Annotated in this window: 43 protein-coding genes and 2 pseudogenes (2 of these 45 running past the window's edge); 20 read left to right on the top strand and 25 right to left on the bottom strand. The window is 73.0% G+C overall.

What is annotated here, in order from left to right; translation table 11 throughout:
* Positions 1–1,761, bottom strand: the 5' portion of a protein-coding gene (locus AB0I16_RS12150; RefSeq protein WP_363249230.1) for an AfsR/SARP family transcriptional regulator. Its footprint begins 174 nt before the window's first position; 1,761 of the gene's 1,935 nt are visible here — the first part of the coding sequence; it begins with the start codon at positions 1,759–1,761; its stop codon lies beyond the left edge, outside the window.
* 118 nt (positions 1,762–1,879) lie between these two features.
* Between AB0I16_RS12150 and AB0I16_RS12145 the strand changes: the two genes are divergently transcribed.
* The 3 genes from AB0I16_RS12145 to AB0I16_RS12135 all read left to right on the top strand — a co-directional run bounded on the left by AB0I16_RS12145 (position 1,880) and on the right by AB0I16_RS12135 (position 5,295).
* The gene (locus tag AB0I16_RS12145) at positions 1,880–2,770 is read left to right on the top strand and encodes an alpha/beta hydrolase (RefSeq protein ID WP_363249229.1); all 891 of its coding nucleotides are present in this window, start codon (positions 1,880–1,882) and stop codon (positions 2,768–2,770) included.
* Positions 2,771–2,871: 101 nt separating this feature from the next.
* Positions 2,872–4,071 carry an NADH:flavin oxidoreductase gene (locus AB0I16_RS12140; protein ID WP_363249228.1) on the top strand — a complete coding sequence of 400 codons (1,200 nt, stop codon included), beginning with the start codon at positions 2,872–2,874 and terminating at the stop codon, positions 4,069–4,071.
* 243 nt (positions 4,072–4,314) lie between these two features.
* Positions 4,315–5,295: a hydroxyacid dehydrogenase gene (locus AB0I16_RS12135; protein WP_363249227.1), complete on the top strand. Its 981-nt coding sequence runs from the start codon at positions 4,315–4,317 to the stop codon at positions 5,293–5,295.
* A 54-nt stretch (positions 5,296–5,349) separates the two neighbouring features.
* Here the strand turns inward: AB0I16_RS12135 and ligD are convergent, their stop codons facing one another.
* The 3 genes from ligD to AB0I16_RS12120 all read right to left on the bottom strand — a co-directional run bounded on the left by ligD (position 5,350) and on the right by AB0I16_RS12120 (position 8,952).
* Positions 5,350–6,360, bottom strand: a complete 1,011-nt coding sequence (gene ligD / locus AB0I16_RS12130; protein ID WP_363249226.1) for a non-homologous end-joining DNA ligase — start codon at positions 6,358–6,360, stop codon at positions 5,350–5,352.
* Entirely contained in the window at positions 6,357–7,136 is a 780-nt protein-coding gene (locus AB0I16_RS12125) for a DNA polymerase ligase N-terminal domain-containing protein (RefSeq protein ID WP_363249225.1), read from the bottom strand. The genes ligD and AB0I16_RS12125 overlap by 4 nt, the downstream gene beginning before the upstream one ends.
* 124 nt (positions 7,137–7,260) lie before the next feature.
* Positions 7,261–8,952 carry an ABC-F family ATP-binding cassette domain-containing protein gene (locus AB0I16_RS12120; RefSeq protein ID WP_363249224.1) on the bottom strand — a complete coding sequence of 564 codons (1,692 nt, stop codon included), beginning with the start codon at positions 8,950–8,952 and terminating at the stop codon, positions 7,261–7,263.
* Between the two features lie 453 nt (positions 8,953–9,405).
* On the opposite strand from AB0I16_RS12120, the gene AB0I16_RS12115 reads away from it, so the two are divergent.
* Positions 9,406–10,149, top strand: a complete 744-nt coding sequence (locus AB0I16_RS12115) for an HPP family protein (RefSeq protein ID WP_363249223.1) — start codon at positions 9,406–9,408, stop codon at positions 10,147–10,149.
* A 46-nt stretch (positions 10,150–10,195) separates the two neighbouring features.
* Here the strand turns inward: AB0I16_RS12115 and AB0I16_RS12110 are convergent, their stop codons facing one another.
* Both AB0I16_RS12110 and AB0I16_RS12105 read right to left on the bottom strand, forming a co-directional pair.
* Entirely contained in the window at positions 10,196–11,917 is a 1,722-nt protein-coding gene (locus AB0I16_RS12110) for an acyl-CoA dehydrogenase family protein (protein WP_363249222.1), read from the bottom strand.
* Positions 11,918–12,037: 120 nt separating this feature from the next.
* Entirely contained in the window at positions 12,038–12,595 is a 558-nt protein-coding gene (locus AB0I16_RS12105; protein ID WP_363249221.1) for a PadR family transcriptional regulator, read from the bottom strand.
* A gap of 194 nt (positions 12,596–12,789) precedes the next feature.
* Between AB0I16_RS12105 and AB0I16_RS12100 the strand changes: the two genes are divergently transcribed.
* Positions 12,790–13,347 (top strand): tellurite resistance TerB family protein, encoded by a 558-nt coding sequence (locus AB0I16_RS12100; RefSeq protein WP_363249220.1) that lies wholly within the window; start codon positions 12,790–12,792, stop codon positions 13,345–13,347.
* Positions 13,348–13,640: 293 nt separating this feature from the next.
* On the opposite strand, the gene AB0I16_RS12095 is transcribed toward AB0I16_RS12100, so the two are convergent.
* Positions 13,641–14,513: a glycoside hydrolase family 16 protein gene (locus AB0I16_RS12095; protein ID WP_363249219.1), complete on the bottom strand. Its 873-nt coding sequence runs from the start codon at positions 14,511–14,513 to the stop codon at positions 13,641–13,643.
* Positions 14,514–14,769: 256 nt separating this feature from the next.
* Between AB0I16_RS12095 and AB0I16_RS12090 the strand changes: the two genes are divergently transcribed.
* From AB0I16_RS12090 to AB0I16_RS12080, 3 genes are read left to right on the top strand one after another with little or no spacing between them, the layout of a single operon-like run.
* The gene (locus AB0I16_RS12090; RefSeq protein ID WP_363249218.1) at positions 14,770–15,450 is read left to right on the top strand and encodes a formylglycine-generating enzyme family protein; all 681 of its coding nucleotides are present in this window, start codon (positions 14,770–14,772) and stop codon (positions 15,448–15,450) included.
* A gap of 42 nt (positions 15,451–15,492) precedes the next feature.
* Positions 15,493–15,795: a metalloregulator ArsR/SmtB family transcription factor gene (locus AB0I16_RS12085; RefSeq protein WP_363249217.1), complete on the top strand. Its 303-nt coding sequence runs from the start codon at positions 15,493–15,495 to the stop codon at positions 15,793–15,795.
* Complete coding sequence (locus AB0I16_RS12080; RefSeq protein ID WP_363249216.1) at positions 15,792–16,184, top strand: VOC family protein; 393 nt, start codon at positions 15,792–15,794, stop codon at positions 16,182–16,184. Before AB0I16_RS12085 ends, AB0I16_RS12080 begins: the two co-directional genes overlap by 4 nt.
* A 39-nt stretch (positions 16,185–16,223) precedes the next feature.
* Here the strand turns inward: AB0I16_RS12080 and AB0I16_RS12075 are convergent.
* From AB0I16_RS12075 to AB0I16_RS12050, 6 genes and pseudogenes are all read right to left on the bottom strand, one after another.
* Positions 16,224–17,407, bottom strand: a pseudogene (locus tag AB0I16_RS12075) (FAD-dependent oxidoreductase).
* Between the two features lie 102 nt (positions 17,408–17,509).
* Positions 17,510–18,460, bottom strand: coding sequence for an RNA polymerase sigma factor SigJ (sigJ, locus tag AB0I16_RS12070; protein WP_363249215.1), 951 nt, complete (start codon positions 18,458–18,460; stop codon positions 17,510–17,512).
* 182 nt (positions 18,461–18,642) lie between these two features.
* Positions 18,643–18,813, bottom strand: coding sequence for a hypothetical protein (locus AB0I16_RS12065; RefSeq protein ID WP_062768788.1), 171 nt, complete (start codon positions 18,811–18,813; stop codon positions 18,643–18,645).
* Between the two features lie 69 nt (positions 18,814–18,882).
* The gene (locus AB0I16_RS12060) at positions 18,883–22,977 is read right to left on the bottom strand and encodes an amino acid adenylation domain-containing protein (RefSeq protein WP_363249214.1); all 4,095 of its coding nucleotides are present in this window, start codon (positions 22,975–22,977) and stop codon (positions 18,883–18,885) included.
* A gap of 195 nt (positions 22,978–23,172) precedes the next feature.
* On the bottom strand, positions 23,173–24,159 hold the full coding sequence (locus AB0I16_RS12055; RefSeq protein ID WP_363249213.1) for a helix-turn-helix transcriptional regulator: 987 nt from the start codon (positions 24,157–24,159) through the stop codon (positions 23,173–23,175).
* Between the two features lie 126 nt (positions 24,160–24,285).
* Complete coding sequence (locus tag AB0I16_RS12050; protein ID WP_363249235.1) at positions 24,286–25,428, bottom strand: S1 family peptidase; 1,143 nt, start codon at positions 25,426–25,428, stop codon at positions 24,286–24,288.
* A 353-nt stretch (positions 25,429–25,781) separates the two neighbouring features.
* On the opposite strand from AB0I16_RS12050, the gene AB0I16_RS12045 reads away from it, so the two are divergent.
* Both AB0I16_RS12045 and AB0I16_RS12040 read left to right on the top strand, forming a co-directional pair.
* On the top strand, positions 25,782–26,132 hold the full coding sequence (locus tag AB0I16_RS12045) for a hypothetical protein (protein WP_363249212.1): 351 nt from the start codon (positions 25,782–25,784) through the stop codon (positions 26,130–26,132).
* 166 nt (positions 26,133–26,298) lie between these two features.
* Positions 26,299–27,816, top strand: coding sequence for an MFS transporter (locus AB0I16_RS12040; RefSeq protein WP_363249211.1), 1,518 nt, complete (start codon positions 26,299–26,301; stop codon positions 27,814–27,816).
* Here the strand turns inward: AB0I16_RS12040 and AB0I16_RS12035 are convergent.
* Together AB0I16_RS12035 and AB0I16_RS12030 are read right to left on the bottom strand one after the other, a co-directional pair.
* Positions 27,719–29,086 (bottom strand): cation:proton antiporter, encoded by a 1,368-nt coding sequence (locus AB0I16_RS12035; protein ID WP_363249210.1) that lies wholly within the window; start codon positions 29,084–29,086, stop codon positions 27,719–27,721. The two genes, AB0I16_RS12040 and AB0I16_RS12035, sit on opposite strands and share 98 nt — an antisense overlap.
* Complete coding sequence (locus AB0I16_RS12030; protein ID WP_363249209.1) at positions 29,083–30,402, bottom strand: condensation protein; 1,320 nt, start codon at positions 30,400–30,402, stop codon at positions 29,083–29,085. Before AB0I16_RS12030 ends, AB0I16_RS12035 begins: the two co-directional genes overlap by 4 nt.
* Positions 30,403–30,647: 245 nt before the next feature.
* On the opposite strand from AB0I16_RS12030, the gene AB0I16_RS12025 reads away from it, so the two are divergent.
* Complete coding sequence (locus AB0I16_RS12025; RefSeq protein WP_363249208.1) at positions 30,648–31,394, top strand: class I SAM-dependent methyltransferase; 747 nt, start codon at positions 30,648–30,650, stop codon at positions 31,392–31,394.
* A 16-nt stretch (positions 31,395–31,410) separates the two neighbouring features.
* On the opposite strand, the gene AB0I16_RS12020 is transcribed toward AB0I16_RS12025, so the two are convergent.
* The 5 genes from AB0I16_RS12020 to AB0I16_RS12000 all read right to left on the bottom strand — a co-directional run bounded on the left by AB0I16_RS12020 (position 31,411) and on the right by AB0I16_RS12000 (position 41,148).
* Positions 31,411–32,229 (bottom strand): methyltransferase domain-containing protein, encoded by an 819-nt coding sequence (locus AB0I16_RS12020; protein ID WP_363249207.1) that lies wholly within the window; start codon positions 32,227–32,229, stop codon positions 31,411–31,413.
* 50 nt (positions 32,230–32,279) lie between these two features.
* Positions 32,280–33,140: an SAM-dependent methyltransferase gene (locus AB0I16_RS12015; protein ID WP_363249206.1), complete on the bottom strand. Its 861-nt coding sequence runs from the start codon at positions 33,138–33,140 to the stop codon at positions 32,280–32,282.
* A 55-nt stretch (positions 33,141–33,195) separates the two neighbouring features.
* Positions 33,196–36,237 carry an AAA family ATPase gene (locus AB0I16_RS12010; RefSeq protein ID WP_363249205.1) on the bottom strand — a complete coding sequence of 1,014 codons (3,042 nt, stop codon included), beginning with the start codon at positions 36,235–36,237 and terminating at the stop codon, positions 33,196–33,198.
* A 154-nt stretch (positions 36,238–36,391) separates the two neighbouring features.
* Entirely contained in the window at positions 36,392–39,679 is a 3,288-nt protein-coding gene (locus tag AB0I16_RS12005) for a ferritin-like domain-containing protein (RefSeq protein WP_363249204.1), read from the bottom strand.
* Positions 39,676–41,148 (bottom strand): NAD(P)/FAD-dependent oxidoreductase, encoded by a 1,473-nt coding sequence (locus AB0I16_RS12000; RefSeq protein WP_363249203.1) that lies wholly within the window; start codon positions 41,146–41,148, stop codon positions 39,676–39,678. Before AB0I16_RS12000 ends, AB0I16_RS12005 begins: the two co-directional genes overlap by 4 nt.
* A 221-nt stretch (positions 41,149–41,369) precedes the next feature.
* Between AB0I16_RS12000 and AB0I16_RS11995 the strand changes: the two genes are divergently transcribed.
* Genes AB0I16_RS11995 through AB0I16_RS11980 form a run of 4 tightly spaced genes read left to right on the top strand, consistent with a single transcriptional unit; the run spans position 41,370 to position 45,314 of the window.
* Entirely contained in the window at positions 41,370–42,965 is a 1,596-nt protein-coding gene (locus AB0I16_RS11995; protein ID WP_363249202.1) for a tryptophan halogenase family protein, read from the top strand.
* On the top strand, positions 42,962–43,507 hold the full coding sequence (locus tag AB0I16_RS11990; protein WP_363249201.1) for a flavin reductase family protein: 546 nt from the start codon (positions 42,962–42,964) through the stop codon (positions 43,505–43,507). The genes AB0I16_RS11995 and AB0I16_RS11990 overlap by 4 nt, the downstream gene beginning before the upstream one ends.
* 23 nt (positions 43,508–43,530) lie before the next feature.
* Entirely contained in the window at positions 43,531–44,430 is a 900-nt protein-coding gene (locus AB0I16_RS11985) for a methyltransferase domain-containing protein (protein ID WP_363249200.1), read from the top strand.
* Between the two features lie 47 nt (positions 44,431–44,477).
* Positions 44,478–45,314 (top strand): alpha/beta hydrolase, encoded by an 837-nt coding sequence (locus tag AB0I16_RS11980; protein WP_363249199.1) that lies wholly within the window; start codon positions 44,478–44,480, stop codon positions 45,312–45,314.
* Positions 45,315–45,336: 22 nt separating this feature from the next.
* Here AB0I16_RS11980 and AB0I16_RS11975 read toward each other — a convergent pair whose 3' ends face one another.
* Positions 45,337–45,639, bottom strand: coding sequence for a carboxypeptidase-like regulatory domain-containing protein (locus AB0I16_RS11975; RefSeq protein WP_363249197.1), 303 nt, complete (start codon positions 45,637–45,639; stop codon positions 45,337–45,339).
* Positions 45,640–45,649: 10 nt separating this feature from the next.
* The gene (locus tag AB0I16_RS11970; protein WP_363249196.1) at positions 45,650–46,582 is read right to left on the bottom strand and encodes an endopeptidase; all 933 of its coding nucleotides are present in this window, start codon (positions 46,580–46,582) and stop codon (positions 45,650–45,652) included.
* An 857-nt stretch (positions 46,583–47,439) separates the two neighbouring features.
* On the opposite strand from AB0I16_RS11970, the gene AB0I16_RS11965 reads away from it, so the two are divergent.
* The 4 genes from AB0I16_RS11965 to AB0I16_RS11950 all read left to right on the top strand — a co-directional run bounded on the left by AB0I16_RS11965 (position 47,440) and on the right by AB0I16_RS11950 (position 53,709).
* The gene (locus AB0I16_RS11965) at positions 47,440–47,667 is read left to right on the top strand and encodes a type A2 lantipeptide (RefSeq protein WP_363249195.1); all 228 of its coding nucleotides are present in this window, start codon (positions 47,440–47,442) and stop codon (positions 47,665–47,667) included.
* 96 nt (positions 47,668–47,763) lie between these two features.
* Positions 47,764–48,567 (top strand): HlyD family efflux transporter periplasmic adaptor subunit, encoded by an 804-nt coding sequence (locus AB0I16_RS11960; RefSeq protein WP_363249194.1) that lies wholly within the window; start codon positions 47,764–47,766, stop codon positions 48,565–48,567.
* Positions 48,564–50,846, top strand: a complete 2,283-nt coding sequence (locus AB0I16_RS11955; protein ID WP_363249193.1) for an NHLP family bacteriocin export ABC transporter peptidase/permease/ATPase subunit — start codon at positions 48,564–48,566, stop codon at positions 50,844–50,846. The genes AB0I16_RS11960 and AB0I16_RS11955 overlap by 4 nt, the downstream gene beginning before the upstream one ends.
* Position 50,847: 1 nt before the next feature.
* Positions 50,848–53,709: an NHLP bacteriocin export ABC transporter permease/ATPase subunit gene (locus AB0I16_RS11950; RefSeq protein ID WP_363249192.1), complete on the top strand. Its 2,862-nt coding sequence runs from the start codon at positions 50,848–50,850 to the stop codon at positions 53,707–53,709.
* Positions 53,710–53,762: 53 nt separating this feature from the next.
* Here AB0I16_RS11950 and AB0I16_RS11945 read toward each other — a convergent pair whose 3' ends face one another.
* The 3 genes and pseudogenes from AB0I16_RS11945 to AB0I16_RS11935 all read right to left on the bottom strand — a co-directional run bounded on the left by AB0I16_RS11945 (position 53,763) and on the right by AB0I16_RS11935 (position 57,187).
* Positions 53,763–54,653, bottom strand: coding sequence for a geranyl diphosphate 2-C-methyltransferase (locus tag AB0I16_RS11945; protein ID WP_363249191.1), 891 nt, complete (start codon positions 54,651–54,653; stop codon positions 53,763–53,765).
* Positions 54,654–54,656: 3 nt separating this feature from the next.
* Positions 54,657–55,742 (bottom strand): annotated as a pseudogene (locus AB0I16_RS11940) (family 2 encapsulin nanocompartment cargo protein terpene cyclase); the annotation flags it as partial.
* Between the two features lie 32 nt (positions 55,743–55,774).
* Complete coding sequence (locus AB0I16_RS11935) at positions 55,775–57,187, bottom strand: family 2B encapsulin nanocompartment shell protein (protein ID WP_363249190.1); 1,413 nt, start codon at positions 57,185–57,187, stop codon at positions 55,775–55,777.
* Positions 57,188–57,483: 296 nt separating this feature from the next.
* On the opposite strand from AB0I16_RS11935, the gene AB0I16_RS11930 reads away from it, so the two are divergent.
* Positions 57,484–57,671, top strand: the 5' end (the start) of a protein-coding gene (locus AB0I16_RS11930) for a hypothetical protein (protein WP_363249189.1). The gene runs 445 nt beyond the window's last position; the window shows 188 of its 633 coding nt (coding positions 1–188); its start codon is at positions 57,484–57,486; its stop codon lies off the right edge, out of view.

Genomic DNA, 57,671 nt, shown 5'->3' with positions numbered 1-57,671 from the left:
CAGCGCCTCCTGGAGGTGATCGCGCGGTGGTTCGGGCTGGGCGGCGAGGGCGGCACGGGCACCGTCCACGTCGCCCCTGGCGAGGAGGACGAGGGGCCGGGCCCACGGCAGGTGCGGCCCCCAGTCGAGGCGGGGACCGGTGGGCGCGGGCCTGCCGTGCAGCAGCCGGAGCCCGAGCAGGGCGAGCGGCAGCAGACCGCGGTGGAGGCCGGGCATGCCCGCTTCCGCGAGGGAGGCGTCGGCGGCACGGTAGGCCGCGGCGGCCTCGGCGGGCGACGGACCACCCGGTTCGGCGCTGCGGCCGGCGAGCACCCGGGCCCCGAACCACGCGGTGAGCACGGGCACGAGCGGTGACTCGTGCGCGGCGGCAAGCTCCTCGGCGGCCACGGCATGCGCCTCACCGGCCGTGAGACGGCCGAGCGCGGAGGCGGACTGGAGCCGTACGAGCCGCCCGAGGATGCCGAAGGTCGGCACCTCGTGCCGGGCGGCCAGCGCGACGAGTTCGGCACCGACGGCGTCGCGCTCCTCGGCGAGGCCGGGCCGGGCGAACGACTGGAGGAAGACGCCGTTGAGCGCGAAGGCCAGCAGGGCGGGATCACCGAGCCCCCTGGCCAGCGCCTCGGCCTCGCGCGCCGCCGCGGCGGCGGTCGCCCCGCCGGTGGCGGACATGTCCCCGCTGCGGCTCTCGACCGCCACGGTCGCCAGGAGACGGGCCCGCAGCCCGGGCGGGCCGTCGGGGCCGAGCGCGGCGAGGGCGCGCCGGGCCGCCGCCACCACCGAGCGGGACTGCCCGGGGTCGTCCGGCCGGCTCCAGATCGCCGGTACGTCGTACGCGCCGATCACCCGCGCGGTCAGCGCGACGTCCCCCGTGCGCTCCGCCGCCCGGATGGCGGTGAGGCGGTCACGGCGCGAGGAGACCAGGGCGTCGCCGCCGGCGATGGCGAGGGTGCGGGCCAGGCTGACGGTCGTGCGCGGCCCCAGCGGGGCGCCGGTGCCCGGCCAGGGGCGCGGCCCCGGCCCGACGGACGCCGACCCGTCGAGCATGGCACTCTCCAGGCGCCGCAGCTCGGGGCCCGGGTCGAGGCCGAGCTGCGTCACGAGCACGGCGCGGGCCCGGCGAAGGGTGGCGAGCGCGTCGGCCCGGCGCCCGTCCCGGTAGAGGGCGCGCGCGAGGAGGCCCCAGGCCGGCTCGCGCCACGGATGCTCGGCGACGTGCTCGCGGAGCGCCGCCACCAGCTCGGCGCCCGCCCCGCCGTCGAGGAGGACACCCGCCCGCAGCTCGACGCCCTGCAGGCGCAGCTCCTCCAGCCGGGTGCGCTCCCGCTGCGCCCACGGGGCGTCGGGGAAGTCGGCGTAGGCGGGCCCGCACCACGAGGCGAGCGCGTCGCCGAGGGCGGTGACGTCGTGCGGGGGACGGCGGGCCGCCGCCAGGGCGTCCTCGAAGCGCTGGGCGTCCACCGCCGTACGTGGCAGGCGCAGCGCGTACCCGGGGCCTTCCGTGACGAGCAGCCGCGGCGGGGTGCGGGGCGCCCTGCCGGGTTCGACGGCCCGGCGCAGCGCGGCGACGAACGTCCGCAGGGCGCCCAGGGAACCGGTGCCCGGCTCGGCCCACAGGTCGGCGACGAGCGCGCCGGTGGTGACCAGCCGCCCCTCGGCGGCGGCCAGCCGCGCGAGCACCTCGCGGTGCCGGGGCCCGCCCAGGTCGATCGCGCCGCCGTCGTCGTGCCACGCCCGCACGGCGCCCAGTACGTCCATCCGCATGCCCCCATCCTTGCGGCACGTCCCCGGCTCCGCCGAACCGCGCTCATCGGACGCTGATCCGCCTCGTGCACCGTGACCGCGTCAGTCAGGCGAACCCGCCACGACGAGAGGAACCGCAGTGCCCCACACCCCCGCACCCGCCATCCCCGGCTTCACCCCCGTACGCCTGCCCGGCGCGGGCGGCGTCGAACTGTCCGCCGCGGTCGGCGGCAGCGGCAGCCCGGTCGTGCTGCTGCACGGCTTCCCCCAGACGCACCTGATGTGGCGCCACGTGGCGCGGCGGCTGGCGGACGACCACCTGGTGGTCTGCCCCGACCTGCGCGGTTACGGTGCGAGCGACAAGCCGCGGGCCACGGACGACGACGTCTACTCGAAGCGGACCATGGCCGCCGACATCGTGGCCCTGATGGCGGAGCTCGGCCATGACCACTTCGCCCTGGTGGGCCACGACCGGGGCGCCCTCGTCGCCTTCCGGGCGGGCCTCGACCACCCCGGGACCATCACCCACCTGGGCATCCTCGACGTCGTACCGACCCTGGACATGTGGGACGTCCTGCACGGCGTGTCCGCGGCGGTCGGCTTCCACCTGTTCCTCATGGCGCAGCCGCCCGGCCTGCCGGAGACGATGATCGCCAACAGCGCGGACGCGTTCTTCGGCTCGTTCCTCGACACCTGGGCCAAGGACCCCGGCGCGATCCCCGCGCCGGTACGCGCGGAGTACCTGCGGGCGAGCGCGGCGGCGGTCGACTCGATCGTCGCCGACTACCGTGCGTCGGCGGGCGTGGACGTCGTCCAGGACCAGGCGGACTCCGACGCGGGCTCGCAGTTCGCCATGCCCGTCGCGGTCGTCCAGCAGGACTGGGGAGCGCGGCTCGACTACGACGCGGCGGCGGTGTGGCGGGCCTGGGCGCCGAAGCTCGACCACCACCTCACGGAGGCGGGACACTTCATGGCCGAGGAGGCCCCCGACGAGATCACGGCGGTGATACGCCGCCTGCTCGCGGCCTGAAGCGCCGTCCGCCGCCCGCCCCGCGCACGCGGCCGAGCGTGACCATGCGCGGTCACGCCACCCTGCTGACACTTCGTCAGGTCTCTGTCATGCTGCTCGGCATGACAGAGGTCCCGGCAGCAGGTGGTGCCCCGCGCGCGGTGCCCGAGGTGTTCGCTCCGGCACGGCTGGGGCCGCTGCGGCTGCGCAACCGGGTCATCAAGGCGGCCACCTTCGAAGGGATGGCACCGCACTCCCTGGTCACCGACGAACTGATCGACTACCACCTGCGCCCCGCGGCCGGCGGCGTGGCGATGACCACGGTGGCCTACTGCGCGGTCACCCCGGAGGGCCGCACCCGGCGCGGCCAGTTGTGGATGCGCCCCGAGGCGCTGCCGGGGCTGCGCGGGCTCACCGCCGCCGTACACGGGACGGGCGCGGCGGTGGCCCTGCAACTGGGACACGCGGGCCCGGTGGCCGACGCCCGCTCCAACGGGGCTCCGGCGCTGTCACCGATGGGCGGGTTCAACCCGGTCGGCCTGCGCCGCGACCGGGCGGCGACCGTACAGGACCTGCGCCGTGTCGTGGAGGCGCACGCCCGGGCCGCCGCGCTCGCCGCGACGGCCGGGTTCGACGCCGTGGAACTGCACCTGGGCCACAACTACCTTGCGAGCGCCTTCCTCAGCCCCCGGCTCAACCGGCGCACCGACGAGTACGGCGGCCCACTGCGCCACCGCGCACGACTGGCCCTGGCGATCGCCGCCTCGGTGCGCCAGGCGCTGGGGGACCGCGTCGCGATCACGGCGAAGCTCAACATGACCGACGGGACACGCGGCGGACTGACCGTGGAGGAGAGCCTCCAGGTGGCCGGGTGGCTGCAGGAGGCCGGCTCGGTGGACGCCCTGACCCTCACCGCGGGAAGCTCCCTGCTCAACCCCATGTACCTCTTCCGCGGCGACGCGCCCGTCAAGGAGTTCGCCGCGCGGTTCCCGCGACCGCAGCGCCTCGGCATCCGCCTGCTGGGCCGCAGGTTCCTGCGCAGCTACCCCTACGAGCCGCTGTACCTGCTGGACAAGGCGCGGCTGTTCCGCCGGGAGCTGACGCTGCCCCTTGTCCTGATCGGCGGGGTCACCGACTACGACGGCATGGAACGCGCCATGACGGAGGGCTTCGACTTCGTGGCGATGGCCCGGGCGCTGCTGCGCGAGCCGGACCTGGTGCACCGGGTGCGCCGCGACCCGTCGACGCGGTCACGGTGCGTCCACTGCAACAGATGCATGCCCACCATCTACACCGGCACGCACTGCCCGCTCGTCGACTGAGGCCGCCCTGCCGTCGCGAGGAGCCGTTCCGGATGAACCCCGGTATCTTCCGGTGGGGGCCCGCGTCCCGCGCAGGGAAGCACCCCGCGCCTCGCGCTCCCCGCGGTACGACCCCATGGTGATTCACCGGCTCGCTGCCCGCCGTCATTCCGCTCGTCGCACCCGACTCGTCGCCCCCGACTCCTCGCACTCGACCACGAAGGACGCCGGCACACCGTGAAACCTCCCGAGACGCTCCTGGTGATGGACGAACGAGCACTCACCATGCAGTTCTCCCCCCAGGAGATGACCCGCCTCCACGCCGCGGCCACGCTCGGGGACCCCGTCGTGGCGCACGAACTCACCTCCGCCTCGGCGAGGCGCAGACTCGCCGAGGCGGAGGTCCTGCTCACCTCGTGGGGCTGCCCCCGCCTGGACGAGGACGTCCTCGCGGCGGCGCCGCGGCTGAAGGCGGTCCTGCACGCGGCGGGCTCCGTCCGCGGGCACGTCACCGACGCGGTCTTCGACCGGGACATCCTCGTGACCACCGCGGCCGACGCCAACGCCGAGCCGGTGGCCCACTTCACCCTCGCCGCCGTCCTCTGGGCCTTCAAGAAGGCGCCCTTCCTCGCCAACGACGCCCGGCGCTTCCGCGACGACTGGAGCTACGTCGAGAGCCGCGGCGAGCTCACCGGCGTAGGCCGGACCGTCGTCGTGGTCGGGTTCTCCCGCATCGGCAGCCGACTGGTCCGGCTCCTGCGCGACCTGGACCTGGCGCGTGTCCTCGTCGTCGACCCGGTGGCCGACACCGCCGACGTCGTCGCCGCGGGCGGCGAGCCCGCCACCCTGGCCGACGCCCTGCCCCGGGCCGATGTGCTGAGCCTGCACGCGCCCGCCCTGCCCGAGACCCGCCACATGATCGGCGCCCCCGAACTCGCGGCCCTCCCGCCCCACGCCGTACTCGTCAACACGGCCCGCGGCAGCCTCGTCGACACCGCGGCGCTCGAAACGGCCTGCGCGGCCGGGCTGCACGCCGTCCTCGACGTCACCGAACCGGAGCCCCTGCCCGCCGACTCACCGCTGTACACCCTGCCCAACGTGATGCTCACCCCGCACATCGCCGGCTCCCTCGGCTCCGAGGCCCGCAGGATGAGTGCCCTCGCCCTGACGGAACTGGAACGCTACGCGGCCGGACTCCCCGCCCTCGCGCCGATCACCCGGAGCGGCCTGGCGGTACAGGCGTGACCGGCCTCCCCGACAATCCGCGCGAACGCCCGGCCTGGGTGGGGACACGGGCCCTCACGGCTCGGGGCGCTCCCTGACGACGTCCAGCGGGTCCTTGTCGTCGCGGAGGCCCTGGTAGCGGGGGTGGCGCAGCAGGCCGTCGCGGGTCCACTCCGTGAAGGCGATCCCGGCGACGAGTTCGGGCCGCACCCAGCGGGCCGTCCGCTCGGGCCCGCGCCCCTCGAACGGCGAGGCGCTCACCTCGCGCGCGTCGAGTTCCCGCCGCAGGGCGAGCAGCGTACGCCGGTCGAACCCCGTGCCCACCTTGCCCGCGTACCGCAGCCGCCCGCCCTCGTAGTAGCCGATGAGCAGCGCCCCGAGGCCGGTGCGGCTGCCCGCGGGTTCCGTGAAGCCGCCGACCACGAACTCCTGGGCGCGCGAGCACTTCAGCTTGAGCCAGTCGTCCGAGCGGCGACGCTGGTACGTGCTGTCGGCCCGCTTGGCGATCAGCCCCTCCCAGCCGCGCCGGCACGCGTCCGCGAGCAGTTCGGCGCCGCCCTCGTTGCGGTGGGCGCAGAAGCGCAGCGGCGCCGCGAACGTGAGCGAACGCCGCAGCAGCGACTTGCGGTGGCGCAGCGGAAGCCGCCGCACGTCCGCGCCGTCCAGCCGCAGGAGGTCGAAGACGTAGTACGTCACCGCCACCTTGCTCGCCGCGACATCGGCGGGCCGCGTGAGCCCCATCCGCTGCTGGAGCAGCGCGAAGTCGGTCCGGCCCCGCGAGTAGGCCACGATCTCGCCGTCGATGGTGAAGTCCGCGCAGCCCTGCCCGGCGAGGGCGTCGACGATCTCGGGATAGGTGGCGTCGAGCCGCCGTCCGGAGCGGGACAGCAGGGTCACGTCGCCCCGCTCGCGCACCGCGAGCACCCGGATGCCGTCCAGCTTCCGCTCGAAGACCCAGCCCCGCGGGAACTCACGCCGGTCGCTCAGCGTCGCCAGCATGGGCGTGGCCGCGAGCTCGGCGCCGGGCGCGGCCTCGCGGACGCGCCCGTACAGCTCGGGCGGCAGCGTGTCCAGCGGGCCGGTCACCGCCGCTCACCGCGGTCCGGCTCCCACGTCGCCGCGTCCGGCGCCTCGGCGACCTGCCGCAGCGTACGGCCGCTGCGCGCGGAGCGGGCCCGCCGGGGATCGGGCGTTCCGGTGCCGCTGCCGCCGTGCCCCGACCCCTTCCGTACGAGGAGCCACGTCGGCTTCTTTCCGGAGGCCGAGCCGCCGCTCCTCTCCTCACGGCCGTGGAAGCGGGTGAGCGCGTAGGGCCCGCGCAGCTTCTCGCCGTGCAGCTCGAACGTGGCGTGCCCGTTCTCCAGGGCCCGCGCGAACGGCACCGGGCGGTCGCGCCTGTCGTGGCTGGTGGGCCGGTAGGTGCCCTGATCCCAGACGATGACGGTTCCGCCGCCGTACTCACCCGGCGGGATCACCCCCTCGAAGTCCCGGTACTCCATGGGGTGGTCCTCGGTCGGCAGGGCGAGCCGTTTGTCCCGGGGGTCGGTGGAGGGCCCCTTCGGCACCGACCACGACTTCAGGACACCGTCGACCTCCAGGCGGAAGTCGAAGTGCAGGGAGCTGGCGTCGTGGATCTGCACGACGAAGACGGGGTCGCGGTCCCCGGCGGCCGGCTCGCCGCCTGGTGCGACGGCCGTCCGGCCGGGCGTGCCTGGTTCACCGGCTGTCCGGCCGGGCGCTTCCCCGGGCGTCGCACCGCTCGGTTCGCGCGTCCTGCCGAAGTCCCGCTTCCCGCGGTAGGCCCGCAGCGCGTCCCTCTCGTCCTCCTCGGCCTCCTGGCTCTTCTCGCCCTTCTCGCTCACGGCGGCGCTCTCCTCTGTCGGGGCCGCTGGCTCGTCCCGGCCGGTACCCGTGATTGTCACCGGCACGCGCGCGCGGGGCCACCGGGTGATCCGCGCGCGGTGCCGGGGTGCGGCCGGCCGGGTGTCAGCCGGCGTCCGGGCCCAGTTCGAGGCGCGGCCAGTCCGCGAGGTCGCGCAGGAGCTGCCGGTCGTGGGTGGCGACGACGACGGCGGCGCGGGTGTCGCGGAGAGCGTCGGTCAGCTCGTCGACCAGTGCCGACGACAGGTGGTTGGTCGGCTCGTCGAGCAGTACCAGACCGGGCCGGCCGGCCAGGGCGAGCGCCAGGTCGAGGCGCCGCCGCTGCCCCTGCGACATCCGCCCGACCGGTGTGCGCGCCGCCTCCGCGCCGAGCAGCCCGAGCGCCCCGAGCGGAACGGCCTCGGCGTCACGGAGCGCCCCGCCGGACACCAGCCGCCCCACGTGCCGGGCGTACACCTCGCGGGCGGTCAGCCGGGGGTCCTGCTCGGCGGTCTCCTGGCTGATCCGCACGACGCGGGCCTCGCGCGCCGCCCGCACTTCCCCGTACGCGGGTTCCAGCGCACCGGCGAGGACCGCGAGCAGGGTCGACTTGCCCGCGCCGTTGGGACCGGTGACGAGCAGCCGGTCGCCGCCGTCGAGGGTGACGTCGACCGGCCCCGCGAGCCGCCCCGGTACGCCGACGCCGTGCGCCCGCAGCTGCGGAGCGCCCGGCCGAACGTCCGGCTCGGGCCAGCGCAGGGCCACCGGCGGCTCCGGTACGTCGACGCGGTGCGCGGCGAGCGCCTCCTGCTGCCGGTGCAGGGCCTGGACGGCGCCCGGGGCGCGGGACTGGCGCTGGTGCTTGCCGGTGCCCTTCGGCGGGCGCCAGCCGGTGGAGAGCCGGTCACGTGCCCGCGCCACGGCGTCCTGGAGCCGCCGGTGCTCGTCCTGCTGCTCCGCGTGCTCCTGCTCCCAGCGCAGGCGTTCGCGGCGGCGGGCGGTCTGCCAGGCGTCGTAGCCGCCCGCGTACAGGCGGGGCCTGCCCTCACGGCTCGGATCGAGGTCGAGGAACCGGTCCGCCACGTCGCGCAGCAGCGCCCGGTCATGGCTGACGACGGCCAGGCCGCCGGGGTGCTCGCGGAGCCTGCGGGTCAGGAAGTCGAGGCCGTCGGCGTCGAGGTGGTTGGTCGGCTCGTCGAGGAGCAGTACGTCGTGCCGGGCGCCCAGCAGACAGGCGAGCCGGACCCGGTAGCGCTGCCCGACGGACAGGGTCGACAGGGGGCGTCCGCGGTCGGCGCAGGCGCCGAGCGCTTCGAGGGCGATGTCGACGCGGCGCTCGGCGTCCCAGGCGTCGAGCCGGGTCGCGGCGTCGAGCGCGGCGGCGTACCGGTCGTCGGCGGCGGGGTCGCCGTCGCTCAGTCCGGCCGCGGCGGCGTCGAGCGCGCCGAGGGCGGCGATCGACGCCGCCAGCGCCTGCGACGTCAGGTCGCCGACTTTCTCCCCGTCCCGTACGGACAGCTCCTGGCGGGCGAGGCCGATGGTGCCCGCCCGGTGCAGGGTGCCCGCGTCGGGCGGGATCAGCCCGGCGAGGACGTGCAGCAGGGTCGTCTTGCCGCGGCCGTTCTCGCCGACGACGGCGATCCGGGACCGCGCGGACACGGTGACCGTGACGTCGTCGAGGACGCGCCGGGCCCCACGGACGACGGCGACGCCCTCGGCACGGACGTGCGCACTGCCGCCCGCTTCGACGGGCAGGGAGAGGAACGCGTCATCGCCGTGGGAAGCGGCGGGGGAGTCGGCTCGGGAATCGAGGGGCAAGGAAGGCAAGGCAGGTCACTCCGCAGCTCGCAGTGGAGCCGGGCAGCGTCGATGTGCCGCCCGGCGGAACCGGGACGGCGAGCGCTTGCGCTGTCTCTCGACAGGAAGAAGGCGCCGCCGTCAGCGGACGACGCGCACCTTCTGCGACCAGATACCTCTTGCCATGGGTGCATCGTAACAAGGGGGGCCTGTCACGCGTTCGGATTTCCGGGGCGGGCGGGGACGCGAACAGCCGAGGGACCGGCATCAGCCGCGCCCGCATCGCCCCCTGACCTGCGGCGACAAAACCCCGCCGCGTAGAATCACGGCAGAGTACGCGGCATCCCGACCCTGGACCGCTGGTGACTGGGCCCCCTGCCTACAGCACGGGAAGGCCGGGCCGACTCCCTGCCCTTCTTCTCGTCCGCCGACCGGAACTCCCGTCGGCGCTGTATCGGAGATCAACCCGCTGCCTTGTCCATCGACGCCATCAACGCCATCAACACTCCCGACGTGATCAACACCCCGGACGTCATCAACACCCCTGACGCCTTCGAGACGACCCACGGTCCAGAGGCCGTGGACACCCTTGACTTCATGGACACCGTTGACGCCATTGACCAGGCCGTCGACGCTGTTGACGGCGTGGGCGACGCCCCGGATGCCGTCAACGTCGGTGACGACATCCTCGGGACGCCTCTTCCCCCTGCCCCGCCCCGCGTACGCACCCGCCTCGCCGGCCGCGCGCCCGCCCCGCCGCCGCGCCGTACCGCCGCGCACAGCGTCGGCGCCGTCACCGCCGTACTGCTGGCGCTCGTCGCCATAGGGTCACTGATCCACGAGCCGGTGCTGATACCTCCGCTCGCCGCTTCCGCCGCGATCATCCACGGGGCGCCCCGGCTGCCGCTGGCCCAGCCGCGCAGTGTGATCCTCGGCCATCTGATGTGCGTCGTCATCGGCTACGCCGTGGTCGCCGTCGCGGGCAGCTCGCCCTGGGGAGCCGCCGTGGCGGCCGGTGTCAGCCTCGCGGCGATGACGTTGACGCGGTGTCCGCACTCGCCCGCCTGCGCGACAGCCGTCGTCATCGTCCTGAACGCCCCGTCGCCCGCCACCTTCGTACCGCTGCTCATGGGTTCCACCGCCCTGCTCGTGCTGGCGGGCTGGGCCCTGTCGCGGTCCCGCCCCAGCGGCGCGCGGTACCCCGCCTATTGGTGGTAGGCCCACCACGTGCGGACGCCCCGGGGCGGCCGGCGGGCAGACACCCTCAGGGAGCCGTCTCGTAGGACCCCGCGAGCGACTCCACGGTCTCCCAGACCCGCGCGGTGCGGGCCTCGTCGACGACGGGGCGCCGCACCGCGCCGAGCGCCCAGCTCTGCTGCTCCGCCGTCGCGGAGCCCTTGCCGTGCAGCTCGACGGCGTGCGCGGAGAAGTCGCGGACCAGGACGGCGAAGAGTTCGTCGAGCACGTCCTGGCCGAGGCCGGTCAGGCGTGCCTGCTCCAGGATGAGCTGCCCGTGCACGACCAGCGCGAAGAGCTGGCCGACGGAGAGGAGGAGGTCGAGGTCGCGGCTCTGCTCCTCGTCGGGCGCGGCGGTGGTGACGAACGCGCAGAGCGCGTCGGCCTGCTCGCGGAAGCGGGCGACGTTGGGGACGTCGGCGTACGCGTCGAAGGCGGGGCGCCAGTCGTGGAAGCGCACCGAGCCCAGGCCGCGGGCCGGGCCCTGTGCGAAGAGGAAGGCGTCGTCGCCGGCTTCGGCGCGGGTGGGCACGGGCGGGTACTCGGCCGGGTTCAGCAGGTGGTTGCGCATGAACTTCAGGATGAGGGCGAGGTTGACGTGGACGGTGCCCTCCAGCTTCGGCAGTGAGCGGATCTCCACGGCGGCCTGGGCGAAGTAGGTGTCCTTCTCGAAGCCCTTGGCGGCGATGACGTCCCACATCAGGTCGATGACCTTCTCGCCCTCGGTGGTCACCTTCATCTTCGTCATGGGGTTGAAGAGGAGGTAGCGGCGGTCGTCGGGACCGGCGGAGCGGAAGTAGTCCACGGCGCGGTCGCTGAAGAGCTTCATGCCGACGAGGCGTACGTAGGCGTCGGTCAGCTCGCGCCGCACGTGCGGGAAGGCGGTCACCGGGCGGCCGTAGAGGATGCGCTGGTGGGCGTGGGTGACGGCCTCGTACATCGCGTGCTCGCAGATGCCGATGGAGGCGGTGCAGAGGTTGAATTTGCCCACGTTCACCGTGTTGAGCGCGGCGTCGAAGGCGGCACGGCCGGTGTGCAGCACGTCGTCGGCGGCGACGGGGTAGGCGTCGAGACGGAACTCGCTGACGTACTTGGACGAGTCGACGACGTTCTTCACCAGGTGGTACGCCGGGTGGCGCGAGTCGGCGGCGAAGAACACGTACCCCTCGGGGCCCTCGACGTCGGTGCGGCGGCCGAAGACGGAGACGAGACCGGCGGCGTTGCCGTTGCCGATGTAGTACTTGGAGCCGTTGGCCAGGAAGCCGCCGTCGGGCGTGGGTTCGAGCAGCATGTCGGTGGAGTAGATGTCGGCGCCGTGCGCCTTCTCCGACAGGCCGAAGGCGAACACCTCGCCCTGCGAGAGCAGCTCGGCCGCGCGCTTACGGGCGGCGGCGTTCCCGCTCTGCCAGACCGGACCGAGCCCGAGGATGGTGACCTGCCAGGCGTACCAGTAGTCGAGCCCGTAGAAGCCGAGGATCTCGTTCAGGGCCGCGATCCGCGCGGTGTCCCAACGCCTGTCCCGCTGCCCCTCCGCCGCGGCGGCCGGGGTCAGGAAGGTGGCGAAGAGGCCCTCCTTGCCCGCGAACTCCAGGAAGTCGGCGAGCCAGGCACGCTCCCGGTAGTCCTCGATCAGCCGGCGCTTGCCGCGGCTCTCGAACCAGTCCACGGTCGCGCGCAGCAGCCTGCGGGTCTCGGGGTCGAAGTGGGTCGGGTCGTAGGTGTGCGGGTGGAACAGCAGTGCGTCGGGCATGGGGGTTCGGTCGCCTTTCCGGACAGGGTGGGAGGGGTGGTTGCGAGTGATGGCGCCAGTGCTGGTACTGGTACCGGGACGCGGGCGGGGATCACGGGCGGGGATCGCGGACAAGGGCGCTCAGGCCCGCGGAGCCAACCGGTGCAGGGTCGCGAGCACGTCGTCGAGCCAGGCGAGCGTCATCCGCTCGTACGCGATGCCGCCGCGCAGCACGACGTGCTGCAGCTCCCGCCCGGCGTCCGGCGCCCCTGCGGTCTCGGCCGGGGGGAAGTCGCGCCGCTCTCCCGCGAGGTAGCGGGTGAGGCGTTCGGCGTGGGCCTCGCGGTACCGCTCGACTTCGCGGATCAGCGCGGCCGGATCGCCGAAGGCCGCGCCGCGGATCTTCACCGCCAGCTCGTGGCGGACGCTCTCGGGCTCGATGGGCTCGTCCAGCCACCGCGAGAGGGCGTCGCGCCCCGCGGCGGCCACCGAGTACTCCTTCTTGTCCGGCCGCGCCTGCTGCGCCACGGCGCGCGCGTCGATCCAGCCTTCGCCCTCCATGCGTTTGAGTACGCGGTAGATCTGCTGGTGGGTAGCGGCCCAGAAGTAACCGATGGACCGCTCGAACCGCCGGGCCAGCTCATAGCCGGACCCGGGCTGTTCGAGCAGCGAGACGAGGATCGCGTGCTCTAGCGCCATGCCGCGATCCTGCTATGCAACTAGTTGCATGAACAAGAGGGGCCGACCGGGTGAGACGCGGCTCACCCGCCCCCCGTGCGGCCGTGCTCGCTCGAAATCCGTGACGGCAGAGGAACTTCGGGGAGCCGGAAGGCGTTGGCAGGAGGACGCGCGGTCGCGCGCGGACAGGTATACGGGTAGCCGAGGTGGCACGCATGGCGATGTGGGACCGGATCAAGGACCAGGCCAAGGGTCTGCAGCAGCAAACACAGGGCGGACGGAGCTCCGGCGGCCACGGACGTCCGGGGTCGGGGTCCGCGGGCGGTGGAGGCTCGAAGGCGCAGCTCGTGGGCGTGCTCAAGACCCAGCTCGCCTCCTTGAAGACGGAGCTGAAGAGCGGTGCCTACCGCGACGCCAGCATGGCCATGTGCGCCCTGGTCGCGGCCGCGGACGGCTCGGTCGACCCGGCCGAGCGCCAGCACGTGGAGTCCCTGATCCTGCAGAACGACGTCCTGCAGAACTTCCCGCCCGAGCAGCTCAGGCAGCGGTTCAACAAGCACGTCGACCAGCTGTCGTTCAACTTCCAGCAGGGCAAGACCGAGGTCATGCAGGAGATCGCCAAGGCGGCGAAGAAGCCGATGGAGGCGAAGGCGGTCATCCAGACGGGCTTCGTGGTCGCCGGCGCGGACGGTTACATCGCCCCGGCCGAGGAGCAGGTCCTGCGCGAGGCGTGCATGGCGCTCAACGTGTCGCCGCAGGAGTTCGGCCTCTAGGGCTTGTTGCGGAAGTCCCGCCTGTCCGGCGGCGTCTGGCACGCACACTCGCGGCGTTGTCGGGATCACTCCGAAACCACCAGTATCGGGGTGACCCTCCGCCGCCTTGCGATCGCACGCACCGGACGACTCCGGACCCGCCCTCCGGGCGGACGACGCCACTTTCGCAACACGCCCTGGAAGTCACCGGCCGAGCCGCCCGCTCGCACCGCCGCTCGCACCGCCGCCGGCCGTCGGATCGACTGCTCCGACGGCCGGCGGCGGCGTATGCGCGGTGAGCCGGTCCGGGCGGCTCAGCCGTTGGTGGTGACCCGGACGTAGTCCACGACGAGCTGCTGCGGGAAGGTGGTGCCGCCGTCGGGGTCGCCGGGCCAGTAGCCGCCGACCGCGAGGTTGAGGATCAGGAAGAAGGGCTTGTCGAAGACCCACCGCTTGCCGTTCAGGTCGGCGGGCGTGCGGGTCTGGTAGACGTTGCCGTCCACGGACCACGTGACCCTGTTCGGCGACCAGTCCACCGCGAAGGTGTGGAACTTGTCCGCGAACGCCTCGCCGCCGGGCAGCGTGTAGCCCGCGCCGATGCCGCCGGAGCCCGAGTAGCCGGGACCGTGCAGCGTGCCGTGGACGGTGCCGGGCTCGAAGCCGACGTTCTCCATCACGTCGATCTCACCGCTGTTCGGCCAGCCCACGCTGCCGATGTCGGCGCCGAGCATCCAGAACGCGGGCCACATGCCCTGCCCGCGCGGCACCTTCATGCGGGCCTCGACGTGGCCGTACGTCTGCACGAACTTTCCCGAGGTGTTGAGCCGGGCCGACGTGTACTCGCAACGCCCGTACCAGCACGCGTAGTTCCCGGGGTTCTCCTTGCGGGCGGTGATGACCAGGTTGCCCCGGCCGTCGAGGGCGGCGTTCTTGTTGCCCGATGTGTAGTACTGCCGCTCGTGGTTGTTGACGTTGTCGCCCGTCTCGATCTGCCACTTGCCGCCGTCGACCGCGGCCCCGGCGGGTCCGTCGAAGTCGTCGGAGAAGGTGGTGGCCGCGGCGGAGGCGGCAGGGGCGGCGGGGGCCGCCCGGGCCCCGGCGGGAAGTCCGGCCAGGGCCGAGGCGCAGCAGGCCAGGGCGACCGTGGTGAGCGCCGCGCGGCGGCGCCAGGAGGTGTGCACTGTCATCACATCGCTTCACGTGGGGGGCGAGGAAGTGAGGGTGTCGAAGCGGAGCCTGTTGAGCCATGCGCATGACAAACCGGTGCGACCGACGTCGACATCCGACGTCGAATAACTGAACGCGCCGGGCGATCGACTCCGGCGTTCCGTTCAGTACTTGATTTAAGAGAGCATCACAGGCCCCGTCAAGGACTTGGTGCGGACCAAACCGGCCCGGCTCCACGGACCCCGTGCGAACGGAAGCCGGTGCGATCATCGAGCCATGATCGCGAACGCAGTGCGGATGGTCGACGTGCCGGCGGGACGGGTGACCCTGTCGGACCGGCGGAGCGAGCGCAGTTGGACGGTGGACCTGGCGCCCTACCGGCTCGCGGCCCTCCCGGTCACGCAGAAGCTGTACGCCCAGGTCACCGGCGTGCGCCCGAGCGCGGCCCGGGGGGACGCGCTGCCGGTCGAAAGCGTCTCCTGGTGGGACGCGGTCCGCTTCTGCAACGCGCTGTCCCGGCGTGACGGGTACGCGCCCGCGTACCGCTTCCTGCCCGGCGAAGGGGGCGTCGAACACGTCGAGTGGGACGCGTCGGCCGACGGCTACCGGCTGCCGACCGAGGCCGAGTGGGAGCACGCCTGCCGCGCGGGCACCGGCGGACCGCACTACGGGCCGCTCGACGAGATCGCCTGGTACCGGGGCAACTCCGGCGAACGCATCCAGGACGTGGGCGGCAAGGCACCCAACCCGTGGGGCCTGTACGACATGCTCGGCAACGCCTGGGACTGGTGCTGGGACGTCTACGACGCCGAGGTCTACGGCGAGTACCGGGTGCTGCGCGGCGGCGGCTGGTTCGACGAGCACTGGAGCTGCCGGGCGTCGGCGCGCCGCCGCAGCCACCCGACGTTCCAGGTCGACGACGTGGGCTTCCGCGTCGCGCGTACACCGGCCGGCTGACTCCGCTTGATAGGCAAGTGTGTACTTGCCTATGCTGGGGGTGTGGCCGATGACCTCTTCAAAGCCTTGGCCGACTCCACCCGCCGCACGATCCTCGACGAGCTGGCCGAGCGGTCAGGGCAGACACTGTTCGAGATCTGCTCGCGGCTGAGCGTGAAGCATCAGCTGGGCATCTCGCGCCAGGCGGTCTCCCAGCACCTGGCCGTGCTGGAGACCGCGGGGCTCGTCGAGACGAGACGGGAGGGCCGCTGCAAATTCCACGACCTGAACACCGCCCCGCTGCGGCTGATAGCCGAGCGCTGGCCCACGCCCGACCCGCCAGGACCAGAAAAGAGCACTTCATGAAAATCCATCTGACCAGCGTCTTCGTCGACGACCAGGCCAGGGCCGAGCGCTTCTACACCGATGTCCTCGGCTTCGTGAAGAAGCACGACGTGCCGGTGGGCGGGGGTGCCCGGTGGCTGACCGTCGTCTCGCCGGACGAGCCCGGAGGCACCGAACTCCTCCTTGAGCCCGCGGGCCACCCGGCCGCCGTCACCTACCGGGACGCGCTCGTCGCGGACGGCATCCCGCTCGCCCAGTTCGCCGTCGACGACGTACGGGCCGAGTACGAGCGCCTGCGCGGCCTCGGCGTCGGCTTCACCCAGGAGCCCACGGAGATGGGCCCCGTCACCACCGCCGTCTTCGACGACACCTGCGGCAACCTCATCCAGATCGCGACCGAGCCGCGGTAGCCGACGGCGCGGGCCGGCGGTGCCGCCGCCGTCCCTCGGTCACCCGAGGACCGAGACCCCGGCCTCGGCCCGCGGCACGGCCCGGCGCCGGACCGGCATGCCGAAGGTCGGGTTGGCCACGCCCCAGGCCGCGGCCCTGCAGATCGTCTCCTTGTACAGGGCGGCCAGACGGCCCGTCAGAACCGCGCCGCGGGCGCGGTCGTCGGCGGTGACGTACTGGATGACACCGTCCCCGCGGCCCAGCGAGACGCACTGGTTGAAGTAGCGCAGCGGGGCGTTCGGGAGCCTTCCGCCGGTCAGGCGTGCCGCGAGGGAGTCGGCCGCCTGCCAGGCGGTGGGGGTGCCCGACGCACACGACATCCGGAGCGGTCTGCCGCCCGGGCCCATCGCCATGGCCGCGTCACCGATCGCGTACACGTCGGGGTGCGAGACGGAGCGCATGGTGCCGTCGACCACGATCTGGCCCGTGCCGGTGACCTCCAGCGTGGTGGCCCCGGCGAGGGGGTGGACCGCGAACCCGGCCGTCCACACGGTGACCGCCGCCGGGAGGGCGTCGCCGTCGGCCGTGGTGACCCGGTCGGCCTCCACGGCGGCGACCGCCCTGTGCTCGTGCACCGTGACGCCGAGCCTGCCGAAGACCTTCCGCAGATGGCGGCGGCCCGCGGGCGAGAGCCAGTCGCCGAGCCCGCCGCGTGCGACGAGGGCGACATCGAGGTCGGGCCGGGCCTCGGCGAGTTCGGCCGCCGCCTCGATCCCGGTGAGCCCGGCGCCGACGACGACCACGGGCCGGCCGGCGTCCAGCGCGGCGAGGCGCGCGCGCAGCCGCAGCGCCCCGGGGCGGCCCGCGACGTCGTGGCCGTGCTCGGCGGCCCGGGCACACCTCGGGTGTTCCAGCCGCTGCCGAGGGCGTACACGAGGCTGTCGTACGCCGGCTCGTCGGCGCCCTCCGCGCCGAGCACGGAGACGGTCTTGCCTTCGACGTCGATGCCGGTGACCTTCGCGACCTTCAGGGCGACGCCCGTGCCCGCGAACATCTCGCTGTAGGGCCGGGGCCTGAGCTCCCGGCCGACCGCGAGCTGGTGCATCCGTACGCGCTCGACGAAGTCGGGCTCGGTGTCGACGAGTGTGATGGCGACGTCCTCACGGCGCAGCCGCCTGGCGAGGCGCCCTGCGGCGAACGCTCCGGTGTAGCCGCCTCCGAGGACGATGATGCGGTGCTGCATTTCCTGGCTCCTGTCTCGCGCGGGTTCGCCACCTGAACCGGGCGGCCCGCGTTTTCCTGACAGGAACGTGGTGTGACTCGCCTCACATCTGGCTCGGGCGTGTCAGAAGGTGAGGAGCAGGGGCTCCCCGTGGCCGTGGCCGGCCGCGGCCCACTGCCGGGTCGCGCGTTCGAGCTTGTCGGGGTTCACCTGGCTGCGGAGGGCGTGAATGCCCGTGTCGGTGATCTCCGGGCACATGACGGCGATGACCCGCCCGTCGACGACCGCCACGAGAGCGGGGGCGCCGTTGGCGACCGTGGTGTACACCTCGGGCGAGCCACCCGCGAGATCCCGCTTGGCCTTGCCGGGCAGGAACAGGCCCCGGATGAACGTGGCGACCGCGACGGCGCCCTCGAACGCCTTGGTGCGGGCGGGCACCTTGCCGCCGCCGTCGCCGACCGCGATGGCGTCCTCGGTGAGCAGCCGCACCAGCGGCTCGGTCCTGCCGCTGGAGGCGGCGGTGAGGAACTCCGCGATGACCCGCCGGGCCGCGGCTTCGTCCACCTCGGCGCGGGCCCGGCCGGCCCGGATGTGCTTCTTGGCGCGGTGCGCGATCTGCTGGCTCGCGGCCTCGGTGATGTCGAGGATCTCCGCGATCTCGCGGTGGCTGTGCCCGAAGGCCTCGCGCAGCACGTACACACCGCGCTCACCGGGGGAGAGGCGCTCCATGAGCGTGAGCACGGCGTACGAGACCGACTCGCGCTGCTCGGCGGTGTCGGCGGGGCCGAGCATCGGGTCCCCGGCGAGCAGCGGCTCGGGCAGCCACTGGCCCACGTAGGTCTCGCGCCGTGCGCGGGCCGAGGCGAGCTGGTTGAGGCAGAGGTTGGTGAGGACCTTGGTCAGCCAGGCCTCGGGGACCTCGATGCGGTCGACGTCGGCCGCCTGCCAGCGCAGGAACGTGTCCTGTACGGCGTCCTCGGCGTCGCAGGCGGACCCGAGGAGGCGGTAGGCGATGGCCTGCAGACGCGGCCTGGCGGCCTCGAAGCGGTCGATGTCGCGCAGGGTCGGAGCCATGCCCCGGATACTAGCTTTATGGGGGCGGGACCCCGCGGGGAACGGAGAAGGGGTGGGTCCGACCGTCCCGGGCCGGGCCCACCCCTTCGGCGCGCACCCCGCGTGGAGAGCGGGGTACTGCCGTGCTTCGTGCCGTGTTCAGAGCCTGTGTCGTGACCCTGGCTCTCCACTCACGGCACGACTCACCACCGGTACCAGCGGCCCTTGCGGCCGCCGCTCGCGGCGGGCCGGATGATGAAGCCGAGCAGCCACACCACCAGCACGATGACGGCGATCCACCACAGCGCCTTCAGGGCGAAACCCGCGCCGAAGAGGATCAGGGCCAGCAGAAGAACCAGAAGCAGGGGAACCATGTGTATCAACCTCCTGGCCAACGTTTGCTCTTAACTCCACTTTACAAACACACAAAAGTCGCGTTTCTTTCATGTGGTGCGGGGCATGTGGCCGCACTGTGATGTGCCCCCATCGGCGCAGGTCATGCGGGGGGCCAGGCATTCCCGGACGTCACCGTGGTCGTCGCCGCGGCGGGAGCCGGGCAGCAGGCGTTGGGTGAGGACGGTGCCGGTCAGGGCGATGTTCTCCGCCTGGGTCATGGCGTGGTGGGTGCAGGCGGTGTCGTGGGAGGTGATCCGGCCGGTGACCCAGGGCTGCCAGGCGCGGCCCGTGGGGGCGGTGTCCGGCTTTCCGCGGGTGGCGTGGAAGTAGACCAGGTCACCGTCGAAGACGCCCTCGGTGAAGGTGGGCAGCAGGGTGGCGTGGTGGCTGATGAGCGCCGTGGCCGCCTTGAGGTGGACCTCGTCGAGCGCGTGCTCGGCGTACGACGCCCGGAGCACCTCGGCGGGCATCACGTCGCGGCCGGAGCCGCCGTCCCGCGCGGGGCCGCCGGGGCCGGGCAGGTGCCCGGCGGCTTCGAGGAGGAGGTTCGTCACGCGTCGCGAGTCCTGCTCGGCGCGCAGGTGGCCCGACGGGTCGATGGGCTGGGCGTCGAGCATGGCCAGCATGTCCACCCGCTCGCCCTCGCTCTGCAACCGGACCGCGATGGCATGCGCCAGGGCTCCGCCGAGGGACCAGCCGAGCAGGTGGTAGGGCCCGCTGCCCTGCACCGAGCGGATGTGCCGGGTGTAGTCGGTGATCATCTCGCCGAAGGAAGCCGCGGGCCGGTCGGTGCCGCGCAGCCCGCGGGCCTGGAGCGCGTACACCGGGATGTCGGCCGGCAGGTGCGGCGGCAGCGTCGCGTAGCACCAGCCGAGGCCGCCCGCGGGATGCACGCAGAACAGCGGCGGGCGGGTGCCGGTGGTGCGCAGGGGCAGCAGGACCTCGAAGGCGTCCCGCTGGGTGTCCGCTTCGAGGAGCCGGGCCAGGGAGACCACCGTGGGGGCCTGGTAGAGCGCGCCGAGCGGCAGCTCGGCCCCCAGGTCGGTGCGGACGCGGGCGGTGAGCTGGGCGGCGAGGAGCGAGTGGCCGCCCAGGGCGAAGAAGTCGTCGTCGATGCTGACGTCGGGAACGTCGAGCACGTCGCAGAAGATGCCGCACAGCTCCTTCTCCAGCGTGCTCCCCGCCGGACGGCCGCAGGCCGGGGCGGCGGGGGCCGTGGCGGCGGCGAGCGCGGCGCGGTCCAGCTTGCCCTGGACGGTCAGGGGCAGGGCCCGGTGGACGACGAACCGGGAGGGCACCATGGGGGAGGGCAGCCGGGCCGAGGCCCAGGCCCGCAGGTCGACGGAGTCCAGCGGTGCACCGGCGTCGGCGGCGGGGCTCTCCGCGGCCACCACGTGCGCGGTGAGGGTCTGCGTGGCGCGGGCGCCGTGCCCCGTCTCGTGGACGGTCACGGCGGCGTGCGCGATCCCCGGGTGCCCGGCGACGACGGTCTCGATCTCCGGCAGTTCGATGCGCACGCCCCGCACCTTGACCTGCTGGTCGTTGCGGCCGAGGTATTCGAGATCGCCCTCGTGCGTCAGGCGCACCAGGTCACCGGTGCGGTACATGCGCGAGCCCGCGGGACCGAAGGGGTCGGCGACGAACCGCTCGGCGGTCAGGTCGGTCCGCCCCAGGTACCCGCGGGCGACCTGAGCGCCGCCCAGATACAGCTCGCCGGGCACCGTCGCGGGGACGGGCCGCAGCGCGCGGTCGAGGACGTAGGCCCGTACGTTGTGGCCGGGACGCCCGATGACGGGGCGCTCCGCGGTCTCCTCGATACGCCGGTACACCGCGTCCACGGTGCACTCGGTGGGCCCGTAGTAGTTGTGGAAGACGGTCGAGGGGCAGGTCCGCAGCCGCTGCCACAGGGCGGCGTCGATGGCCTCGCCGCCGACCATGACCATCCGCGGGCGGTGGTCCTCGCCCTCGACGAGACCCGCGGCCAGCAGCCGGCGGAGGAACGAGGGCGTGAGGTCGAGGAAGTCGATGCGCCGCTCGCGGACGCCGGCGACGAGGGCGGCGGGATCGAACCGCACCGGCTCCTCGACGAGGTGCAGCTCCTGACCGGCGGCCAGGAAGAGCAGCCCCACCCAGGCGGTGTCGAACGAGAACGAGGCGGTGAGCGCGGCCCGCAGCCGGCGCCCCGCCGAGGCGACGCCCGGCGCGATCAGGTCGCGCTCGTGGTCGAAGAAGAGATTGGTCAGCTGGCGGTGCTCGACGACCACCCCCTTGGGCCGCCCCGAGGTGCCCGAGGTGAAGCTGACGTACGCGGGATGCCCCGCCCACGACGGCCGGTGAGGGCCGCCGGGGTCGGCCTCCGGCCGGCATCCGGGACCGAGCACCGTCGCCTCCTCGTCGAGCACCACCCTGGGCGTGGCGCGGGCGAGACGCGGGGCTTCTGCGGACGTGGTGATCACGTACCGCGGGCGAGCGTCGGCCACCATGGCGCGGATGCGCTCCGCCGGGTGGGCCGGGTCGAGCGGCACGCAGGCCGCGCCCGTCTTGAGGACGGCGAGCAGGGCCACCACGTAGTCGGCCGTACGGGGCAGCAGCACCGCCACGTACGTCTCGGGGGCGGCGCCCCGCGCGAGCAGCAGGTGTGCGAGGCGGTTGGCGCGGGCGTTGAGTTCCCCGCGGGTCAGCTCCGTCCCGCCGCAGACCAGAGCCGTCTCGGCGGGCGCGCGGCGGGCGTGGGCCTCGAACAGCTCGGGCAACGTCGTGTCGGGGACGGGGTGTTCATCGCCCCGCGCCGTGCTCAGCAGGTGCGCGCGCTCCTCGGCGGGCAGGATCTCGATGTCCCTGAGGGGCAGATGGGGTTCGGCCCGCGACAGCGTCCGCAGCAGGGCCATGAAGCGCCGGTGGTGGGCGGCGACGTCGGCGGCGGAGTACAGCGCGGGGTCGGCCTGGAAGTCGATGCGCAGCGAGCCGTCGGCGGGCCGGTCGTAGACGTTCACGCCAAGACCCGTGACCGGTCCGTTGGACAGGTTGTGCAGCACCGCCGCGTACCTGCCGAAGGCCAACTCCTTGTCGTGCGTCATGATGTTGATGCCCCAGTCGTCCGCGAAGCCCTCGGGACGCCGGGCGATCTTCAGCTCGCGCGCCACGTACCCGTACGGGTAACGCTGGTGGCGCAGCAGCCCCTTCGCCTTCCCGACCGTGTGGCGCAGCAGGTCCTCCAGGGTGCCTTGTCCGTCGAGCCGCACGCGCAGGGGCAGGATGTTGGCGAGCATCGTCGGTACGTCGCGCGCCGCCGGGCCGCGTCCGGTCACCGTCAGGTCCAGCGTCACCTCGTCCCGGCCGCTGAGCCGGTGCACGTACAGGGACAGGGCCGCCATCGCCGCCGTCGCGAGGCCCGTACGCGCCGCGCGCGCGAGGTCCCGCAGCCCGTCCGTGGCCGCGGCGTCGAGGTGGCCGGTGGACCGGACGAAGCCGCGCGGGACGTCCGGCACCTCGTGCGCGGAGTCCGGCCGGGAGGGCCAGTCGGCCAGCTCCGCCGCCCAGTACTCCCGGTCCCGTACGAACCGCTCCGACGCGTGGTACTCGGCCTCGTCCTCAAGGACGCGGCTCAGGGCGCCCATGCGGCCGGGCGGGACGGGCCGCCCGGCGTCCAGGGCGGTGTAGACCTCCGCGATCCGCTGGATGAACAGGGCCGCGCCGTAGCCGTCCAGGGTGATGTGGTGCATGGCCAGGTACAGCAGGCACCGGTCCTGAGCCGTCCGCAGTGCCGTGAAGACCACCGTGGGCGCGCGGCCGAGGTCGACCGGCCGGTCCAGCTCGGCCCGCATCCACGCGTACGCGGCCGCGGTGGGGTCGTCCTCGTCCCGCAGGTCGACCTCCGGCAACCGCCAGTCGCCCAGCGGCTCGACGACCTGCCGCACACCGCCGTCGTCGTCGGTCACGAACCGCGCGCGCAGCCCCTCCGCGTCGGTGAGGGCCTCGCGCAGCGCCCGCTCCAGTACGCCCGCGTCCACCGGGCCCTGGATCTCCACCACTTCGGCCGCCCGGAACGCCGGGCTCCGTGGGTCGAGGGCCTGGGCGAACCACATGCCCGTCTGCGCAGCGCTCAGCGGCATCCCGCGGCCACCGTCGAACCTACTGTCCATTCTCGCGTCAACTTCCCTCACGGCCAGGGCCACCGCCCGCTCGCGCCGGCTCGCGGCACGCTCACACCGCCGCCCCTCCGCTCGGGGCGGGTCATCCGGTCATGTGCCATAGAGGGCAACGAGCCGCGCTCGGCGAAGTGTCGGTTATCAGGCAACCTGCTCGCGGAAGGCGGCCTCGTCCCGCCGCCCCTGACGTCACTCCCACTGCCATTCGAGCCCGTAGACGCCCGGCGGGCACTTGGCGGGCAGCAGGTGGGCGGTGTGGGACGTGTCGAGGAGGACGCGGTGGCGCTGGCGGGCCTCGCCGTCGAGGCGTTCCCGGTAGAAGTAGTGGCAGCTCGACGGAGTGGCGAGTGGGTGGAACCGCACGTGCAGGAGGTAGGTCCTGAGCGATCCGCGGATGCGGCGCTCATGGCTGGTCGAGGCCGTGAGCGACGGGCCGATGTGGACGGTGTACTCGACCACCGCCGTGTCGTTGCGGGCCAGTGGGCGGCCGAAGGAGATGTCCGCGAGCACGCTGCGCAGTTCCGGCACGAAGCGCCGGCCGGTGAGTTCGCCGTTGCGCACGACGACGTCGACGGCGTCGTCCGGCAGCGCGTCGAGGAAGTGGACCACCGTGAGCTGCCGGGCGCCGTCCCGGACGGCTCGCAGCACGGTCGTCACCGTCATCTCACGTATGGAACGGTGTTCGTCCAGCGTCACCGTCTCATGGGTGACCAGCGCCTGGGTGTCGGAGTTGAAGTGCGGGAACGCCTCGCCGAGCGCCTGTTCGAGGTCGGACCTCTCGCCGTAGACACCGCGGACGGCGGCCGGGTCGTGCGGCAGCGCCCGGCCGCGGGGCCGGTGCGGTCCGAGCAGGGAGCGCAGGGTGCCGGGCGACAGCCCGAGCATCGGCTCCAACGCGTCGATGGCTCGCAGCGACTGGGGCCGCTCGGGCTGGCTGCGGCCCCGCTGCCAGTGGCTGAGCGTCGCGGGGCTCACACTGATCCCCTGGGCGTGGAGGCGGTCGCACACCCGCTCCAGGGAGAGCCCGCGCTGCCGCAGCGCCTGCCGCAGGACGGCGGCGAAGGTCGCCTCCGGGGCACGCGGGTCGAGGTCCCGGAGGTCGGTGCCGCAGGGGGCGTGGTGGTCTGCGCGGTCGCCGAGCCCGTTCGGGCCCGAGGCGAAGAGGTCGTTCGTCATGATGTCTTCCGGTGGGGGGACGTATGTGTGCCGTTCCACGGCCGGCGGGTTGCCCGCACCCATACGCCGAGCAGGGGCCGATCACCGTAACCGGTGAACGGCCCCTGTGACCCGGGACGAAGGGGATCAGTTGGTGTTCAGCGTCAGGCCGTAGTAGCTGAGCGCGTCATCGAGCGGCTGGAAGTAGGAGGAACCGCCCGAGTTCACCCCGGAGCACTGCTGGCCGACGGGGCCGCCGGAGGTCATGCCCTGCGCCTGGTTGCCGGAGATGTAGGCGCCGCCGCTGTCGCCGCCCTCGGTGCAGACCGTGGAGCTGGCGAGGCCGGAGACCACGGTGTCGGGGCCGCCGTTCTGGTCGGTGTAGGTCACGCTGACGTTGTACGAGCGGACGGTGCCGCAGGTCCAGCCGGTGGTCTGGCCGGACTTGCAGAGCGCGGCGCCCGAGGCGGCCCTGCGGCTGCCCCGGACGGCGACCGGGCTGCCGTTGCCCCAGGTGCCGACGCTGGTGGCGATGGAGTTGCCGGCGTCGACGGCTGCGACGCCCATGTCGACGCTGCGCGTGCCGACCGCGAACCGGCTGTGCGTGGCCTTGGCGAAGCGTGCGTTGTTGTACGAAAGGACGGGCAGGTCCTCCACACAGTGCCCCGCGGTGACCAGGAACTGCTTGCCGTTCCTGTCGCGGGCGCCGTAGCCGACGGAACACAGGTAGCCGTTGTAGGTCATCCGGCTGCCCGGGTAGATCACGGCCTGCGGGGTGAGCTTCTCCTGGCCCTTGACGACCTTGACCGCCTTGCCGTGCTTCGCCGCCTCGGTGAGGAACGCCTTGGTGGCCGCCCCGCGCCCGCTGTTGACCTCGACCGTGACCGTGTCCGACGCGAGGTCGACGCGCCACGAGGAGACACCCCCGGGAACGCGCTTGGCGGCGAGGGTGTCCAGCTTCGCCTTGATCTTCTCCAGTTCGGCCTGGCCGCGGGCGGGGACCCGGGAAGCGAGACCGCTCTTCTCGATCTTCCTGGCCTCCGCGGCGTCACCGGCGTTGACGGTCAGCTCGCCGCCGGCGGTGAAGAAGGCGCCGTCGCCGGATATGCCGTCCTTGGCCAGCTCCGCGAGCCGTCTCTGCTGTGCGTCCTGCTCGTCGAGCCGTTCCACGGCGGCCTTCTCGCTGACGCCGAGCGAGTCGGCGAGCGCCCGCACCATCTCCGGCTGGTACCGCGGGGCGGCGGCCTCGGTCGCCTGGGCCTGGGCGGTCACGGCGGTGACCGAGAGCAGGGCTCCGGCTGCGGCGATCAGGGCAGACTTATGCGAAATGCGCACTCTTATTCCTTCCGGTAGCAGGCAGCGGCCCACGGCATTCCCGCGTCCCGGGACAACGACATTCCGGGGACGGGGATTTGGGTGCGATTCCCGTGAAGGCGGGCAGGTGCCTGGCGGCGAAAGTGGGGGCTTCGCCGCGCCCCGACTTTCGCCCATCCGCCGGAGCGTCATCAAGGTTCGCGACGGGGCGGGTTTTTAACAGAGTTCCTTTGAATCTGTTTACCGCGCAAGGGCCGCCGGCCGGGGCACGGTTGCCCGCCACTCACCGTCCGTGGCGCGGCCCCCGGAAACATTCGTAGGGTGGCCCCATGCCACTCGTAGAAGTCACGCACGCTCCCGATGTCCCCATATCGAAGCTCCAGGAACTGGGTTCGGTACTGCCGCACCTCGTGTCCGTCGCCGTGGAATGCCCCGAGGAGCCGTACGACGGATGTCTCCAGCCGGGCGACGTCGAGGTCCGCTTCCGCGGCCTGGGGCCGCTCGACCGCTGCGGCCTCGACGTGGTGATCGAGGTGCGGTCCAAGTACTTCGAGAGCAGGGCCGCCGACCGGCAGGAGCGGGTGGACCGCCTGCACGAGGACATCCGCACCGCGACCGGCCTCGACGACTTCGGCGTCTACCTGTCGCTCCCGGTGGCCGCCTGGGCGCAGGGCGACTGACCCCTGGTGAACGGGTGACTCCGCGTCACTCGTTCAGGGGAAGCGGCGGCGGCACACGTCTCGGCGAGCGGCCGGGTGGGCAGGACGGCGAGCGGCAACAGGGCGGGCACTACTCCCCGCCGGGTTCCGCAGGTCCGTTCCCGTCACCCCGGAAAGGCGGAACCGCATGGTCTCCGTGGCACCCAAGGACGACCCCCGACGGTGGAAGGCCCTGGTGTTCATCTGCCTCGCCGAGCTGATGGTCGTGCTCGACGGCACCATCGTGAACATCGCCCTTCCCTCCGCCCAGCGGGACCTGCACTTCTCGGACGCCGACCGGCAGTGGGTGGTCACCGCCTACGCCCTCGCGTTCGGCGGACTCCTGCTGTTCGGCGGGCGCGTCGCGGACCTGTGGAACCGCAGGCACGCCTTCCTCCTGGGCGCCGTCGGATTCGCCGTCGCCTCCGCCCTGGGCGGCGTGGCCGTGAACACCGCCATGCTCATGGGCTCCCGTGCCGTCCAGGGCGCCTTCGCCGCGCTGTTGGCGCCGGCCGCGCTGTCCTTGCTGTCGGTGATGTTCACCCAGGCCGAGGAGCGCGCCAAGGCGTTCGGCATCTACGGGGCCATCGCGGGCGCCGGAGCCGCGATCGGCCTGCTGCTCGGCGGCGTGCTGACGGAGTACCTGACCTGGCGCTGGACCCTGCTCATCAACATCGCCTTCTCGGCCGTCGCCGCCCTGGGCGTCCTCTACGTCGCCGACGAGCGGGGGACCGGCCGCCGCGGCCGCCGCCTCGACCTGCCGGGCGCCGCGCTCGCCACCGGCGGCCTCGTCTGCCTGGTCTACGGCCTGACCAGGGCGGAGTCCGACGGCTGGGCCGCACCGGTGACCCTGACGCTGTTGGCCGGCGCCGTCGTGCTCCTCACCGCGTTCGCCGTGCTCGAAGCCCGGGTGCCGGAACCGCTGCTGCCGCTGCGCGTGGTCCTCGACCGCAACCGGGGCGGCGCCTACCTCTGTCTGGCCGTCGCCTTCGTCGGCATGTTCGGGCTGTTCCTCTTCCTCACCTTCTACCTCCAACGCGACCTCGGATTCAGCCCGTTGCTGTGCGGAGTGGCCTTTCTGCCGCTGACCGTCGGCATCATGATCGGCGCGACCCTGATCGGCACCCGCCTGACGCCGCGCGTTCCCGCCCGGCCGCTGATGACGGCGGGGTTCCTGGTCGGGGCCTCGGGGCTCGTCGTCCTCGCCCGGATCACCCCGGCCGGCTCCTACACCACCACCGTCATGCCCGGCATGTTCGTCATGGGCCTCGGCCTGGGGACCGTTCTCATGCCCGCCGTCAGCCTGGCGACCCACGCCGTCGCGCCGCGGGACGCCGGTGTCGCCTCGGCCATGGTCACCACCGCCCAGCAGATCGGCTGTGCCGTCGGCACCGCCCTGCTCAACACCGTCGCCGCCACCGCCACCGCCGCCCACCTGCGCGACCACCCGCCCCTCGACCCCGCCACCGCCCTGGAGACCACGGCGCGCGCGACGGTCCACGGCTACTCCACCGCCATCTGGTGCGCGGCGGGCATCCTCGCGGTGGCCGGCGTGGCCGCCGCGGCCCTCATCGACCACCGGCCCCGTACCACCGCCGCAGGGCCGGCGGACGCAGGGGGCGGCGGTCACCGTCGGGCACCGGTCCACGAGGCCGGTCCTTCGTAGTACCCGGGGTGCGCGGAGCGCCGCCGCCGTCCCGCACGAAACCGCCGGGCACGGTCGTGATGAGCGCCATCAGCACGCCCATGGTGAAGATCCGCCCGTCGATGACGCCGAGGCTCCGGCCGGCGGAGAGCACCACGATCTCGGTCAGCCCCCGCGTGTTCATCAGCAGGCTCAGCGTCACGGTGTCCCGCCGGTCCATCCCCCCGAGGCGCGCGGGCACCGCCGTGCCCACCAGTTTGCCCGCGCAGGCCAGCGCGACCATGGCGGCCAGTTCGAGCCAGCCACGCCCCGTGAGCGCCCCGAGATCCACATGGATGCCGGTGACGACGAAGAAGACGGGCAGCAGGAGCGAGGACGACTGCTCCAGCGAGGTCCGCACCGACGCGGTCAGGGCGTCGGCACTGCCGCGCGGCATGATCACACCGAAGGCGAACGCGCCGAAGATCGCGTGGATGCCGATCCAGGTCGTGGCGTACGAACAGAGGAAGATCCCCGCGGTGACGACGGCGAGGAGCTCTCCCCGCGACCCGCGAGCGGTCGCCCGGCGTACGGCCACCGCGAGCAGCGGCCGTACGAGCACGGCGAGCAGGCACACGAAGGCGACCGCGAGGACGAGGGTCTGCGCGGCTTCCGAGGGATGGCCCGCCGTGGCGAGGGCGGTGCACAGGGCGAGCAGGCACCAGGCGAGTACGTCGTCCGCGGCGGCCGCGGCCAGCGCGATGCTCCCGACCGCGGTGTCCGTGAGCTTCTTCTCGTCGAGGATTCTGGCGAGCACGGGGAACGCGGTGATGGCCAGTGCCGTGCCGAGGAACAGGGCGAACACCCCGAAACCTATGTGCTCCCCGGCGGGCGGCGGATGGTGGCCGTACAGGATCGCGGCCAGCGCGACGCCGCACCCGAAGGACAGGGTGAGCGCGCACAGCGACACCGACGCCGCGTGGCGGGCGCCGGTGCGCAGCAGCGCGGGGTCGGTGTGCCAGCCCAGGAGGAACATGAACAGCAGCAGTCCGACCTGGGCGACGGCGGACAACAGGGGGCGGGTGTCCTCGGGGAAGAGCATGCGGTCGGGGCTGCCGGGCAGCAGCCCGAGCAGGCTCGGACCGAGGGCGATGCCCGCCGCGATCTCGGCCATGACGGCCGGTTGGCGCAGCGGGCGCGCGAGCCGTTTCAGCACGGCGCAGGTCAGCAGCATGACGGCGAGGCCGACGCCGACCATGGCGAACGTCAGATCGGCCGCGGTGGCGGGCGAGTCGAGCGCCTCCGTGATCATGGCGTACCCCCCTGGCGCCGCCCCGCGGCCTCCGGCACGTGCCGGCCGCTGCCGGCGGCCGGGGCGGCGTGCGCGGCGATGACCTCGTCGACGACCTGGTGCGTGCGCGCCGCGAGGTCGTCGATCTGCGCGTCGGTGTACCAGGAACGGCTGACCGGCAGGTCGATGTGGAGACCGTCGCCGAAGCGGGTGACGACCACGAAGAGCGTGGGGATGCGGGCCATCGGCAGGACCCGCAGCCCCGTGGCCACGAGCCCGCCGGGCAGCGACGGCACGGCGATCCGGCCGAGGTTGGTGACGAAGAAGGTCGGCGGGCACTGCCGCGCCATGTACGGGAAGGCCGCGAGCTCCCGTTCCGGGATGCCGGCGGCGAGGCCCTCGCGCACGGACGCCGCCAGGTCGCGGCCCAGGGCGAGCGGGTCGGCGGGGACGTCGACGGAGAGCCTGACCGGCATGCCGGAGGCCGCGGACTGGAGCACCTCCTCCGGGATGGGCGGTGTCACCCTCCTGCGCATGTCCACCGCCACGCCGCAGCACACGGAGACCGGCCCGTCGGCGGGGTCGAGCGCGGGCCGGACGGCGGCCGTGAACAGCCCGCACACCAGGGAGTTGACGGACAGCGCGTGCCCGTGGGCGATGTCCACGAGCGCGGCGGTCCCGGCGGCGTCCACGCTGACGCGGGCGGCTCCGAACGTCATGTCGGGCCCCGGCCCCGGACCCGCCGACGCCGGTGAGGGCAGGCGGGCCGGGGGGACACGGGCGTCGGTCTCCGCCCGCCGCGCCACGTACTCCCGCAGTTCGTCCGGCGTGTACTTGTGGTGGAACGCCTCCTCGATCGCCGGGGCGAGGACCGGCAGGACCGGCGCCGTGGCGGCGGGCCGTCCCGAGCACGCGTCGGCGTACAGGGACCAGAGGGCCTGGTGCAGGGCGATGATGCTGGTGCCGTCCACGCAGGCCCGCGGCAGCGTGGTGACGAGCAGGTGTGTCCGCCCCGGTGGACCGGTCCGCTCCCGCGTGATCAGGGCCATGCGCAGCAGGGGGCCCTCGGACCAGTCGGTGGCGGCGTTCAGCTCCTGCCGCAGGTCCGTGGCCCGGACGAGCCGGACGGCGGGACGCCGCCCCGCCATGACGCGCACATACGCGGTCTCGCCCTGGAGGGACAGGTTTCCGCCCAGTACGGGATAGCGGCACACGAGTCGTCCGAGCGCGCTCTGGAGCGCTTGGGCGTCGATGTCCCCCCGCAGTTCCCAGACGGTGACCACACGCATGTCACCGGCGGTCATCATGGCCTCATGGCCGGACAGAAGGCGTTCCATTTCCCCACCTCTCATTGAAATGCCGCGAACCTTCTCGTGGGCCGCATCCGTCGGCGCATCCCCCGAACGGACCGCGTGGCGCCGGGATATGGCGCGTTCCTTCTCGACGTGAGCCGGTGACGCGCGGCCCATGCCGCGCGGTCGCGTAGACCTGGCCCCGCCGGCGCCGGAATGCCTACCGGCAGTCACTTTCCGGGCGCACGATGGTCGCTGCCCCACCGTCGAACGGAACAGAAGGGAAAGCCATGGCGGACGAGCCGACCGAAATGCTGCTGCCCAAGGAGAACGTCGATTACGAGGCCTTCTACCTCGGGCAGCCGATGGTGGCGGGCACCGCGTCGCCCTATCCGAAAGTGCCCTGGGACATCGGCGAACCGCAGCCGGCGGTCGTCGAACTGGAGCAGTCCGTGGACTTCCACGACCCGGTCCTCGACGCGGGCTGCGGTCCGGGGGACAACGCGATCATGCTCGCTCTGCGGGGCCACCGGGTCACCGCGTTCGACAGTTCGCCCGCCGTACTCGCGACCGCCCGCGAGCGTGCCGCGACGGCGGGGGCGGACGTCGAGTTCGTGGAGGCGGACGCCACGCGGCTGGAGGAACTGGCGGGGCGGCGCTTCGCCACCGTCCTCGACAGCGCGCTGTACCACTGCCTCGGCGACGAAGAACGCCACCGGTATCTCGCCGCGCTGCGCCAGGTCACCGCTCCCGGCGCGCGGTTGCACCTGGTGTGCTGGGCGGCGGGGACCCCCGGCGTGCGGCAGCCCATGGTGGTGAGCGAGGAGAACCTGCGCACCATCGTCGGGGCGCACTGGGACATCAGCGAGGTCAGGCGCACGAGCCTGACCACGGCGGTGGTCCCCGACGCCCTCACCGACGAGGACATCGCCGACTTCCGCCGGCTGGGCGTGACGATCGACAGGGATCGGGTGGAGGTCGACGAGCAGGGCAGGATCGTCGGGCCGGGCTGGTACCTGCACGCGGTCCGCCGCTGAACCGACTCGGCCGCCGTCATACGGCACCGTCCTTGCGGGCCACCGCGAAGACGCGGCGGAACCGGAAGACCGTGCCGTAGGCGGTGGCGGGGTACACCTCGGCCAGGCGCTCGCGGTAGGCGGCGAGGAAGTCGTCGGCGGCCCCCGGTTCGTCCGCGAGGGCGCTCAGCAGCGGCAGCATCCCCGTCCCGGTGGTCCAGTCCGCGAAGGGGTCCTGCCCCGGCAGGACATGGGCGTACGTCGACTCCCAGGCGTCCACCGCGCAGCCGAGGGAGGCGAGCCGCCCGAGGTAGTCGGCCGGGTCGTGCACCCGGTGGTCGGGAACGGCGCCGCTGCCGAGGCGCTCCTGCCAGCGCGGGCTCGCACAGAGGTCGCGCAGGGCGCCGTGGGCGCGGGAGGCGGTGTTGTCGGGGACCTGGAAGGCGAGGACGCCACCGGGGGTCAGGGCGCCCACCCAGTCCTCGAAGCGGTCGGGGTGATCGACCACCCACTGGAGGGCGGCGCTGGAGATGACGAGGTCGAAGGGTTCGGCCGGGGTCCAGCGGCCGATGTCGCCGTGGCGGAAGTGGAGGCGCCCGCCCTGCGCGGTCTCGCCCGCGACCGCCTCGGCGGCGGCGATGCTGTCGGCGGAGCTGTCGAGCCCGGTGATGTGCGCGTCCGGCCAGCGCGCGGCGAGGAGAGCGGTGACGCGTCCGGTGCCGCAGCCGAGGTCCATGATGCGCGCCGGCCTGCGGGGCAGGTCGGGGACGCGGGCGAGGAGGTCGTGGAAGGGACGGGTGCGCGGGTCGGGGCGGTCGAGGTGTCGCTGGGTGTCCCAGGTGGGGGTGGCGTGCATGGCGGGCCTCCGGGGAAGCGGGCGGGGGAACCGGTGGACGGGCCGGGTGTTCAGGGCTTGCGGCCGACTCCGCCCACGACGTCGGCCACGAGGGTGGCCCACTCGGTGGAGTACGGGTCGTCGGTGTCGGGCCGCCACGTGGTGAGGGGGACGACGCCCGGGTCGACCAGGCGCAGGCCCCGGAAGTAGCCGGTGATCTGCTCGGGTGTGCGCAGGCGGTAGGCGAGGTCGGCGGTCGAGTTGTGCCGCGCCTGGATGGTGCGCCAGTCACCCGCGGTGTCGCTCACGTCGTGGGAGAGCAGGCAACTGCCGGAGGGCAGCGCCGACATCAGCGTCGCGACGATTCCGCACGCCTCCTCGTACGCGGACACATGGCCGAGGATGCCGCTGAGGACGAGGGCGACGGGTGACGACAGGTCGAGCGTCCGGGACGCGGCGGTCAGGAGCGCGTCGGGCTCGCGCAGGTCGGCGAGGAGGAAGGTGACGGATTCCGGGTCGGTGGAGGCGAGGAGGGAGCGGGCGTAGGACACGGTGCGCGGGTCGTTGTCGGCGTACACGACGCGTGCTCCGGGGGCGGCCCGCCGGGCGATCTGGTGGGTGTTGCCCGCCGTGGGCAGGCCCGAACCGATGTCGAGGAACTGCCGGACGCCTTCGTCGACGGCCAGGTGGCGCACCGCGCGGGTGAGGAAGTGCCGGGTGGTGCGCACCCGTTCCACGAGGCCGGGGTTGTCCGCCGCCAGGCGGTTGCCCGCGGCGCGGTCCACGGCGAAGTTGTGCATGCCGCCCAGCCAGTGGTTCCACACGCGCGCGTGGCTGGGCAGCGTGGTGTCGGTCTCCGGTGGCGGGTCGGAAGCGGCCGCTGCCGGCCCGGGGTGGGCAGGGGGCGGGATCGGTGCGACGCCTTGGTTCATCACGTCGTGTATGCAAGCAATCTCCCGGGGTGGGGAACAAGGTCGGCCGGGTCCTTCAGCGCGGTTGCGTAGGGTCGGCGGGGTGGCGCGGGGCCGGCAGGGCGGACCCGGGCGGCGTCTTCGGGGCTTGACGTGCGGGGCCGCGCGGGCTCACCGGGTCCGCGGGAGTGCCCGCCTCGGTGGGCGGTGCGGGGCGGGCCGCCACGTGGTGCCCCGGAGCGGCGTCGGCCCCGGGGTGGGTGCGTGCCAGGTCGATGCGGGAGCGCAGCCGCAGCTTCCGGTAGATCTGCCGCAGGTGGAAGCCGACGGTGTGGGAGGAGAGGAACATCTGGGTGGCCACCTGACGGTTGGTCAGCCCTTGGGCCACCAGGTCCGCGACCCTGCGCTCGGTGTCGGTCAGGCTCGCCCAGCCGGACGCGGGCCGGTCCGCGCGCTTCCAGTGCCGCCGGCGCACGCCGAGGCGGCGCAGCCGGCGCCGTACTCGCGCCTCGTCGCGCGCGGCGCCGAGACGCGCGTACTTGGCCATGGCCCACTCCAGCTCCATCACCGTGGTGGCGCGGTCGGCCGCGCACAGCGTCCCCAGATCCTCGGCGGCGGAGGCCCCGCACCACGGGTCGCGGTGCGTCTGCACCGCCCGCCGCAGCGCCTCGGCGTCCCGCTGGTACACCCCTTGGGCGTGCGCGGCGGCGGCGAGCAGGGTGGGGACGTCGGCGTTGTCGGCGGCGAGCCGCTGCGCGGCCCGCACGGTCTCGGCGGCCCGCTCCCCGTCGCCCCGGTCGACCGCGGCGCGCACCAGCCAGGCCGCCGCCGCCGGTTCCTCGCAGAGCAGGGAGCCGAGGGCCTTGTGGTCCGCGTGGACGGCGGCCAGCGCGGAGTCGAGGCCGTCCACGTCACGCCGCGCCGCCGCCAGTTGCGCCGCCATCCACGCCGCGCCCGCCCGGGACGCGGCCGCCGCGGCACCGTCGAGGCCCTGCTCCGCGACCGTCCGCGTCAACCGCTCGACGTGTTCGTCGGCCGCGGTGAGATCACCCCGGCGCAGCGCGACCTCGGTCAGCGTGCGCCACCCCAGCGGTGTGTACCGCGGCATGCCCGCGGCCTCGGCGGCGGCGAGCCCTCCGGCGGCCTGCGCCGCCGCCTCCGCAAGGGCGCCCTGGGCGAGGGCGAGCGACGACCCGAGGATCATGCCGGCGCCGCACAGCACCGGCCAGCCCTCGGCCTCGATCTCACGGCGCAGGGGGCCGAGGAGAGCCGTGGCCTCCGTGGTCTCCCGCAGGTGGGTGAGGAGGGTGGCGAGCGTGAGGCGGGGCGCGAACGGCCAGTGGCCGGCAGGCTCGTCGTCGGGCGAACCGGCCGCCGCGCGGGCCTGCCGCAGCGCCTCGCCGACCCGGCCCGCATGCCAGTGCGACCGGGCGAGCACGCACCGCAGCCCGGCGGAGGGACCGCCCCGGCGCGTCATCTCCTGCCGCGTCTCGCGCTCCGCCGCCGCCGCGTCCAGGTCGGCGAGGCCGTGCAGCCTGCCCAGCTCCATGCGTTCGGCGAGACCCTCGGCCGCCGCGGCGCCCGGCGCCGCCGGCCCGGCCACCGCCACGGCCCGCGCGGCCCGGCCCGCGAGCAGCAGCGCCGATGACAGCTCGCACCGCAGCGCGGTGGCCTGCTCCTGCGGGAGCGCGCCGCCCAGGGACTCCTCGGCCAGCGCGATGGCCCGGGGCAGGGGGCCGCAGCGGGCCAGCGCCTCGACCGCGACGCGCAGCAGCTCCGCCCGCGCGGGGTGCAGTGGACCGGTGATCTCCAGTGCGCGCTGGGCGAGTTCGGCCGCCGTACGGGGCTCGGACGCCACGACCGCGGTGGCCGCCGAGCACAGCACCGTGACGGCCCGGGTGTCGCCACGGCGGGCACCGTGCACCAGGTGGGCCGCGGCGGGCAGGACACCGCCGTCCCTGCCGATGATCATGTCCGCCGCCTGCCGGTGCAGCGACCCGCGCAGCGGCCCCGGCAGCGTCGCGAGCAGCGCCTGCCTGACCAGCTCGTGCCGGAAGGCGATGGTGTCGCCCTCGCACACCACGATCCGGGAGTCCAGCGCCTCCCGCAGGGCGGGCAGCACCGAGGCCGTGGTCTCACCCAGTATCTGCGCGATGTCCTCGGGCAGGGCGGTACGGCCGAGGACGCAGGCCACGTCGAGCAGCAGCCGGGTGCCCGGCTCAAGTGCCGCTCCCCGGTCGCGGATCAGCGCGCCGAAGCGGCGTGGCACCGGCCCGTCCTCGATGTCACCGGTCAGCCGGGCGCGCCCCTCGGTCACCCGTACCCGCTGCTCCTCCACGAGGCCGTCGAGCAGCGCGACGAGCGCCGCGGGGTTGCCGTCGGCGCCCTCGGCGCAGGCCAGCAGCTCGGGCGCGGGTTCGGCCGCGAGCCGGTCGGCGGCCAGCTCCGCAACGGCGCGGTCGTCCAGGGGCGGCAGGTACACCCGTTCCGAGCGGTCGGCTTCGCCGAGGGCCGCGAACAGCTTGGCCGGCAGGGATTCGGCCTCCCCGGCACGGCGGGCCAGCACCCAGGCCACCGGCTGAGCCGCGCACCGGGCCACCAGGATGCCGAGCGCGGCCGACGTCATGCTGTCGGCCCACTGGAGGTCGTCGAGCACGACGGCCACCGGGCCGCGGCGCAGCCGTTCGGTGAGCGAGGCGTGCAGCCGGTCGATCAGCCACGCGGAGTGTCCGGCGAGGCCGGCGCCCGTGTCCAGGGGCGGGTGCTCCACGTCGGTGCGCGGGTCCAGGGCGGCGGTCAGCGGGGCGAGGGGGACGGCACGGCGGACCTCGTCCGCGCCGGCGTACGCGACGGAGAACCCGCACTGGGCCGCCACCGCGCAGACGTCGCTCAGGAGCCTGCTGCGCCCGGCGCCCGCCACTCCTTCGACGAGGGCGACGCCGCCGCGCCGGGGCCCGGAACGCGTGGTGTCGAGCAGATGCAGAAGCCGCTCCCACTGCTGTTCCCTGCCTCGCAGACGCGGGCCGGGACGGGGGAGCGGCACGAACTCCGCGGCGGTCAGGAGGGATCGGGACGAGGGAGTCGGGTCGATGTGGGGGGTGTGTACACGAGATGGCAACCGCTGTCCCCTTGTGCCTCTGGTCAGGTCGGCTTCGGGTGGAATGGTCGAACGGCGGGCGGACATCCGTCACATCCGTCCGGAGCGGATGTGACGCCGCGACGGAGCGGAGGGCCTGAGGTCCGCCCGCACGGCGGCATACCCCGGAGCCGGGTCAGTCACCCCCCTTGGCGAAATGATCCGCGTACGAACGCATGAGCTCGGGGACCCGCTCAGGGAGGCCGGGCAGCGTGGCGCTCGCGTCGGCGAGTTCGGCGAAGCGGCGGCCGAACACCCGTGCCGCCACGTCGGGACGCGGGATCGGGCCCGGCTCCTCCGCCAGCTCGAAGGAGGGACCCGCCGTGCGCCCCGGGCGGCCCGAGGGCAGGGTGACCAGGTGTTCGGCCAGCGGTCGCATCATCCCCGTCATGACGTCGATCGCCGCGTTCATGAGCCGGGAGCGCCGCAAGCTGCTGTCCGCCGCGACGCCGAAGTGCTGGACCATGAGCTGGTTCATCAGGAAGTACGCGTCGTTGAAGGCCGCCAGCGCGGCACGTGCCCGGGGGGCGGTCACCTGGTCGCAGGCCGGGTTCCCCGCGTGCAGCGAGGGATTGCGCAGCACCGGGTAGGCGGGGCTCCACGGCGGCCGTCGCCGCCGCGGGGCGCCCTCCGCGTGGTGCTCGGCGGCCAGCAGGTCCGCGATCCGCAGGAACGTGTCGTAGTGCGACTCCTCATCGGACGCGGCGCTCTGCAGTACGTTGCCCTCGCCGTGCTCGGTGACGAAGTCGACGGCGAACAGGGCACTGGCGACGTCGTCCACCTCCAACTGGTAGTCGGGGTGCGCGGCATCCACCGACCTGCGCATGAACAGATGGTGCTCGCCGCCGCCGCGCCCCCGCTCCACCACGAAGAGGTCCGGCACGGTGGCGATGCCCTCCCGGATCGCGGCGTAGAGATCGCTGAGCGACTGGTACGGGTAGGGGCGGCCGTCGTCCCGCTCCCGCACCGTGTCGTCGGCCAGACCGGCGCCGACGTCGTGCGGCTGCTCCAGGGCGATGAAGCGCTGCACGCTGCCGGGGCCGAACGCCTCCAGGCTCATGTCGAGCGGCATCCGCAGCCGGCTGTTCAGGGTCCCGAAGTCGACGCGCGGCATGTGGAACGGCATGCCCATCGCGGTGATGATGTTGTTGATCACCAGGAAGTGCGTCATCTCCTCCCTGGCCACGCCCATCAGGGTGCCGCGGACGCCGTTGCTGAGGGTCTCCCCGCCGTCCCCGCAGGCCAGACGGAGCTGGCGCGGGCTCCACTCGCCGCGCCGCACCAGCTCGCGCCCCGCGCCGTACAGCGGGATCGACCATCCGGCGTACAGGTACTGGAGCATCACGGCGAGTTCGGCGGTGGCCGCCTCCCGCAGCGCCTCGTGGAGCTGGGCGCGCGTGGTGAGGGCGCCGTCGCGGACCCGGCGCGGCACCGTCCTCGGCGGTGGCCTGCGGTCGGCCTCGTCCTGCCGCAGATAGGCCAGCAGGAGCCGCGTCTGAGGGGCCGTCATGTCGCGGGTGGGCGGCATGTAGTAGGTCTTGTCCTTGTTGGCGGGGTCGCACATCAGCCAGATGAGCCGTGCGTAGGTGGCCACCCGCGAGCGGTCGGCGAGGCTGAAGATCTCGTCCTTCATGAACGAGTGGAGCAGTTCGTACGGGGCGTACACCTCCCGGTACAGCACCTCGAAGGTGACCTGGTCGCGGGGGATGTCGTCGAGGTGCCGGGTGTCGGGCAGGGCCCGCACGTCCACGGCGCAGACGGCGGGCCAGTAGCCGAGCCGGTCGTCGTTGTCGTACGCGCGGACGGCGGACCCGGGTTCGTCGACGTCGCACGGGGGTACGTCCCCGTCCGGCAGGACGAGCAGCCGGGTGGCGCCGGCGGAGGCGTGCCGGACGGTGAAGGAACCGCGCCCCTCGGCGTCGGTCGTCAGCGTGCAGGACGCCGCCCATCCACGGTCGTCGCCGTCCTCCGGTGCCGGGCCGGGGCGCACGTCCACGATCCGTACGTCGCCGCACCGCGCCCCCTCCGCCTCGGCGGCGGGGTGGCCGGGCAGGGCACGCGGGTCGAAGAACTGCGTGACGTGCAGCGTGGCCCCCGCCGCCGGGAGCCCCAGCCGGTAGGCGCGCAGTGACACCTCCGTGGCGTCGCCGGAGGGCTCCGCGGGGTCGAGGAAGAGGGCGGAGTCGTCGACCAGGACCACCGTCTCCTCCTCGGCCAGCAGGACGCTCGGCCGCCGGCCCGGTGGTGTGCCCACGAGGACCAGGGGCTCCGCGCCGGGCGAGGAGTGCGTCGGCACGGTGACGAGCCCGCCCGTCGGGCCGGTGTCCGCGAGACAGGCCGCGGCCGGTACGCGGGCGACCAGCCGCCCGGAGTCACGGGTGCGCAGCTCCAGGTCCCCGACGTCGAGGCGCGGACCGAGCGGGTGCAGGGGGCCGGGGCCGGGCTCGGCGTCCCGGTGGCGGACGGGCACGGCGGTGAGGAGGTCGACCGTGGTGTGCGCGTCGGTCACATGGACCGCGGCGTTGTGCAGCGGGGTCGCCGTGCCCGCACGGCGCGGCCCGCGGGCGGTGAGCGGACGCCCGGCCGGGCAGGTGCGCTCCTCTCCGCGGCGCCACGGCGCGAGCGTGCCGCGCAGCTGCCAGACGTCCGGGGCGTCGTGGGCGCGGGGCGTGGCCATGTTGGCCAGCGCGAAGCGCACGACGAGCCCCGCGAACTCCCCTTCGGCGACGCGCTCGCGCAGCAGCCGGGCGGCGTCGGAGGTCTCCGTCTCGTCGGACCAGGCCAGGCCGTGCGCGGACGGGACGGCGAACTGGTGGACCACCGAGCGCGCGAACTGGTCCGCCAGCGGATGGTCACCAGGATCGAGGACGTACCGGGAGTTCTGCCGGCGAGGCGGCTGAAAGCCCGTCACGTCGCCGGTGGCCAGGTAGCCGACCTCGTGCGAACGGCCCTTCCTGCCGAAGCCGAACCTGCCGACCATGAGCGTGGTGGTCCAGCGCGACGCCGGGTCGATGTCGAGGACGCGGGCGCGGTTGTACGTGGTCGACAGGTAGTCGTTGTGGTGACCCCACATGTCGACGTGCCTGCCCACCACGGGGTCGGAGGTGTCGACCTCGCCCGGGGCGCGTTCCCACGCGGTGATGCGGGCGTCCACCCAGAAGTGCCCGTTGCCGCCGAAGTTCCAGCCCTTGACCGTGCTGAACCGCCCGTCGGCGGTGACCCGGCCGTCCGGCTCGAAGCGCCGCCCCAGCCGGTCGAGGTGCTCGTGGTACTCCCGCGGCGGCCGGTCCAGCGGGAACGGTCGCCCGTCGGCGGTCAGGGCGCGGTGGTGGGCGAGGTCGTAGAGGCCGCCGCGCGGTCCGGTGGGCAGGCGGGTCACCGCGGTGCCCGCGAAGTGCAGGCGGGGCAGGTCGAAGATGCTCACCGCGCCTCCTTCAAAGCCCCGTGGATCTCCGTCACCGCGGCGAGCGCCGACTCGATGGCGCCGTTGATCCAGGCCGGGGTGGCCGAGCAGTGCTCCCCGGCGAAGAACAGCCGCCCCTGCGGGCGGGCGGCCCTCCGCATCTCCTCGGCGCACCGGTCGGCGTCGCTGCCCCAGCGCCAGCGGCGCGAGGTGCAGCCGTTGCTCCAGCGGTTGCCCGCCCACGCGATGCTCGCCGCGTCGAGGACGACACCCGGCTCCTTGAGCTGCGGGTACAGCAGCGAGAGTTCCTCGACGGCCGCCGCGTGCCTGGCCTGGGCGGGGAACCGGCCGAGCAGGTCGGCGTCCTCGGCGATCGCGTACGAGCCGAGCAGCGTCGCCCCCTTGGCCGGATCACCCTCGCGCGGCGGGTAGTAGGTCTGCCGGGCCCGCCCGCCGGTCGCCGAGGCGCCGCCCCGGGTGCCGTCCGCCTCCCAGAAGGCGTCCCTGCAGTGCAGGGCCACCTTGGTCGCGGCGCCGTACTCGACACTGCTGATGACCTCGCGCTTGTCGTCGTCGAGGCCGGTGAGCACCATGCCGCGCAGCACGGAGAAGGGCAGCGTGCACAGGACGGCCGGGTACGTGCGCGCCGACTCCCGTCCGCCGAGCCGCAGCCCCACGCCCGCCCGGTCCTGTCCGGCATGGACCGTGACCACCTCATGGCCCGTCAGGACGGGCCCGTGAAGGCGCTCGGCGAGGCGGTCGACGATCCGGCTCATCCCTCCGCTGAGGTACATCAGGTCGGTGTCGGTCTCCAGGAGGAGATCGTCGAGGAAGCCGCACAGCCTCGGGCTGCACCCGGCCCGCAGCCCGGGGTGGTCGCGGAACACCGGGCCGAGGTGGAGCCGGTCGGCCCGCGCGCCGTGGACGTACGGCGTGAGGTCGGTGTCGTCGGCGAGCGGGAGCAGCGTGGTCAGTTCGGAGGCGAGATTGTCGCGCAATTCGGCCGGCGCGACCGCGCGGACCAGGGCGGTGAGCCACGCGCCGAACAAGAGGGTGTGTTTCTTGTACGAGGCCCTCCGCACCGCGGGAATGAGGCCGTGCAGATCCGCCATGAGGGGAGCGGCGGCGTCCTTGACCCGGACGAAGCCCTCTCCGGTGGTCACGTAATTGTTGTCGTCGCTGAGGATGGTGCGGAAGGGGCGCAGCGCGGATTCGAGACCCAGCTTCTTCACGTACCGCATGGTCAGTTCATGCGAGGAGGGAATGCGCATCGCGCCGAGTTCCGCGTACGGAGCGTCGTGCCCCGTGCCGAACCGGTGGGTGTAGACCCGGCCGCCGATCCGCTCACTGCCTTCCAGGACCGTCACCCGGTGTCCCAGGGCCTCCAGTTCGCCCGCCGCCACCAGGCCCGCGACACCCGCCCCGAGGACCGCGACGTCCACGCCGTCGCCTGCCGCTGTTCCCTGCTCCATCTGCGTTGATGCCCACATGGCAGTCGACTGTGCGCGATCACCGCCCGCCGCCACATCCCCAGATCGGAGCGGCTCACCGACAGTGATTGCGTGCGGGCGGAACGCGCGTGCGAGGGGGGTGCGGGTCATCCCACGTGATCGCGTAGGTTGCACCGCCGGCCCCGGTCCGCCGCCGCGAACCACTCGTACGCTGAACGGAATCCGGCTTTCCGAGACACAGTTCCGAGGGGGTTCCTGGCATGGACCATAGGGTCAAGGAAATCGTGATTCTGGGCGGCGGCACCGCGGGTTGGATGTCGGCCGCCTATCTGGCGAAGAAACTGGGGGAGACCGTCCGCGTCACGGTCCTGGAAGCGCCGTCCATTCCGCGGATCGGCGTCGGAGAAGCCACCGTACCGAACCTGCAGAGAGTCTTCTTCGACCAGCTCGGCCTCTCCGAGGAAGAGTGGATGCCCGAATGCAACGCGGCCTACAAAGTGGCCGTCAAGTTCATCAACTGGTGCACGCCGGGAAAGGGCGAGGCCCGGGCGCGCGAGATCGACGGCCGTCCGGACCACTTCCACCACCCCTTCGGGCTGTTGCCCGAACACGAGGGCCTGCCCCTCTCGCACTACTGGGTCTACAACCGCAAGCACGGCGTCACCGGAAAGCCCTTCGACCAGGCATGCTTCCCCGGCGTCGCGATCATGGACGCGCTCAGGGCCCCGCGCGACCACGCGGGCGAGCCGGTCACCCGCTACGCCTGGCACTTCGACGCCCACCTGGTCGCCGACTTCCTGCGCCGCCACGCCACGCAGAAGCAGAACGTCACGCACGTCGAGGACGAGATGGTGGAGGTGTGCAGGGACGGGCGCGGCTTCGTCACGGCCCTGCGGACCAGGTCGGGCGCCGTCATCGAGGGTGACCTGTTCGTCGACTGCTCGGGCTTCCGCGGGCTGCTGATCAACCGGGCCATGGAAGAGCCGTTCGTCGACATGAGCGACCACCTGCTGTGCAACAGGGCGGTGGCGTACGCCCTGCCGAACGACGACGAGGCGAACGGCGTCGAGCCGTACACCTCGGCGATCGCGATGGAGTCCGGCTGGACGTGGAAGATCCCGATGCTCGGCCGCTTCGGCACCGGCTACGTCTACTCCGACGCTTTCGCCGACCAGGACCGGGCCACCACCGACTTCTGCCGCATGTGGGGGCTCGACCCGGACGAGGTGGGCGACCGGCTCAACCACGTCCGCTTCCGCGTCGGCAGGAACCGCCGCGCCTGGGTGAAGAACGTCGTCAGCGTCGGCTTGGCGTCCTGCTTCCTCGAACCGCTGGAGTCGACCGGCATCTACTTCATCACCGCGGCCCTGCACCATCTCACGAAACACTTCCCCGACCAGCGCTTCGACGCCGTGCTCACCGACCGCTTCAACGCGGAGATCGAGGCGATGTTCGACGACACCCGGGACTTCATCCAGGCGCACTTCGCGCTCTCGCCGCGCACCGACACGCCCTTCTGGAAGGCCAACAAGGACCTCCACCTCCCCGAGGGGATCAAGGAGAAGGTCGCCATGTACCGCGCGGGGCTGCCGATCAACCAGCCGGCGAGCACGGAGGGCGCGTACTACGACAACTTCGACGTGGAGTTCCGCAACTTCTGGACGAACGGCAGCTACTACTGCGTCTTCGCCGGCCTCGGCCTTGAGCCGGACCATCCGCTGCCCGCCCTCATGCACCGCCCCGAGGCGGTCGAGGGCGCCCAGTACCTGTTCGACCGGGTCGCCGAGGAGCAGCGGGAGCTGGCCCGCACGCTGCCCTCGAACCACGAGTACCTCCGTCGGCTCCACGGCGCATGAACACCGCCGACCCGTCGTCGGCGGACGTCGACGACTACCGCAGTCTGATGAGCGCGTTCCCGACCGGGGTGGCCGTCGTGACCAGCCTGGACACGGACGCGCAGCCGAGAGGGGCCACCTGCTCCTCCCTGTGCAGCGTCACCCTGACCCCGCCCACCCTGCTGCTGTGCCTCAACACCACCAGCAGCACGCTCTCGGCCATCCGCGGCAGCGGCGGCTTCGCTGTCAACCTGCTGAACTCCTGTGCCCGCGACACCGCCGTCATGTTCTCCACCCCGGTCGACGACCGGTTCGCGGCGGTGGCGTGGCGGCGGTTCGGCAGCTCCGGCCAGCCCTGGCTGGTGCGGGACGCCTTCGCGGTCGCCGAGTGCCGGGCCACCGAGCTGTCCACGGTCGGCAGCCACACCGTCGTCCTCGGCCGGGTGGTCAGCAGCTTCTCCCTGCCGGGAGTGCCGCTGCTGTACGGCCTGCGGCAGTTCTCCCGGTGGGCGCCGCAGCTCCAAGAGACGCATCCCTGCGCCCCAAGGGCGCGTGACGAATGATCCGGTCGACAGAGAGGCAGCCCATGCCGCCCGACGTAGCTTCCCAGAACGCGCCGTTCCCTTCCGCCGCCCCGCCTCCCGAGGTCATCGAGACCTCTTACGACTTCGCCGCCGAACTGCTGTCCAAGCTGGGCGGCAGCAACTTCCACTGCGGATGGTGGGATTCCCCCACGGACCCCAGGAGCCTCGCCGAGGCACAGGACCACATGACCGGGAGGGCCATCGCCGAACTGGCGGTGGGCCCGGGCGACAGGGTGCTCGACCTGGGCTGCGGCATGGGCGTCCCGGCCCTGCGGATCGCCCGGGAGACCGGGGCGGAGGTGCTGGGCGTGTCCGTCATCCCGAGCCACATCGAGGAGGCCACCCGCCTCGCCGCCAGGGAAGGGCTGGCGGACAAGGTCCGCTTCGAGGTGGCCGACGCCCACCATCTGGACTGCGCGGAGGCGAGCTTCGACGCCGTGGTGGCCATCGAGTCCCTGGGGCACATGGACCGCCCCGTCGTCCTGCCCCTCCTGGCGAGGGCGCTCAAGCCGGGCGGCAGGATCGTGGCGTACGACTACTTCCTGCACGGCTCGGCGAGCGCCGCCCAGCGGGCGGTGGCCGAGGCGTTCCGGGGCATCGCGCTGCTCAGCGAGTATCCGCGGCCCGAGCAGATCGCCCGGCAGATCGCGGAGGCGGGCCTCGACCTGCTGGAGTTCCGCGACGTGACCGACCGGACGTCGACGCCGACGTACGCCCGCTTCGGACGGATCTTCAGGGAGGAGGTCGCGCCCAGGCTCGCGGCGGCGTACAGCGAGGAGTTCCTCCAGGGATTCCTGGAACTCTTCGCCGGCTCGGACGCCTGCGGGGGCCCGCACCACTACACCCAGTGGACCGCCCGCCGCCCCGCTCCCGCCGGCGCGACCGTTGACAGCACCGGCTAATGGCGTTAGCTTAAGGCTAACAACGTTAGCTCGATCTGGGGGATGGCATGACCGAGTACCTCGCCGTCGACGGCGGCACCATCGCGTACGAGGCGACGGGGGCGGGCCCGCTGGTCGTGCTCGCGCACGGGATGGGCGACAGCCGCGCCGCGTACCGGGCCGTGGCCCCGGAGCTGGTGGCGGCGGGGTACCGGGTGGCCGCGGTCGACCTGCGCGGCTGCGGTGAGTCCAGCGTCGGCTGGCCGGCCTGGAGCCGTACGGCGATCGCGGGCGATCTGCTCGCCCTCGTGCGGCACCTGGGCGGCCCCGCCGTGCTCGTCGGGCACTCGGTGTCGGGCGGTGCCGCCACCATCGCCGCCGCGCGGGAACCCGCGCTGATCAGCGCGGTGGTGGAGCTGGCGCCCTTCACCCGCGCGCAGTCGGTCCGCCTCGGTGACCTGCGGGTCAAGCGGTTCCGGCGGGGCATGCTGCGCCTGCTCGGCGCGGGCGTGTTCGGCAGCCTGCCGCTCTGGCGCGCGTACCTCGACGTGGCCTATCCCGGGGCGAAGCCGGCCCACTGGGACGAGCGGCTCGGCCGTATCGAATCCCTGCTGCGCGAGCCGGGCCGGATGAAGGCCATGCAGGGCATGGGCCGCAGCGCCCCGGCCGACGCGGGCGCGCAGCTCGGCGGCGTCCGCTGCCCGGTCCTCGTCGTGATGGGCACGCTCGACCCCGACTGGGCCGACCCGCGGGCCGAGGGTGCGGCGGTCGTCGACGCCCTGCCGGCCGGCCTCGGCCGCCTGGAGATGATCGACGGCGCCGGTCACTACCCGCACGACCAGTTCCCCGACCGGGTCACCGCGCTGGTGCTCGGCTTCCTCGGGGAGAAGGCCGTGCGGGCATGAGGACAGCGGCCGTACGAGACCGCTAACCGAGCGTCAGGTCCACCCGGACCCGGCCCCCGGCCGCGGCCCGCGCCCCCGGCTCCACGTGGACGGTGGCCTCGGCCGTGCCGGACGGGCCCATGAGCGGGTCCGCCCGGCACACGAGGGTGTACGAGCCGGGTGAGGGGGCGCCGAGGGAGAAGCGCCCCTCGGCGTCCGTCAGGGCAGCGATGTCCGGCAGGGGCCGGGGGCCGTCGGTGAACAGGACGCGCGCGCCCGCCACCGGTGTCCCCGAGGCGTCGCGGACGACACCGGTGATCTCCACTCCGGAGCTGCTGCCGCTCATGGGGGTCGGTTCACGCCTTCCAGGCCACGTAGTTGTTGTAGACGGGTGTGGTGAACCGCGTGCCGGAGTTCACCCGGGAACCGCCGTAGGCGTGGATGGCGAAGCCGTAGCGGTTGTTGTTGTCGATGCGGTAGACGGAGCTTCCGCTCTGGCCACCGGCGGTGTCGATGTCGTAGTACACCTTGCGCGCGGCGACCGAGTCGACCCCGCGCGCCGCGTACCAGAGGGTTCCCGGGGGCTTGTCGCCCGGGTAACCGGCGATGTTGCCCGTGGTCTTGAGCAGGTCCGAGTCCGAATATACGCCGAAGCCGAACCAGCCCACCGTCGAACCGATGTTGTTGGGCGTGATGATGGCGCCGTAGTCGAAGTTCTCGTCGCCGTTCTCCGTCCAGCCGAGCACGGAGCGGAAGCTGGTGCAGGTGATGCTGCCGTACGGCAGCGACCCGCCGTTGCGTCCGGGCATGACCTGGATGCTCTTCACCCAGCCGTCGCGTCCCGCCACGCCGCTGCCCTTGATGTAGACGCAGTGGCCCGCGGTGGCGAGGGTGTGCGGGCCGAGCAGCCAGCCGGTGCCCTGGTACAGGGCGTTGTCGCGGGCCGTGATCAGCAGATAGCAGTGCACCCGCCACGGGTACACGCTGGTGTTGGTGATCTGTACACGGTCATCGGGGCCGTGCACGGTCTCGGGGGCCGTGGGCGGCGGGCCGAACGACGCCTCTCCGATGTCGGGCAGCGTGGCGGTCGGTGCCGTCCATGCCTCGGGTGCGAAGTGCTCGGGGCGACGGTAGCCCTCGATGTGCTCAAGGCCCTCACCCGTCGAGTGCTGGGGATCGCCCTCGGTCCCCTGAGACGCCGGCTGCAGGACCGCTTCCTGCTCGACGGCGAGGGTCGGGGTGCCGTCCTCGGGCTCGTTGGTGACTGCGCTGTGCGGGTCTAGCGGCATGCTGGATCACCTGGCTTCTCTGGGAGCTGCGATGTGATGCCTTGCTGGACGCCGCGGCCGCAACGTTTAGGGGTAATGCCTCTTCTACTGCCGCCGGACGAGTGCCGCAATGAACCGTTCACGCCGACCCGTCGGGGGCGCGCGCCGCCCCCGGAAGGGCGAAGGGGCGCGCCGATCGGGCGGCTCCGGGGCCCCGTGCCGCGCTCGGGACGACAGCCACCCGTGCCGCCTCACCACGAACGGACCGGACCGCGTCCCACTGGCCACGCCGCGGCGCCCGCGCCCCGTCCGGCGCGGGGAGAAGAGAGGGGGCAGTGCCTCAATAGCGATTCGAACAAACGGTTCACGGGCAGCGGGACGGCGGATACCGGTGGGGTCGGACCGGGCGGCGGGTCGGGCCTCGGGCGCGCGGAACGTCCAGCGGACGGAGTTCGCCCCGCCGGGGTGCGCCGCGTGCTCCCTCCGGCTGCGCGGGCAGGCGTTCGGCTCCGGGCCTTCAATGGACCTGCACATCGAATGCGCAGCGCGGTCACGGAATTCGAAGAAAACGACGCCCTGAGTTTTGTGTGCCACCCCAAGGGTCCAGTTGTTGCGAGGAGAGTGTCCGCTTTGGTGGAAGGAGTCCTTCCGTGCACGGGATTTCCGTCTGTGAATGTTGTGAAGGGCGTGTCCTCGCCCAGTGAACATGCCTGCACGCAGCGGTGATTCGATGCCGTTGCCGCGATGGAGCGCCGTCACCCCGATTGGATGTACGACATGCGAACGTGCTTTGATCCTGGCCATCGCGGAATTCGTCCCCAGAAATCCGCGGTGTGGAAAACACCTTTGCACCGCTCATGAGAAGGGCAGTTCACACCATGAACAACACCCACCAGGTCGAGACCCTCGAAATTTCCGACGCCGACCTCGACAACGTCTCCGGCGGCCTCTCCGCCAACGCCGTCGGCACCGTGACCGGCACCGTCGACTCGATCGCCCCGGTCTCCGCCACCGTCGGCACGGCCGTCGGCCTCGTCGAGGACACCACCGGCCTGAACACGGGCCCCCTCGCGGGCCTGGCCACCAGCACGGTCGCCGGTCTCTGAGTCTCGACCCCATCGGGACACCACTGATCCGCGAGCCCCGGAACATCCAGTTCCGGGGCTCACGGACGCCGTAGGCAAGCGTAAGGAAAGCGTTCCGTGCAGTTCCGCCGACAGGCCCTGTCCACACTGCGGTCGCCCGAGGAACTCGACCTGCCGGTCCGCTACGCGCGCCCCCAGGGGCTGCTCGTCCTCGCCGTCACCGTCGTCGTCATGGCGGCCGCGGGCGTCTGGGCCGCGACCGGCTCCGTCTCCTCCACCCTCCGCGCCCCCGGCATCCTCACCCACGGCCGGGGCAGCTACGTCCTGCAGAGCCCCGTCACCGGCCAGGTGACCCGCGTCTACGCCGAAGAGGGCGAGCGCCTGTCCGCCGGCGCCCCCGTCCTCAAGGTCCGTACGGAACAGGGCGACAGGGCCGTACGCGCCCTCGCGGCCGGCCGGGTGACCACCGTGACCGCCAGGATCGGCACCGTCGTCACCACCGGCGCCGACGTCGCCACCGTCGAGCGCGTCCCGGGCACCGGCGATCCGCTCCTCGCGATGCTCTACGTACCCGCGGACAGCGCGGCCACCGTCCCCGTCGGCACCCCGGTGGACCTCACCGTCCAGACCGTGCCCGCCGAGGAGTACGGCACGCTGCGCGGACGCGTCGAGGCCGTCGGGCGGACCGCGCAGAGCAAGCAGAAGGTCGCCGCGTTCCTCGGGGACGAGGAGCTGGCGGGACGGTTCACCGAGGACGGGCCGCCCGTGGCCGTCCTCGTGCGGCTCGAACGCTCCGCCGCCGCCGAGTCCGGCTACGCCTGGTCCAAGCAGGGCCCGCCCTTCGCCCCGGAATCCCTGACCCCGGCCACCGGCGCCCTCCACCTCGCCGAGCAGCGCCCGATCGATTGGCTGCTTCCGTGACCGCACCACACCCCTCCCCGAACCGCCGGCAGCCCCTGCCGCCGCCCGGCGGCCGGCGCAGGCACCGCCCCGAGCCCCCGCGCCGCGGCCGCCGCGCCGCACCGCGCAGGGCGGCCGGGACCAGGCGGCAGAAGACCGTCCGTACGCCCACCGTCCTGCAGATGGAGGCCGTGGAGTGCGGCGCCGCCGCCCTCGCCATGGTCCTCGCCCACCACGGACGGCACGTCCCGCTGGAGGAGCTGCGCATCGCCTGCGGCGTCTCCCGTGACGGATCGCGCGCCGGCAACCTGCTCAAGGCGGCGCGCGGCCACGGCATGACGGCCAAGGGCATGCAGATGGAACCCGCCGCGCTCGCCGAGGTCAAGGCGCCCGCGATCCTGTTCTGGGAGTTCAACCACTACGTCGTCTACGACGGCGCGGGACGCCGCCCCGGCCGCAGGGGCGTGTGGATCAACGACCCCGCCAAGGGCCGCCGCTTCATCCCCGCCGAGGACTTCGACACCAGCTTCACCGGCGTCATCCTGGTCCTCGAACCGGGCGACGACTTCCGCCCCGGAGGCCGCAGGCCCGGCATCGCGAAGGCGCTCCCCGCACGGCTGCGCGGCACCACGGGCACCCTGCTCGCCGCGCTCTTCGCCAGCCTGCTCCTCGTCGCCGTCGGCGCCGCCCTGCCCGCACTCAGCCGCACGTACATCGACCTGTTCCTGATCGGCGGGCAGACCTCGCTGCTCGGCGCGCTGTTCGCGTCCATGGGCGCCATGGTGGCGCTCACCGCCGTGCTCACCTGGCTGCAACAGGCCAACCTGCTGCGCGGCCGCGTCATCTCCTCCACCCTCGGCAGCGCCCGCTTCCTGCGCCACCTGCTGCGCCTGCCCGTGACGTTCTACGCCCAGCGCAGCCCCGCCGACCTCGTGCAGCGCCTGGCGTCCAACGACGCGGTCGCCGAGACCCTCGCGCGCGACCTCACCGCCGCGGGCGTCGACGGCATCGTCGTCCTGCTCTACGCGGCCCTGCTGTGGACCTACGACCCCCAGCTCACCCTGGTCGGCGTCGCCATCGCACTGCTGAACGTCGTCGCCATGCGGATCGTCGTCCGGCTGCGGGCCACCGGCACCCAGAAGCTCCGCGCCGACAGCGCCAAGCTCACCAACACCTCGTACACCGGCCTGCAGCAGATCGAGACCATGAAGGCCACCGGCGGGGAGAACGGCTACTTCCGGCGGTGGGCCGGCCAGCACGCCACCACGCTGGAGGAGCAGCAGCGCCTCGGTGTGCCGAGCGCCTGGCTCGGCGTCGTCGCGCCGACGCTCGCCACGCTCAACAGCGCGCTCATCCTCTGGATCGGCGGCCTGCGCGCGGTGGAGGGGCACCTGTCGATCGGCCTCCTCGTCGCCTTCCAGGCGCTCGTCACCCGCTTCACCGCGCCGATCACCCGCCTCAACGGCGTCGCGGGCCGCATCCAGGACTTCGGCGCCGACGTCGCCCGCCTCAAGGACGTCGAGAACTTCCCCGTCGACACGCTCTACTCCCGCCCCGAACCCGAGGCGAGCACCCGCCGCCTCAAGGGCCACGTCACCCTGGAGAACGTCACCTTCGGCTACAGCCCCCTGGACAAGCCGCTCCTGACCGGCTTCTCCCTCTCCGTCGGCCCCGGCAGACAGGTCGCCCTCGTCGGCGGCTCCGGCAGCGGCAAGTCCACCGTCTCGCGGCTGATCTCGGGCCTCTACACCCCGTGGGAGGGCACGATCCGCATCGACGGGCAGCGCCTCGCGGACATCCCGCGCGGCGCGCTCACCGCCTCCGTCTCCTTCGTCGACCAGGACGTCTTCCTCTTCGAGGGCACCATCCGCGACAACGTGGCCCTGTGGGACCCGTCGATCCCGGACGACGCCGTCGTCGCCGCCCTCAAGGACGCCTGCCTGTACGACGTCGTCGCCCGCAGGCCCGGCGGCGTCCACGGCCGCGTCGAGCAGGACGGCCGGAACTTCTCCGGCGGCCAGCGCCAGCGCCTGGAGATCGCGCGGGCCCTGGTCCGCCGCCCCAGCGTCCTCGTGCTCGACGAGGTGACCAGCGCCCTGGACGCCGAGACCGAACAGGCCATCATCGACAACCTGCGCCGCCGCGGCTGCGCCTGCGTCGTCATCGCGCACCGGCTGAGCACTGTCCGGGACAGCGACGAGATCGTCGTGCTCGACCACGGCACGGTCGTGGAGCGCGGACGCCACGAACACCTCGTCGCCGCCGGCGGCCCCTACGCCGACCTGGTCAAGGAGCACTGAGGTGACCTCAGTACCGCAGCAGCACATTCGGACCGCGTACGACGACACGGTCACCGCCGCCTTCGGTGCGCTCGGCGGCCCGGCCGACTGCACGGACCTGCGCAGCGTGCACCTGGAGGGCCCGCAGGTCCTCTGGCTCGTCGAGGCGGGCGCCCTCGACCTGTTCGCCGTCGACGCCGCGCACCAGGGCCACTGGCACTTCCTCGGCCGCCTCGAACCGGGCACCCTGCTGCTCGGCCCCGTCGAAGGGCCGCGGCACACCCTGGTCGGACGCCCGCTGCGGGGCTGCGCGCTGCGCCGCGTCCCGCTGCGCGAGCTGTACCGCCCGGACCACGGCGACACCTGGTCCCACGAGCAGTGGTACCCCGGCCCGTACGACACCCGGGACGCCGCACTCAGCCTCCTTGAGCACGCCTTCGCGCTCGGCATCGGACGCGGGCACCGGGTCCTCTTCGAGGCACCGCTCGACGGCCGCACCGCGGACGACGAGGTGGTGGCCGACGACGACATCCTCTGGATGCCGGTCGCACCGGGCAGCGTGCGGTACGGCTCGGCCTACAGCGCGGAAGCGGCCGGTGACCTGCTCGTCGACCCGGCCATGTGGCAGCGCATGGTCAACCAGCAGTTCCGCCTCCTGGCCACGCTCGACCGCTGGATCGAACGCCTTGAGCGGGCCCACGAGGACCGCACGGCCGCCGGCATCAAGGCGGGTGAGACGGTCCGCGAACAGGCCGACCGCACCCTGATCGCCTCCATCGGCCGCTCCGGCAGGGGCGGCGGGCGCCGCCCCGGCTCCCGCGGCGGTGACGACGCGACGTACGCCGCCTGCCGGCTGGTCGCGGAAGCCGCGGGCATCACCCTGGCGCGCCCGGCCGAAGGCGGCACGGTGAGCGACCGGACCGACCCGGTGGAGCAGATCGCCGTCGCCTCGCGCGTGCGCACCCGCGCCGTCCGGCTCGACGGGCGCTGGTGGCGCGAGAACACCGGCCCCCTGGTCGGCCACCGCGCGGCCGGCGGGACACCGGTCGCCCTGCTGTGGCGGCGCGGCGGCTACGAGGCGGTGCACCCCACGTCGGGACGGCGCACCCGCGTCGGCAAGGCCAACGCGGAGGAGTTCGAACCGCGGGCGGTGATGCTCTACCGCCCGCTTCCGGAGCGGCCGTTGACCCCTTGGCGCCTCTTCCGCTTCGGCCTCCGGGGCAACGGCGCCGACGTACGCAACCTCGTGCTCGCCGGTCTGGTGACCGTCGCGATCGGCTCACTGGTGCCGGTCGCGACGGGCCAGGTGCTCGGCGTGCTCGTCCCGAACGGCGAGAAGAGCGCGATCGCCCAGGTCTGCCTGGCCCTGATGATCACGAGCATCGTCTCCGCCGCCTTCACGCTGCTGCAGAACCTCACCGTCCTGCGGATGGAGGGCCGCATGGAGAGCACGCTCCAGCCGGCGGTCTGGGACCGGCTGCTGCGGCTGCCCACCCGCTTCTTCGCCTCCCGCTCCACCGGCGAACTGGCGAGCGCGGCGATGGGCGTCAGCGCGATCCGCAGGGTCCTGTCGGGCATCGGCCCCGTCGCGCTCCAGGCGAGCACGATCGGCGCGATGAACATCGTCCTGCTGCTGCTCTACAGCGTCCCCCTCGCCCTGGCCGCCCTGGCGATGCTGACCGTCATCGCGGCGGTCTTCCTCACCCTCGGCCTGTGGGAACTGCGCTGGCAGCGCCGCCTGGTCGAACTCGGCAACAAGCTCAACAACCAGGCGTTCCAGACCCTGCGCGGCCTGCCCAAGCTCCGCGTCGCAGGCGCGGAGAGCTTCGCGTACGCGGCCTGGGCGGGGGAGTTCGCGCGCAGCAGGGAGCTTCAGCAGAAGGCGGGCCGCGTCAAGAACGTGACGACGGTCCTGAACGCGGTCCACCTGCCGTCGTGCACCCTCGTCATGTTCGTCCTCCTGGCGGGCCCGGCGCGCGGCAGCCTGACCGCGGGGGAGTTCCTCACCTTCAGCACCGCCGTGACGATGCTCCTCACCTCGGTCACCCAGCTCACCGGGGCGCTGCTCTCCGCGGCGGCGGTCCTCCCGATGTTCGAACAGATCAAGCCGGTCCTCGACGAGGCGCCGGAGGTGCCGGGCACGAGCACGCAGCCGGGCGAACTGACGGGCGAGATCGAGGCGCGCGGCCTCACCTTCCGGTACACGGACGACGGCCCCCTCGTCCTCGACGACGTGTCCCTCTCGGTCCGCCCGGGTGAGTTCGTCGCGATCGTCGGCCCGAGCGGCTGCGGCAAGTCGACGCTGCTGCGCCTGCTGATCGGCTTCGACGAGCCGGTCTCGGGACACGTCCTGTACGACGGCCAGGACCTGGCCGCCCTCGACCAGGCGGCCGTACGCCGCCAGTGCGGTGTCGTCCTGCAGAACGCGCAGCCCCTCACGGGGTCGATCCTCGACTGCATCCGCGGGGCCGAGGCGTTCACGCAGGAGGAGGCGTGGGAGGCCGCGGCGATGGCAGGACTCACCGAGGACATCGCACGCATGCCGATGGGGCTGCACACCATGATCTCCGGCGGCGGGTCGGTCTCCGGCGGCCAGCGCCAGCGCCTGATGATCGCCCAGGCGCTGATCCGCCGCCCCCGCGTCCTCTTCTTCGACGAGGCGACGAGCGCCCTGGACAACGAGACGCAGCGCACGGTGATCGACAGCACCCGCTCCCTGAACGCGACCCGCGTCGTGATCGCCCACCGCCTCACGACGGTCATGGACGCGGACCGGGTGATCGTGATGTCCGAGGGCCGGGTGGTGGAACAGGGCGCACCGGCCCGGCTCCTGGCCGACGAGAACGGCCGCCTGCGCGAGCTGGTGCGCAGACAGCTGACCTGAACCCCCGTGCCGGGCCTGTCGGACGACGGGCCCGGCACCTTCGCCTCGCTGGGTCAGACGCGGTCGGCCGCGATCAGCAGGTACTGGAACGATCCGTCCCTGTACGCGTTGATGAACGCCTCCTCGATGCCCGTGACCAGCGAGGACGTGGCCCGCAGCTCCCAGTACGGCAGGGTCGCCGCCGTCAGGTCGATGACGGTCTGGGGGACCAGCCGGTTGTCGGCCATCGCCCGCAGGTACTCCCGGCGGGAGTGGATGTTGCACTCGAAGTGCGCGTTGATCTGCGAGACCCACTTCGACGGCTGGCCGTAGCGGGGGTTCCAGCAGCCGGTGATGGTCACGTAGCGGCCACCGGTCGCGAGGATGCGGGAGTGCTCGGCGAAGAGGTCGTGCAGGTCGACGTACATGCTCGACTCGTTGTTCCACGAAGCCGTGGCCCGGCCCGTGTCGAAGGGCGTGTCGAGCATGTTGCAGACCCGGGCGCGGACGTGGTCCTCGATGCCGAGTTCCCTGGCCCGCCGGTTGGCGAAGTCGGCCTGCTTGGCCGACAGGGTGACACCCTCGGCCCGGCATCCGAAGCGCTGGTGGGCCATGACCATGGAGCCGCCGCGCCCGCAGCCCGCGTCCACGAGGGTGTCGCCGCGCTCGACGGGACCCAGGTGGTCGAGGAGGACCTCTGTCTGCGCCGACTCCAGGCGGTGCAGTTCGGCGATCAGCCTGTCCTCGTACCCGCTGTCGTCGGCGGGGCCGAGGGCGGCGTGGTCGACGTCGCCGATGCCGTAGTGGTGGTGGTAGAGGCCGTCGACGTCGCCGAGGCGCAGGTTCACGGGCCTGGCCTCTCCGTCCCAGTAGCGGGCGATGTCACCTTGGTACGGGGACGCCGGCGCGGGGATGGAGACGGAGGTGCCGGTGGTGAGTTCAACGCTGGTCACGTGGAGGTTCATTCCTTACCAGAAGTCGGGCAGGCTGTATCGGTAGGTGTTGGTCTGGTGCCAGTAGTGGTTGCCGTCGACCCACACGGCCACCCCCCGGAGGAAGCGCTGCACGCTCGGGACGGGGCAGCCGGCCGCCAGGTCGGCGGCTTCCTTCTCGAAGTCGTGCATGAGGTCGTTGTGGACCTCGACCGCCTTCAGGTAGGCGTCCCGTTCGGAGACGCCCTCGCGTTCGGCGATCACCACCGGCAGGTTGAGGTGCTTGCCGGGGCTGTCCAGCTCCTTGGTGTAGGAGTACAGGTCGTTCACGATGGTGGTGGCGTTGCCGGCCAGGGCGATGACCCGTTGCACGGCGGGCTGGGCGTGCAGGTCGGCGGGGAGTTCGTAGCCGCCGATGGTGTCGGTGATCGTGGGGCAGGGGCGGAAGTTGTTGAACTGGCGCATCGCCAGGTACTCCCACACCTCCGGAACGTGCTCCTCCTGCGCCCACGCCGCCTCGGCGAGGTAGCCCAGGTGCAGCCGGCCCATGTCGTGCCGGTACCGGTCGGCCTGCGAGGCGGTGGCGTGCTGGAGGAAGTAGGCCATGGCGGAGCGGTAGGCGCGCCGGGGCGCGTCGGACCCGAGCGACTCCGCCCACCGCGGCTCGTACTCCTCGACCGTGTGCAGCGGGTCGAGGGCCGTGTGCGCGAGCAGCAGGCGGCTGCCGAGGCCGATGGGGGAGCCGCCGTGGTCCTCGCAGTAGCAGTCGTCGAGCACGTTCTCGGCGACCATCAGCCGGGTGGCGGCCATCAGGTGGTCGATGGTGGGCGCGTCCGGGTGGCAGGCGACCATGTAGCGGCCGACGGAGAAGCCGTCGAACTGCTCCTCCCACTCCGGGGGGTACAGCTCGGTCTCCTCCACCGCCCACGCCTTGATCCTGCGGCTGACCTCCTCGACCCGCGCCGGGTCGGGCTCGGTCACCGGGTGGTGGTAGAGCCCGGGAATCGGCCGGCCCTCCGCCTCCGGGGCCTCGGGCCCCGCGGGGACGGCGGGCTCCTCGTACCGGCCGAGGCGCAGGCTCGCCGTGCCCAGACCGCTCGGGCCGCGCAGGACCTGTCGCAGGGTGAGATCCGTGAGATCCATCAGAGGCCCCTCTAGCCGCGGCTGCGGCCGATCTGCACGTTCTCCAGGACGCCCAGCGCGTTGGGCACGAGGATGGCGGCGGAGTAGTAGGTACTGACCAGGTACGAGGTGATCGCCTGCTCGTTCAGGCCCATGAAGCGCACCGAAAGGCCCGGTTCGTACTCGTCGGGCAGGCCGGTCTGCCGCAGTCCGACGACCCCCTGGTTGTCCTCGCCGACACGCATCGCCAAGATGGAGCTGGTGTTCTCCCGGGTGATGGGGATCTTGTTGCACGGCAGGATCGGGACGCCGCGCCAGGCAGGGACCTGCTGGCCACCGAGGTCGACGTTGTCCGGGTAGAGCCCGCGGGCGGTGAAGCCGCGTCCGATCGCCGCGATCGTCCGCGGGTGGGCGAGGAAGAACCTGGTGCCGCGCCGGCGGCAGAGCAGCTCGTCGAGGTCGTCGGGTGTGGGCGGCCCGGAGTGGGGCTGGATGCGCTGCTTGAAGTCGGCGTTGTGCAGCAGGCCGAACTCCCGGTTGTTGATCAGCTCGTGCTCCTGGCGCTCGCGCAGCGCCTCGATGGTGAGCCTGAGCTGTTCCTCGGTCTGGTTCATCGGCCCGTTGTAGAGGTCGGCGACCCTCGTGTGGACCCGCAGAACCGTCTGGGCGACGGAGAGTTCGTACTCGCGCGGGCGGGCCTCGTAGTCCACGAAGGCGCCCGGCAGCTCCGCCTCGCCGACGTGCCCCGCGGACATCGCGATCTCGGCCTCGCCCTGCCGGTTCTGCCGCCGTCCCGCGAGCGTGCCGAACTCCCGGAGGTGGTCCGCGAGGCCAGGTGCCGAGGACACCACCGCGGCGAAGTCGGCGTGCGACAGGGTCAGCAGGGTGCCCGCGGTCTCGGCCGTGGCGGTGTAGTCCCACCGGGCGTCGGCGTCCAGGAGGGCGTTCTCGCCGAAGCTGCCGCCGTCGGCGAGCGTGGCGACGGCGGTCTCGTCGCCGTACTTGCCGACCGAGGTCTGGCTGATCCTGCCGTGGGCGATCAGGTGGATGCGCTCCGCGGGGGCGCCGCGCTCGGCCAGCACCTCACCGGCCCGGAAGTCGTGCTGGACGCAGCGGTCGGCGATGGCGGTCAGCACGTCGGCGTCGTCGAAGCCGCGCAGCAGGGCCAGTTCGCCCAGTTCCGCGGGGATCACCCGGACGTCGGCGCCGTCCTGGACGAACTCGATGCGGCCGTCCCCGACGGCGTAGCTCAAGCGGCGGTTCACCCGGTACGTGCCGCCCTTGGTCTCCACCCACGGCAGCATCCGCAGCAGCCACCTGGAGGTGATCTCCTGCATCTGCGGCGCGGACTTGGTCGTGGAGGCGAGGTTGCGGGCAGCCGTGGTGCCGAGGCTCAACTGCCGGGGCACCTCCTGCTCCGCCTCCGGGCTGGTGTCAACGGTCATCGGGCGATCTCTCCTTCGCGGCGGTGGCGAACGACGACGAGCGGCGGCGAACGACGGAAACGCTAGGTGCCCGTCGCGCCCAACTCGTGGGAAAGGCACCTGGGTTACCACGATGCAGCGATCTTGCCCGGTATCAGGTTTATCGGCATAACCGATGGTTCGGCTGTACGGCCGCCTGCCGTGCCCGGCGGTGACGGCGGTGCGCTGTGGGGCGGTGCCGCCGTATCCGCGTGACACGAGGGGTTCGGGGGTAGAGCGCCGTGGACCACTGTGCGCGAGGGAAGGGCGACGACGTCATGCAGAGATCAGCCGTCACGGGCCGTGCCCGTGCGAGTGCCGCGCTGGGCGCGGCCCTGGTGTCGACCGTACTCAGCGCCGTACCGGCGGGCGCCGCGCCCGCGCCCGGCGACGCGGGCGGAACCCCGGCACGGGAGACGGCGGCCACCGCACGCGAACGCGCCTGCCCCATCGTCTACTTCGACCT

It is taken from the genome of Streptomyces sp. NPDC050703, from assembly GCF_040654435.1.
GTDB lineage: Bacteria > Actinomycetota > Actinomycetes > Streptomycetales > Streptomycetaceae > Streptomyces.
Note: the sequence above shows the minus strand (reverse complement) of the source record. Positions and strands in the feature narration are given on the sequence as shown.

What these genes read in the sequence shown, in the direction of transcription:
- AB0I16_RS12140 (WP_363249228.1), top strand. Translation starts at nt 2,872, where the DNA reads ATGACAGAGGTCCCGGCAGCAGGTGGTGCCCCGCGCGCGGTGCCCGAG.
- AB0I16_RS12135 (WP_363249227.1), top strand. Translation starts at nt 4,315, where the DNA reads ATGGACGAACGAGCACTCACCATGCAGTTCTCCCCCCAGGAGATGACC.
- AB0I16_RS12110 (WP_363249222.1), bottom strand. Translation starts at nt 11,917, where the DNA reads ATGCCCGACGCACTGCTGTTCCACCCGCACACCTACGACCCGACCCAC.
- AB0I16_RS12105 (WP_363249221.1), bottom strand. Translation starts at nt 12,595, where the DNA reads ATGGCGCTAGAGCACGCGATCCTCGTCTCGCTGCTCGAACAGCCCGGG.
- AB0I16_RS12100 (WP_363249220.1), top strand. Translation starts at nt 12,790, where the DNA reads ATGGCGATGTGGGACCGGATCAAGGACCAGGCCAAGGGTCTGCAGCAG.
- AB0I16_RS12095 (WP_363249219.1), bottom strand. Translation starts at nt 14,513, where the DNA reads ATGACAGTGCACACCTCCTGGCGCCGCCGCGCGGCGCTCACCACGGTC.
- AB0I16_RS12090 (WP_363249218.1), top strand. Translation starts at nt 14,770, where the DNA reads ATGATCGCGAACGCAGTGCGGATGGTCGACGTGCCGGCGGGACGGGTG.
- AB0I16_RS12080 (WP_363249216.1), top strand. Translation starts at nt 15,792, where the DNA reads ATGAAAATCCATCTGACCAGCGTCTTCGTCGACGACCAGGCCAGGGCC.
- sigJ (WP_363249215.1), bottom strand. Translation starts at nt 18,460, where the DNA reads ATGGCTCCGACCCTGCGCGACATCGACCGCTTCGAGGCCGCCAGGCCG.
- AB0I16_RS12065 (WP_062768788.1), bottom strand. Translation starts at nt 18,813, where the DNA reads ATGGTTCCCCTGCTTCTGGTTCTTCTGCTGGCCCTGATCCTCTTCGGC.
- AB0I16_RS12060 (WP_363249214.1), bottom strand. Translation starts at nt 22,977, where the DNA reads ATGGACAGTAGGTTCGACGGTGGCCGCGGGATGCCGCTGAGCGCTGCG.
- AB0I16_RS12055 (WP_363249213.1), bottom strand. Translation starts at nt 24,159, where the DNA reads ATGACGAACGACCTCTTCGCCTCGGGCCCGAACGGGCTCGGCGACCGC.
- AB0I16_RS12045 (WP_363249212.1), top strand. Translation starts at nt 25,782, where the DNA reads ATGCCACTCGTAGAAGTCACGCACGCTCCCGATGTCCCCATATCGAAG.
- AB0I16_RS12040 (WP_363249211.1), top strand. Translation starts at nt 26,299, where the DNA reads ATGGTCTCCGTGGCACCCAAGGACGACCCCCGACGGTGGAAGGCCCTG.
- AB0I16_RS12035 (WP_363249210.1), bottom strand. Translation starts at nt 29,086, where the DNA reads ATGATCACGGAGGCGCTCGACTCGCCCGCCACCGCGGCCGATCTGACG.
- AB0I16_RS12030 (WP_363249209.1), bottom strand. Translation starts at nt 30,402, where the DNA reads ATGGAACGCCTTCTGTCCGGCCATGAGGCCATGATGACCGCCGGTGAC.
- AB0I16_RS12025 (WP_363249208.1), top strand. Translation starts at nt 30,648, where the DNA reads ATGGCGGACGAGCCGACCGAAATGCTGCTGCCCAAGGAGAACGTCGAT.
- AB0I16_RS12020 (WP_363249207.1), bottom strand. Translation starts at nt 32,229, where the DNA reads ATGCACGCCACCCCCACCTGGGACACCCAGCGACACCTCGACCGCCCC.
- AB0I16_RS12015 (WP_363249206.1), bottom strand. Translation starts at nt 33,140, where the DNA reads ATGAACCAAGGCGTCGCACCGATCCCGCCCCCTGCCCACCCCGGGCCG.
- AB0I16_RS12000 (WP_363249203.1), bottom strand. Translation starts at nt 41,148, where the DNA reads ATGTGGGCATCAACGCAGATGGAGCAGGGAACAGCGGCAGGCGACGGC.
- AB0I16_RS11995 (WP_363249202.1), top strand. Translation starts at nt 41,370, where the DNA reads ATGGACCATAGGGTCAAGGAAATCGTGATTCTGGGCGGCGGCACCGCG.
- AB0I16_RS11990 (WP_363249201.1), top strand. Translation starts at nt 42,962, where the DNA reads ATGAACACCGCCGACCCGTCGTCGGCGGACGTCGACGACTACCGCAGT.
- AB0I16_RS11985 (WP_363249200.1), top strand. Translation starts at nt 43,531, where the DNA reads ATGCCGCCCGACGTAGCTTCCCAGAACGCGCCGTTCCCTTCCGCCGCC.
- AB0I16_RS11980 (WP_363249199.1), top strand. Translation starts at nt 44,478, where the DNA reads ATGACCGAGTACCTCGCCGTCGACGGCGGCACCATCGCGTACGAGGCG.
- AB0I16_RS11975 (WP_363249197.1), bottom strand. Translation starts at nt 45,639, where the DNA reads ATGAGCGGCAGCAGCTCCGGAGTGGAGATCACCGGTGTCGTCCGCGAC.
- AB0I16_RS11970 (WP_363249196.1), bottom strand. Translation starts at nt 46,582, where the DNA reads ATGCCGCTAGACCCGCACAGCGCAGTCACCAACGAGCCCGAGGACGGC.
- AB0I16_RS11965 (WP_363249195.1), top strand. Translation starts at nt 47,440, where the DNA reads ATGAACAACACCCACCAGGTCGAGACCCTCGAAATTTCCGACGCCGAC.
- AB0I16_RS11945 (WP_363249191.1), bottom strand. Translation starts at nt 54,653, where the DNA reads ATGAACCTCCACGTGACCAGCGTTGAACTCACCACCGGCACCTCCGTC.
- AB0I16_RS11935 (WP_363249190.1), bottom strand. Translation starts at nt 57,187, where the DNA reads ATGACCGTTGACACCAGCCCGGAGGCGGAGCAGGAGGTGCCCCGGCAG.